20 protein-coding genes are annotated in these 49,167 nt (G+C 62.0%); 10 read left to right on the forward strand and 10 right to left on the reverse strand.

Annotated features, from left to right (window positions below; all coding sequences use genetic code 11):
- Positions 1–98: 98 nt before the first annotated feature.
- Both AC3WMT_RS28450 and AC3WMT_RS28455 read right to left on the reverse strand, forming a co-directional pair.
- Entirely contained in the window at positions 99–1,433 is a 1,335-nt protein-coding gene (locus AC3WMT_RS28450) for a lysine N(6)-hydroxylase/L-ornithine N(5)-oxygenase family protein (RefSeq protein ID WP_103306733.1), read from the reverse strand.
- 131 nt (positions 1,434–1,564) lie between these two features.
- Positions 1,565–2,047, reverse strand: coding sequence for a sigma-70 family RNA polymerase sigma factor (locus AC3WMT_RS28455; protein WP_103306732.1), 483 nt, complete (start codon positions 2,045–2,047; stop codon positions 1,565–1,567).
- A gap of 321 nt (positions 2,048–2,368) precedes the next feature.
- Here AC3WMT_RS28455 and AC3WMT_RS28460 point away from each other — a divergent pair, with 321 nt between their 5' ends.
- From AC3WMT_RS28460 to AC3WMT_RS28470, 3 genes are read left to right on the forward strand one after another with little or no spacing between them, the layout of a single operon-like run.
- Positions 2,369–3,532 (forward strand): efflux RND transporter periplasmic adaptor subunit, encoded by a 1,164-nt coding sequence (locus tag AC3WMT_RS28460; RefSeq protein WP_103306731.1) that lies wholly within the window; start codon positions 2,369–2,371, stop codon positions 3,530–3,532.
- The gene (locus tag AC3WMT_RS28465; protein WP_103306730.1) at positions 3,533–5,506 is read left to right on the forward strand and encodes a MacB family efflux pump subunit; all 1,974 of its coding nucleotides are present in this window, start codon (positions 3,533–3,535) and stop codon (positions 5,504–5,506) included.
- A 7-nt stretch (positions 5,507–5,513) separates the two neighbouring features.
- A complete protein-coding gene (locus AC3WMT_RS28470) occupies positions 5,514–6,908 on the forward strand; it encodes an efflux transporter outer membrane subunit (RefSeq protein WP_103306729.1) in 1,395 nt (464 codons plus the stop codon).
- Positions 6,909–7,018: 110 nt separating this feature from the next.
- Here AC3WMT_RS28470 and pvdP read toward each other — a convergent pair whose 3' ends face one another.
- Positions 7,019–8,644, reverse strand: coding sequence for a pyoverdine maturation tyrosinase PvdP (pvdP, locus tag AC3WMT_RS28475; protein WP_103306728.1), 1,626 nt, complete (start codon positions 8,642–8,644; stop codon positions 7,019–7,021).
- 207 nt (positions 8,645–8,851) lie between these two features.
- On the opposite strand from pvdP, the gene pvdM reads away from it, so the two are divergent.
- The 5 genes from pvdM to AC3WMT_RS28500 all read left to right on the forward strand — a co-directional run bounded on the left by pvdM (position 8,852) and on the right by AC3WMT_RS28500 (position 16,785).
- Positions 8,852–10,222 (forward strand): pyoverdine-tailoring dipeptidase-like protein PvdM, encoded by a 1,371-nt coding sequence (pvdM, locus tag AC3WMT_RS28480; RefSeq protein WP_103306727.1) that lies wholly within the window; start codon positions 8,852–8,854, stop codon positions 10,220–10,222.
- A complete protein-coding gene (gene pvdN / locus AC3WMT_RS28485; protein ID WP_103306726.1) occupies positions 10,219–11,505 on the forward strand; it encodes a pyoverdine-tailoring periplasmic protein PvdN in 1,287 nt (428 codons plus the stop codon). The genes pvdM and pvdN overlap by 4 nt, the downstream gene beginning before the upstream one ends.
- A gap of 36 nt (positions 11,506–11,541) precedes the next feature.
- A complete protein-coding gene (gene pvdO, locus AC3WMT_RS28490) occupies positions 11,542–12,429 on the forward strand; it encodes a dihydropyoverdine dehydrogenase (RefSeq protein WP_103306725.1) in 888 nt (295 codons plus the stop codon).
- 110 nt (positions 12,430–12,539) lie between these two features.
- Positions 12,540–14,189 (forward strand): cyclic peptide export ABC transporter, encoded by a 1,650-nt coding sequence (locus AC3WMT_RS28495; protein ID WP_103306724.1) that lies wholly within the window; start codon positions 12,540–12,542, stop codon positions 14,187–14,189.
- A gap of 115 nt (positions 14,190–14,304) precedes the next feature.
- Positions 14,305–16,785, forward strand: coding sequence for a TonB-dependent siderophore receptor (locus AC3WMT_RS28500; RefSeq protein WP_177431461.1), 2,481 nt, complete (start codon positions 14,305–14,307; stop codon positions 16,783–16,785).
- A 100-nt stretch (positions 16,786–16,885) separates the two neighbouring features.
- On the opposite strand, the gene AC3WMT_RS28505 is transcribed toward AC3WMT_RS28500, so the two are convergent.
- The 7 genes from AC3WMT_RS28505 to AC3WMT_RS28535 all read right to left on the reverse strand — a co-directional run bounded on the left by AC3WMT_RS28505 (position 16,886) and on the right by AC3WMT_RS28535 (position 46,009).
- Positions 16,886–17,842, reverse strand: coding sequence for an alpha/beta hydrolase (locus AC3WMT_RS28505; protein WP_103306722.1), 957 nt, complete (start codon positions 17,840–17,842; stop codon positions 16,886–16,888).
- 74 nt (positions 17,843–17,916) lie between these two features.
- Entirely contained in the window at positions 17,917–31,575 is a 13,659-nt protein-coding gene (locus AC3WMT_RS28510; protein ID WP_103306721.1) for a non-ribosomal peptide synthase/polyketide synthase, read from the reverse strand.
- A gap of 13 nt (positions 31,576–31,588) precedes the next feature.
- Entirely contained in the window at positions 31,589–39,415 is a 7,827-nt protein-coding gene (locus AC3WMT_RS28515) for a non-ribosomal peptide synthetase (protein ID WP_103306720.1), read from the reverse strand.
- Positions 39,412–42,813, reverse strand: a complete 3,402-nt coding sequence (locus AC3WMT_RS28520) for a non-ribosomal peptide synthetase (protein ID WP_103306719.1) — start codon at positions 42,811–42,813, stop codon at positions 39,412–39,414. Before AC3WMT_RS28520 ends, AC3WMT_RS28515 begins: the two co-directional genes overlap by 4 nt.
- Before the next feature lie 187 nt (positions 42,814–43,000).
- A complete protein-coding gene (locus AC3WMT_RS28525; protein ID WP_103306718.1) occupies positions 43,001–43,984 on the reverse strand; it encodes a TauD/TfdA family dioxygenase in 984 nt (327 codons plus the stop codon).
- 39 nt (positions 43,985–44,023) lie between these two features.
- Positions 44,024–44,764 (reverse strand): thioesterase II family protein, encoded by a 741-nt coding sequence (locus AC3WMT_RS28530; RefSeq protein ID WP_103306717.1) that lies wholly within the window; start codon positions 44,762–44,764, stop codon positions 44,024–44,026.
- 72 nt (positions 44,765–44,836) lie between these two features.
- Entirely contained in the window at positions 44,837–46,009 is a 1,173-nt protein-coding gene (locus AC3WMT_RS28535) for an MFS transporter (protein WP_103306716.1), read from the reverse strand.
- Positions 46,010–46,281: 272 nt separating this feature from the next.
- Between AC3WMT_RS28535 and AC3WMT_RS28540 the strand changes: the two genes are divergently transcribed.
- Both AC3WMT_RS28540 and AC3WMT_RS28545 read left to right on the forward strand, forming a co-directional pair.
- Complete coding sequence (locus AC3WMT_RS28540; protein ID WP_103306715.1) at positions 46,282–47,082, forward strand: glucose 1-dehydrogenase; 801 nt, start codon at positions 46,282–46,284, stop codon at positions 47,080–47,082.
- Positions 47,075–48,901: a glycoside hydrolase family 15 protein gene (locus tag AC3WMT_RS28545; RefSeq protein ID WP_103306714.1), complete on the forward strand. Its 1,827-nt coding sequence runs from the start codon at positions 47,075–47,077 to the stop codon at positions 48,899–48,901. The genes AC3WMT_RS28540 and AC3WMT_RS28545 overlap by 8 nt, the downstream gene beginning before the upstream one ends.
- Positions 48,902–49,167: the final 266 nt, after the last annotated feature.

Here is a 49,167-nt window from a genome sequence, read left to right on the forward strand (position 1 = left end):
CCCACAATGTTTTGTGTGATGTCCGCTACCGCTAACACAACACTGATCCCTGTGGGAGCTGGCTTGCCAGCGATAGCGGTGTATCAGGCAATACAGAGTTAGCTGGCAGTCGCCAACAACAGATCAGCCATCGAACGATGCCCACGATGCTTGCCGTGCTCATACAGCGAGCCGGCAATCTCGTCCGCACGAATCGGCAACACCGACAGCAATGTATCGCTCAGACCATGGCTGGCCTGGCAGAAGCCCTGCATGTAGATGCCGGCCTTGCAGCGCTCGTCGGTAATCAGTTTGTAGTTGCGATCGACCTCGAACTCACCCAGGTACTCTTCCAGCGGCGCCAGCAATTTGCGGTGCATCTGGCGCTCGTAACCGGTGGCCAGCACTACGGCGTCGTAAAGGCGCACGGTGACTTCGCCAGTGGCGTTGTTGCGCACGGCCAGTTCGATACCGTTTTCGGTCGCGGTGGCTTTCTCGACGGTGGTCAGGGTGCGGAACGCATGACGGGCAATCCCGGAAACCTTCTGACGATAGAAGATGCCGTAGATGCGCTCGATCAGGTCGATGTCGACCACCGAGTAGTTGGTGTTGTGGTACTCGTTGACCAGACGCTCCCGCTCGGCGCTGTTCTGCTGGAACACCAGATCGGTGAACTCCGGCGAGAACACTTCGTTGACGAACGGGCTGTCGTCCGCAGGCTTGAGTGCCGAACCGCGCAGGATCATGTCGACCTGCACCGACGGAAACGAATCGTTCAGATCGATGAACGCTTCCGCCGCGCTCTGCCCACCGCCGATGATCGCAATGCTCATTGGCTGATTGTTCACGCACGGCTGCTCGGCCATTTGCGACAGGTATTGCGAGTGGTGGAACACGCGGGTATCGCCCTTCAGCGCCTTGAACGCCTCTGGAATACGCGGGGTGCCGCCGGCACTGACCACCACCGAACGGGTGGTGCGTACATGTTGCAGGCCCTGGCTATCGCGGGAAATAACGCGCAGCGCTTCAACCTGATGGTTGTGCAGCACCGGCTCGATGGTCAGCACTTCCTCGCCGTAACGGCTCTGCTCGGAGAACTGCCCGGCCACCCAGCGCAGGTAGTCGTTGTACTCCATGCGGCACGGGTAAAAAGTGCCGAGGTTGATGAAGTCGACCAGACGGCCGTGGTACTTCAGGTAGTTGACGAAGGAGTACGGGCTGGTCGGGTTACGCAGGGTCACCAGATCCTTGAGAAAGGAAATCTGCAACTCGCTCTGCGTCGACAGAGTGTTGCCGTGCCAGCTGTAGTTGGCCTGCTTGTCGAGGAACAGCACATCCAGCTCACCCTGAGTCGGGCCGCGCTCTTGCAGAGCGATGGCCAGCGCCAGGTTCGAAGGGCCGAAACCGACGCCGATCAGGTCGTGAACGATGGGCGATGCAATTGCCTGTGTCATTTCCAGTGTCCTCTGGATGAACCCCTCAACGCGGGGATAAAGCCTGGGTGGCCTGACCGGCCTGAATCAGGTCAGCAGGTCGTCTGTTGAGTAGGAACGAGGACGATGAAAGGAAATTTAACCGGGAAGGATCAATGGGCATCCCATTGTTTGATCCGCAACCGGCAGTGTTTCATGGCGTTGACGATGTGTTTTTCCACCAATGCCTTGGAAATCCCGAGGTGCTCGGCAATTTCCGGATGGGATAGACCTTCGATCTTGCGCAGCAGAAAACATTCACGGCAGCGCGGCGGCAGCTCTGCCAGCGCGCGCTGGAGCATCTCCAGACGTTGACCATGATCGAGGGTGCCATGGGGCGACGGGGTGAAATAGCGCTCTTCATTGTCCAGCACATCAAGTGACTCGACCTGACGCAGGGCATTGCGTCGATGATCGTCGATGACCAGGTTCAATGCCGTGCGATAAAGAAAGGCGCGCGGTTGTTCGATCGGCGTGTCGCTGGAACGCTCCAGCACCCGCACATAAGCGTCATGCACCACATCTTCGGCCACCTGACGGTTGCCTAGCTTGGCGTTAAGGAAACACACCAGCTCGCGATAGTAGTTTTCCAACATGACTCCCGACCGCATCGTTGCAGATCCTGTCCTTGAGCGCACCGATCCGGCCGCGGAATACGCAGTAGCAAGATAGTGGCAACTTGAGGGGCGTAATTTATAGTAATTCTCATATAGATTTAAAGCGCTGATTCCATATCCCGACCAAATAGTCCTGTCCGGACACCTGTCACATGATGTGTTAGCGCTTAAATTCCCTTGCACATGCCTCGTTTACAGGACAGCTCCCCGTATCTGTCGTGCCTTGCGACAGCGTTCAGCGCCCCTGCACGCCTGTGTACTGGCCGGATGACGGGCCGAATCCACTGGCCGGAACCCTGCATGAAACGTCCCCGCCCCGCCCGACGCGCCTTGTTCGCCGCCCTTTGCCTGATTCCCGTGATCGCTGTTGCCGCGTGGCAAGTCCTGCCACCCGGGCGCGACGCTCTCGCTACGGTGCAAGTGACCCGCAGCAATATCGAAAACAGCGTGACCGCGCTGGGCACGCTACAGCCACGCCGTTACGTGGACGTCGGTGCGCAGGCATCCGGGCAGATCCAGAAGATTCATGTCGAGGCTGGCGACACGGTCAAGGAAGGCCAGTTACTGGTAGAGATCGACCCATCCACGCAAAAGGCCAAACTCGATGCCGGGCGGTTTTCCATCGAGAACCTCAAGGCGCAGTTGCAGGAGCAACGCGCCCAGCACGACCTCGCGCAGCAGAAATACCAGCGCCAGCAGAAACTCGCCGCGGGTGGCGCCACCCGTGAGGAAGACGTGCAGACGGCCCGCGCCGAAGTCCGCGCGACCCAGGCGCGCATCGACATGTTCCAGGCGCAGATCCGTCAGGCCCAGGCCAGCTTGCGCAGTGACGAGGCGGAGCTCGGCTACACGCGGATTTTTGCGCCAATGAGCGGCACCGTGGTCGCCGTGGGCGCCCGCGAAGGCCAGACGCTCAATGCGCAACAGCAAACCCCGCTGATCCTGCGCATCGCACGACTGTCGCCGATGACCGTGTGGGCCGAAGTTTCCGAAGCGGACATCGGCCACGTCAAACCCGGGATGACCGCCTACTTCACCACCCTCAGCGGCGGTAGCCGGCGCTGGAGCAGCACGGTGCGGCAGATTCTGCCGGTGCCGCCGCGCCCCCTCGAACAGAACCAGGGGGGCAGCCCCACCAGCGGTCGCAGCGGCAGCGAACGCGTGGTGCTCTACACCGTATTGCTCGACGTCGACAACGCCGACAACAGCCTGATGACCGACATGACCGCGCAGGTGTTTTTTGTCGCGCAACAAGCGCAAGACACCCTGACCGTGCCCACCGCCTCCCTGCAACCGGGTTCACGCCCGCAGTGGCAACGGGCGCAGATCGTCGCCGCCAACGGCGAAGTTCAGTCCCGCGAGGTACGCACCGGCATCAGCGACCGCCTGCGCACACAAGTGCTGGAAGGCCTGGCCGAGGGCGATCACATCCTCAGCGCGCCGGCCACCGGCAGCGGAGGCTGAATGCAGACGCCTCTGATTGACCTGCGGCAGATTCGCAAATCCTACGGCGGCAATGACAGTCCGCTGGTGGAAGTGTTGCGCGGCATCGATCTGTCGATACATGCCGGCGAATTCGTCGCCATCGTCGGTGCGTCCGGCTCCGGCAAATCGACATTGATGAACATCCTCGGCTGCCTCGACCGCCCCACCAGCGGCGAATACCGTTTTGCCGGTGAAGACGTCGCGCAACTCGACACCGATGAACTGGCCTGGCTTCGCCGCGAAGCATTCGGTTTTGTGTTCCAGGGTTATCACCTGATTCCGTCCGGCTCCGCCCAGGAAAACGTCGAGATGCCGGCCATCTACGCCGGCACCCCGGCCGCCGAACGCCACGCCCGGGCCAGTGCCTTGCTGGAGCGGCTCGGCCTGGGCAGCCGCACCGGCAACCGCCCGCATCAGCTTTCCGGTGGTCAGCAACAACGGGTCTCGATAGCCCGCGCGCTGATGAACGGCGGCCACATCATCCTCGCCGACGAACCCACCGGCGCCCTCGACAGCCACAGTGGCGCTGAGGTCATGACCCTGCTCGACGAACTCGCCGGTCAGGGCCATGTGGTGATACTCATCACCCACGATCGCGAAGTCGCACAACGGGCCAAACGCATCATCGAAATCCGGGACGGCCTGATCATCAGCGACACCGCCGAACACCCGTCAGCCGCGCCCCGCACTGCTAATCCCGGCGCTTTGCAAGCGGTTGATCTGCGCCAGCGCCTGAGCACCGGCAGTACGCAGACTGGCGCCTGGAAAGGTGAACTGGTCGACGCCGTGCAAGCGGCGTGGCGAGTCATGTGGATCAATCGCTTTCGCACCGCCCTGACGTTGCTGGGAATCGTCATTGGCGTTGCTTCGGTGGTAGTGATGCTGGCGGTGGGCGAAGGCAGCAAACGCCAGGTAATGGCGCAGATGGGCGCTTTCGGCTCCAACATCATTTACCTCAGCGGTGCGGCGCCCAACCCGCGCACGCCGCCGGGCATCATCACCCTCGACGACGTCGCCGAGCTGGCCGCCCTGCCCCAGGTCGAACGCATCATGCCGGTCAATGGCTCCACCGCCGGTGTACGTTTCGGCAATGCCGACCACAGCAGTTACGTCGGTGGCAACGACACTAATTTTCCAACCATTTTCAACTGGCCGGTGGTTCAGGGCAGTTACTTCACCCAGGCCGATGAAGACAGCGCCGCCGCCGTGGCGGTGATCGGCACCAAGGTCCGCGACAAGCTGCTCAAGGATGTCGCCGACCCCATCGGCCAGTACATCCTCATCGAAAACGTACCATTTCAGGTCCTCGGAGTTCTGGCCGAGAAAGGCTCAAGCTCCGGCGATTCCGACAGCGACAACCGCATCGCCGTGCCCTACTCGGCGGCCAGCACGCGCCTGTTCGGCAGCCGCAATCCGGAATATGTGGTGATCGCCGCCAAGGACGCACGCAAAGTCAAAGACGCCGAGCAGGCGATCGAACAGGCAATGCTGCGCCGGCACAACGGCAAAAAGGATTTCGAACTGACCAACAATGCCGCGATGATCCAGGCCGAAGCGCGCACGCAAGGCACGCTGTCGCTGATGCTCGGCGCCATCGCTGCCATCTCCTTGCTGGTCGGCGGTATCGGTGTGATGAACATCATGCTCATGACCGTACGCGAACGCACTCGGGAAATCGGTATTCGCATGGCCACTGGCGCCCGACAGCGCGACATCCTGCGCCAGTTTCTCACTGAGGCGGTGATGCTCTCGGTGGTCGGCGGCATTGCCGGTATCAGCCTGGCGATGCTGGTCGGCGGCGTCCTGTTGTTCAGCGGCGTGGCAATCGCATTTCAATGGCTGGCCGTGCTCGGCGCTTTCGCCTGCGCGCTGGTCACCGGCGTCCTCTTCGGCTTCATGCCTGCCCGCAAGGCTGCCCGGCTCGACCCGGTCACGGCCCTTACCAGTGAATGATCGATCTATGAAAGCGCCACTGACAATCCTTGCCGCCAGCCTGTTGCTGGCAGCCTGCAGCAGCCCTGCGCCGCGCCCCGACAGCGGCGTGCAGCCACCGCTCGCCTGGCAATCGCCTGACCATCCCGGCGCCGTGCAAGGCAATCGGCAGTGGTGGACGCAGTTCGGCAGCCCTGAACTCGATCAACTGGTCGAACAGGCGCGGCTGGGCAGCCATGACCTCGGTGCCGCCGTTGCGCGGGTCAGACAGGCTCAGGCCAGTGCGACGATTGCCGGCGCCCCGCTGCTGCCGGAAATCAAGGCCGGCCTCAATGCCAACCGACAGAAACTGTTGCACGGCAAGGGCTACAGCCAACTGGACGTCAACCCGGATAACCGCTCGCTGGATTATTACGATGCCGAGTTGAGCGCCAGTTACGAAATCGACTTCTGGGGCGGTAAACGCGCCACACGCGACAGCGCCGTGTTCGGTGTGCAGGCCAGCGAGTTCGACCGTGCCACCGTCGAACTGACCCTGCAAAGCGGCGTCGCCACCAGCTACACCCAGGCCCTGGCCTCACGTGAGCAGACGCGTATTGCCGAGCTCAATCTGGCCAACGCGCAAAACGTTCTGCACTTGGTGCAAACCCGTTTCGACGCTGGCAGCGCTACTGCGCTGGAACTGGCCCAGCAAAAAAGCCTGGTGGCTGAACAGCAGCGCAAATTGCCGTTGGTGCAGCAACAGGCCCGCGAAGCATTGATCACCCTCGCCGCCCTGCTCGGCCAACCGGTGCAGGCACTGTCGTCCCTGCAACAACCGTTCGAGCAGTTGCAGTGGCCGAACATCGCCAGTGGCGTACCCAGCGATCTGCTGAGCCGGCGTCCGGATATCGCCAGCGCCGAAGCCAGACTGGCAGCGGCCCAGGCTGACGTCACCGCGGCCCGGGCGGCCATGCTGCCGAAGATAACCCTGACAGCCAGCCTCGGCACCGGCGCCGATCTGGCGGCGGATCTGATGCGTACAACGTTCTACAACCTGTCCTCGGGATTGACCGCGCCGATCTTCAACAACGGCCGATTGAGTGCTGAACGCGACAAGGCCAGGGCGCGTCAGGACGAACTGCTGGAGTCATATCGCGGGGCAATCATCAACGGTTTTGCCGACGTCGAAAAAGCCTTGAGCAGCATTCGCGGCCTCGACGAACAGCGCCAGTGGCAAAGCGAAGAACTGAGCCAGACGCAAACCGCATTCGACATTGCGCAAAGCCGCTATCAGGCCGGCGCCGAAGACTTGCTCACCGTGCTACAAACCCAGCGCACCTTGTATGCGGCGCAGGACATGAATGTGCAACTGCGCTTGTCGCGACTGCAGGCGAGCATTGCCTTGTACAAAGCGTTGGGCGGTGGTTGGCAAGTCATCTGAGCGCAAATTAGCGACTGGCCCGGCGCCTGCTCGCGACAGCGCCAGGTCAGGCGAAACCAATCTCTCAGGGCAAAAAAATCGCAGCACCGGGCTGCGATTTTTTTTTGCGCTTAGAGTTGCCGCCCCTTCACTTTCAGATGCCGGGCATACCACGGCCGCTGCGGCACTTTGCGGAACAGGTCGGCCATGTTGTCTTCATCGCCAAAGGTGATGCGCAACGCGAGCTTCATCGTTTCCGGGTCCATCTCCACCGAACGCCCGATTTGCAATCCTGGCACGGTGCTGCAGCCATGGGTATCCGGGCCCAGCCAAGGATCATCCACTTCGACCCAGCGCCCCGGCGCAAACCACGGCACGCCGTTGACTTCCAGCCGGCTGACCTCGCCCGGGTGAAAACGCTCATGAGCACGGAACCAGTCTTCGATACGGTCATCGATCCAGCCGTGGAAACGCCAGAACACCGGGTTCACATGGGAGGAAAACGGGTCGCCGAGGAAGTCGTTTTCCGGGGCATACCAACGCGCGGCAAAATCCGCCTGATCCCGCGCCATCGGCACTGGAATGTCATTGGACGGATCACGTGCCACCGACGCCCAGCGCATGTGCAACCAGTCGTGCAGGCCCAGTTCGACTTCCGAACCGAACTGGCCGAGGGTGAGTTTCGACAAGTAGCGCGGATCGCGGTATTGCGATTCCCACACCTGGAAATTGCTGTGGTAGGTCTCGGCCGCTTTGATGTCGCTGACCCATTTGGTGTATTCGTCGTCGCCTTCGGTCAGCCACGTCGGCGGCAGTGCGTTGCCGTCATGATTGTCGAAGTAACGGGCGAACCCCTGGCGATCACGCTCCAGCTCCGGTTGCGGCATCGGGAACGCCTGCCATGACGGCAAGTCCTGCATCGAACGGGCCTTGCCCAGCATGTGTCGATGCATGAAGAAAAAGTCGATGCCCGAGCCGTTGCGATCCTTACTCGGCCCACGGGCATCGCGCTCCTTGTCACGGGGGCCGGGTTGCCAGCCGATACCGCGCAGGGCTTCGCGTTTTTTCTCCGAGAGCTTGTGCCACTTGTCGCGGCTGGCGTGCCAGAGCTGGTGGAACAGCCGATGTTCCGGCGCGACCAGCCACGCCAGCAATGTCGGGTTCAACCCGGTGCGCTCGCGAGCCTCGGGAAAACGTCGCTTGATGGCGATGAAATGATTGTCGAGTTCGGGCAGAGCCAACGGTCGATCCAGGCGCGACACTTGCCCGGTGAACGTGCCGCTGCCGGCATTGCCGAACGCCGCCCAGACTTCGTCCAGCTTCACTTTGAATTCGTAGACTGGCGGCGCTTGCAGCGTATCGGTACGCATCAGCCGCCAGTACAACTCGGCGCCGTTGCCTGGCGCCAGATCGCCGACCACTTGGTAACGCGCAGGTTCTTCGGAACGCAGGTTGGCGCCGGTATCGAGATAGCCGCGCAAGCCGCGACCACGGTGGGCAATGTCGAGAAACAGTTCCAGACCTTCGCGCGGCAAGCCATCGAGTCCGGCAGCAGCTCCGCTGAAACGGATATCCCACACGCCGCGCAGGTTGTCCGCCAACTGTTGGCCGGCCGTATCGGCCAGGTCGACCGTCGCCTCTCCCGGGGTGATCGGAAACTCCTCACGGGTCAGCTCGCGATGTGCATAAAAAGCGGCAGGCAGCGCAGCGCCCGTGAGTGCCATGCCCGCCATGAACCAGCGTCGAGAGATCGTCATTGCCCTACCTGTGTCAGCCATGAAGCAGGCTTTATCCAAGCTAGAACGTTTTCTCGTCGGGGAAATTTACGGCCCCGGCAAAAGATCGCTACGCGTCGTCAGCGCTTTTCCTGCGCGCGACTAAATTACCCGCCCGACCACTCGTTCCTCCCAGATAGCAAAGGCCCCTGCGCCTGCACCTCGACGGCGAACCTGAATGAGATGGCAATGACAAAACCGCGTTCGAAAAAGGCTCTATTTATCGGCCTGCCGCTGGCCTTGGCGATCAGCGCCGGCGCAGGGTTTCTGGCTTGGGATTACTGGTTTCGGGACAACCCCGGCTATCCGGTAAAAGTGATGAAACAGGCGACCGAGCTGCAGGACCGCATCCTCTCCTTCGACAGCCACATCACCGTGCCCCTGAGTTTCGGCGCCCACGGCAACGAAGCCGACAAGGACGGCTCCGGGCAGTTCGACCTGATCAAGGCCAATCGCGGCCGCTTGTCCGGCGCTGCGCTGACGGTGTTCGGCTGGCCGGAAATGTGGAACGGTCCGAACGCGCCGCATCGCCCGACCGAAGGTTTTGTCGAAGAAGCCCGCAACCAGCAGGAAGTGCGCTACAAGATCATCACTGGCATGGTCCGCGACTTTCCCAATCAGGTCGGCATCGCCTACACCCCGGATGATTTCCGCCGCCTGCATGGTGAAGGCAAGTTTGCGATTTTCATCAGCATGCTCAACGCCTATCCACTGGGTAACGACCTGAGCAAACTCGACCTGTGGGCCGGACGCGGCATGCGTATGTTCGGCTTCAGCTATATCGGCAACAACAGCTGGGCGGACTCGTCGCGCCCGTTGCCGTTCTTCAATGACTCTCCTGATGCCCTCGACGGTCTCTCCGATATCGGCAAGCAGGCGGTGCACCGTCTGAACGATCTGGGTGTGATCATCGATGTTTCGCAGATGTCGACCAAAGGTCTGGAACAGGTTGCGCAATTGAGCCGCACACCGTTGGTGGCCTCGCACTCGGCACCGCGTGCGGCCGTGGATATTCCGCGCAACCTCAGCGACAAGGAATTGCAGCTGATCAAAAACAGCGGCGGCGTGGTCCAGGTAGTCGGCTTCTCGCAATACCTGAAACCGCTGACCCAGGGCACTCAGGACAAGCTCAATGCCCTGCGCGCACGCTTCGATCTGCCGCCCTTGCCTAACCTGGCCATGGCACTGATGCCAGGCGACCCGATCATTACTGCGTGGTCGGAGCAGAAACTCGGCCAGTACGCCAGTGGCCTCTACGGCATCCTTGAAGAAGAACCGAAAGCGACCCTCAAGGATCTCGGCGACGCCATCGATTACACCGTGCGCAAAATCGGTATCGACCATGTCGGCATTTCTTCCGACTTCAACGACGGCGGTGGCATCAAGGGCTGGGAGAACGTTGGCGAAATCCGCAACGTCACTGCCGAGCTGATCCAGCGCGGCTACTCCGAAGCGGACATCGCCAAACTGTGGGGCGGCAACTTCATGCGTGTCTGGGACCAGGTACAAAAAGCCGCGAAACCGGCACTGATTTCCCGTCAGGACGCAGCCAAGCCATGACTGATCGCCGGACCTTTCTGAAACAGGCGGGCGTGGTCGCAGCCGCGCTGCCGTTTGGCGCCAGTCTGGCAACGCCGGCAATGGCAGCGACCGCCCCTGTGGCATCCGCGAACAAGTGGACACAACTGCGCCAGTTGTTCGATCAGGACCCGCAGGCGATTCACTTCGCCAATTTTCTGATCACCTCCCATCCAAAACCGGTGCGCGAGGCCATCGAACGCCATCGCGCCGCCATCGACCAGAACCCGGGGCTGGCCATGGATTGGGACTTCGGTGTCACCGAGAAGCGCGAAGAAAACGTGCGGGTCTGGGCCGGTAAATACTTGCAGGCCAAACCCGGCCAGATCGCCCTCACCGGCAGCACCACCGAAGGCCTGGCGATGATTTACGGCAGCGTACAGGTGCGCCAGGATCAGGAAATCCTCACCACCGAGCACGAGCACTACTCCACCCGCAACATTCTCGATTTCCGCACCCGCCGCGATGGCACCCGGGTGCGCAAACTCAAGTTGTTCGAGTCCCCGCAAAGCATTTCGCTGGATCAGGTGCTCGACATCATCAACCGCAACATCCGTCCCGAAACCCGTGTACTGGGCATGACCTGGGTGCATTCGGGCAGTGGCGTGAAGTTGCCGATCAGCGATATTTCGCGACTGGTCGATGAACACAATCGTCAACGCGACGACAAGGACCGCCTGATTTACGTGGTCGACGGGGTGCATGGTTTCGGTGTCGAGGACTTGAGCTTCGCGCAAATGAACTGCGATTTTTTCATCGCAGGTACCCACAAGTGGATGTTCGGCCCGCGCGGCACCGGCATCGTTTGCAGCCGTAGCGAAGAACTGAAATACGTCAGTCCGAGCGTGCCGACGTTCTCCGAAGCCACCTCCTTTGCCACCATCATGACCCCGGGCGGTTATCACGCTTTCGAGCATCGCTGGGCGGTGGACGAAGCCTTCAAGTTGCATCTGCAACTGGGCAAGGCCGACGTTCAGGCACGCATCCATCAGCTCAACAGCTATCTGAAGCAACGCCTGCGGGACCAGTCGAGCATCGAGTTGGTGACCCCTTTCGATCCGCAGCTTTCTGCCGGTTTCACCTTCTTCCGCGTCAAGGGTCAGGACAGCGATGAAGTCGCCGCCTACCTGATGCAAAACCGGGTGATCTGCGATGCGGTCAGCCGCGACGTCGGCCCGGTGATTCGTACTGCACCCGGCCTGCTCAACAACGAAGCCGAAGTTGACCGGTTCATGGACATCCTCGGTAAAAAACTGCGCGCCTGATTCTCGACTCCAGTTTTCCTTTCACAGAGACGACTCATGAAAAAGCCTTACGCCTCTTTCACCCTCAAGGCGCTGCCGGCGCTAGCCCTGACTGCGCTGTGCGCCGGTCTGCTGCCGGGGGCCGCCCAGGCTGCCACACCACCGGCGCCGGGCAAGGTCTTCAAAGACTGCAAGGACTGCCCGGAAATGGTCGTACTGCCGACCGGCACCTTCACCATGGGCACCCCGGATGACGAAGTCGGCCGCGAACCGGACGAAGGCCCGCGCCACGACGTGACCTTCAGCAAACCGTTCGCCATCAGCCGCTTCCAGGTGCTCGTCGGTGAGTGGGATGCGTATGTGCGCGAAACCGGCAACAAGCCTTACGACTTCGATGATCGTCCGGGTCGCCGCTGCACCGCCGGCAAGCCTGAATTCAAACAGACCGCCCGCGACCCTGCCGTGTGCATGAACGTCGCCGAAGCCCAGGGCTACATCGACTGGCTGTCGAAAAAGACCGGCCACGCGTATCGCCTGCAAAGCGAATCGATCCGCGAGTACGCCGCACGCGGCGGCAGTACCGGGCCCTTCCCTTTCCCGTTCGATGAAGGCAATAACTACCAGATCTCCAAACACGCCAACACCTATGGCGCCGCCGACGGCTACAACTTCACCTCCCCGGCCGGCACTTTCCCGGCCAATGCCTTCGGCGTTTACGACGCCCACGGCAACGTCTACGAATGGACCGCCGACTGCTATCACAAGGATTATTCCGGCGTACCCGACGACGGTCGCCCATGGACCCAGGAAAACTGCGAACGCCAGGTCATGCGTGGCAACGACTGGGGCGAGGCGCCGGTGTTCTCGCGTTCCGGCAACCGCAACAGCAGCTGGCCGACCAGCAAAGGCGACTGGCTCGGGTTTCGTGTAGTGCGCGACCTCTGATCCTGCCCACCCCGACCGCAGCCCCGCCTGCGGTCGTTTTAAAGAAAGTCCGTGACCATTCGTTTTCCTTTAGTACCGGCACTCCCTCCGCACCGAAGCAGGAATCCTCCATGACCAAGCCTACGCGTGGGGCGATCAACGAATTGTTCGCCTTGCTCAAGCCCTTCCGCCTGATCGTCTCTGTGTCCATCGTGCTCGGCATGATCGGCGGCCTGAGCGTCACCGTGCTGCTGGCGACCATCAACAATGCCCTGCACTCCGACGACGGCCTGACCCGCACCGTGGTGATGATCTTCGCCGGCCTGTGCGCACTGGCCTTGCTGACGACGATTCTGTCCGACATCGGCACTAACTACGTCGGTCAGCACATCATTGCCAAACTGCGCAAGGAACTGGGGGAGAAAGTGCTGTCGGCGCCGATCGACCAGATCGAACGCTACCGCAGCCACCGGTTGATCCCGGTGTTGACCCACGACGTCGACACCATCAGCGACTTCGCCTTCGCCTTTGCCCCGCTGGCGATCTCCATGACCGTCACCCTCGGTTGTCTCGGCTATCTGGCGTTGCTGTCCTGGCCGATGTTCCTGATGATGCTGGTGGCCATCGCGATCGGCACAACCATTCAGGCGATTGCCCGGGCCAAGGGCATGCGCGGTTTCTACGCTGCCCGCGACTCCGAAGATGAACTGCAAAAGCACTACAACGCGATCGCCGAGGGCGCCAAGGAACTGCGCATTCATCGCCCGCGTCGCCAGCGCATGTTTGTTGCCGGGATTCAGAAAACCGCCGAAAAAATCTGCGACACGCAGATCAAATCGATCAACACGTTTGTCATCGCCAAGTCCTTCGGCTCGATGCTGTTCTTCGTGGTAATCGGCATGGCGCTGGCCCTGCAGTCTTTCTGGCCCAGCGGCGACAAAGCGGTGATGAGCGGATTCGTGCTGGTGCTGCTGTACATGAAGGGGCCGCTGGAACATCTGGTCAGCACCTTGCCGATCATCAGCCGCGCACAAATTGCCTTCCGCCGGATCGCCGAGCTGAGCGAACAATTCTCCTCGCCCGAACCGCACCTGCTGCTGGAAGACCTGGGCAAGAAACCCGGTGCCGTCAACAGCCTGGAACTGCACAACGTGCGCTACGCCTTCCCGCCCGTGGCAGGCAGCGAACCATTCCGCCTCGGGCCGGTCAACCTGCGCATCGAACAGGGCGACATCGTGTTCATCGTTGGCGAAAACGGTTGCGGCAAAACCACCCTGATCAAATTGCTGCTGGGTCTTTACGCGCCAACCGAGGGCGAAATCCGCGTCAACGATCAACCGATCACCGCGCTCAATCGCGATGACTACCGCCAGAACTTCACCACGATCTTTGCCGACTACTACCTGTTCGACGACCTGATCCAGGGCGACCGCGAGGTGCCGCAGGACGCCACCCGCTACCTCGAACGTCTGGAGATCGCGCACAAGGTCAGCGTGCGTGACGGTGCCTTCAGCACCACCGACCTGTCGACCGGCCAGCGCAAGCGTCTGGCATTGGTCAATGCCTGGCTCGAAGAGCGTCCGGTGCTGGTGTTCGATGAATGGGCGGCCGATCAGGACCCGACCTTCCGCCGCATTTTCTACACCGAGTTGCTGCCCGACCTTAAGCGTCTGGGCAAGACCATCATCGTCATTTCCCACGATGACCGTTACTTCGACGTCGCCGATCAACTGGTGCGCATGGAGGCCGGCAAGGTCAAGAGCGAACTGCAAACCGCTTGATTGAAGAGGCCGTGGCCAGGTCGGAAAAAATAATTTTCCGGTTTGCCGCGGCTTCCTCGTCTTAATGAGATGAATAAGAACCATTAACAACTATACCTGCCAAGGTCTTAACCTCATGTCCGCATCCCGTTTCATGCTTCGCCCTCTGACTCGAGCCCTGCTGATGCACGGCGCGACACGCACTCGACTGGCCGGCACCGGCCTTGGTCTGGCACTGACCCTCACCGCAGCCCCGTATGTCCAGGCCCAGGAATGGACCCTGAACATCCCGTCGCAGCCACTGGCGCAGGCGCTGCAAACCCTTGGTCAGCAGACCAGTCTGCAAATCATCTACAGCCCGGAAAGCCTGCAAGGTCTGCGTTCCAGCGCATTGAATGGCCGCTACCAGGATGATGAGTCGCTCAAGGCGATGCTTAACGGCACCGGCATCCGCTACCAGCGTGACGGCAACACCGTGACTGTCCTCGGCCCTGCCACCGGCAGCGCGATGGAACTGGCACCGACCAACGTCAACGCCAGCCGACTGAGCGCCACCACCGAAGGCAGCAACTCCTACACCACCGGTGGCGTGACCATTGGCAAGGGCGTGCACTCGTTGAAGGACACCCCGCAGTCGGTCACGGTCATGACCCGCAAGATGCTCGATGACCAGAACCTCAACACCATCGAACAAGTGATGGAAAAGACCCCGGGCATTACGGTCTATGACTCGCCCATGGGCGGTAAATATTTCTACTCCCGCGGTTTCCGCATGACAGGCCAGTACCAGTACGACGGCGTGCCGCTGGACATCGGCAGCAGCTACGTGCAGGCCGACAGCTTCAACAGCGACATGGCCATCTATGACCGCGTGGAAGTACTGCGCGGCGCGGCCGGCATGATGAAAGGCGCAGGCGGCACCGCCGGTGGCGTCAACTTCGTACGCAAACGCGGCCAGGACACCCCGCACACACAACTGTCGCTGTCGGCAGGGACGTGGGACAACTATCGTGGTCAGGTCGATACCGGTGGCCCGTTGAACGACGCCGGCACCATCCGTGGCCGCGCCGTGGTCACTGAGCAGACCCGTCAGTATTTCTATGACGTGGGCGAACGCAGGGACCAGATCTACTACGGCGCGCTCGACTTCGACCTGAGCGACTACACCACCCTGGGTCTGGGCATGGCCTATGAAGACGTCGATGCCACGCCGTGCTGGGGCGGCTTGCCGCGTTACGCCGATGGCAGTGACCTGAAGCTCTCGCGCTCCACCTGCCTGAACACCGCATGGAACAACCAGCGCAGCAAGCGGGCCACTTACTTTGGCGATCTGAAACACGAGTTCAACGACAACTGGGCGTTGAAGGTCGCGGGTGTCTACTCGAAAAACACTCAGGACATGGAATACGCCTTCCCGAGCGGTTCGGTACCGGTTGGCGCCACCAGCACCAATACCCTGATGATCGGCAGCACCTTTGACTACGATCAGGTCGACTACGGCCTCGACGCTTACGTGGACGGCAAGTTCGACGCATTCGGCCAAGAGCACGAACTGGTCGTCGGCGCCAACGCCAGCCGCTCCCACAAGGATGACTTCTACGCCGTGGCACTCCTGCCTCAAACTCAGGATGTGCTGAACCCCAACCACCACCTGCCCCAGCCAGATCAAAGTTACTACCTGGCCAACGCCACCCGGGGTGGTCCGGTGGACATGCGGATCAAGCAATACGGCGCCTACTCCACGGCACGCCTGAAACTGGCCGATCCGCTGACCTTCGTCCTGGGCAGCCGCGTCAGCTGGTACAAGTCCGAAACCGACTCCGTCTCGTACTGGCGCGGCGAAGGCACACCGACCAGTTCCCAAGCCAAGGAAACCGGGCAAGTCACCCCGTTCGCCGCGCTGTTGTTCGACATCAACGACAACCTGACCGTTTACACCAGCTACGCGGATATCTTCACCCCGCAAGGCAACTACAAGACCATTAACGGTTCGACCCTCAAGCCATTGATCGGTCAGAGCTATGAACTGGGGATCAAGGGTGAATGGTTCGACGGTCGCCTGAACAGCTCCTTCAACCTGTTCCGCACCGTCCAGAAAGACGCAGCCCAGGATGACCCGGCCTGCCCGGACAGCACCTGCTCACTGAACTCCGGCAAAGTGCGCGCCCAAGGCTTCGAAGCTGAAGTCAGCGGTGAAGTCATTGACCGCCTGCAACTGCTGGCCGGCTACACCTATACCCAGACCAAGGTGCTGGAAGACGCGGATGCCGGTCAGGACGGTGTGGTGTATAACTCGTACGTGCCGCGCCACCTGCTGCGCGTCTGGGGCGACTACGCCCTCAGCGGCCCACTGGAACGCGTTACCGTCGGTGCCGGCGTCAATGCCCAAAGCAGCAACTACCGCGTCTCGCCGAGCAGCGGCAACGATGTCACCCAGGCGGGCTATGCGGTCTGGAACGGTCGAATCGGCTACCGCATCGACGACACCTGGTCCGTGGCACTGAACGGCAACAACCTCTTCGACAAGCGCTATTACGCCACGGTCGGTACCGAAGGTTGGGGTAACTTCTACGGTGAACCGCGCAACTTCGTGATGTCGGTCAAGGCTGACTTCTGATTCTGCAGCGCCAATGAAAACGCCCCGCAATAGCGGGGCGTTTTTTTGTGTACAAGGCGAGAAGCTGCATTCCCACGAGAAGCGTGGGAACGATCAATGTTCAACCCAAATGGCGACTCAATGCCCGACTCAAGCTGTCATACACGCTCAGCACCTCCGGCATGACCGAGACCAGCCTGAGCAAGTCATGGGTCAGGCCCGGGCAATGCTCGAGTTCGACATTCACCCCCTGCGCGCGCAATTTATCGACGTAGGCCTGGCCTTCGTCGAGCAACGGATCAAACCCGGCAAGCAGCACGATTGCCGGCGGCACACCGCGCAGATCTTCGGCCAGCAACGGTGAGAAGCGCCAGTCCAGCAGGTCTTCGGGGCTGCGGGCGTAGTGCTGGTAAAACCAGTCCAGCGTATCGTTCTCCAGCAAATACCCTTCACTGAACAACAAGCGCGAATCGTGGGTGCGCGACGCATCAGTGACCGGATAACACAGCAGTTGCACCTTGGGGACGATGGCCACGGTGTGTGGCTGAACCACCGCTTGCAAGGCCAGCACCGTCGCCAAAGTGGCGCCGGCACTGTCACCGCCGAACGCGACACGACCGGCATCCAGCCCCAGGGACTGCGCCTGTTCCACCAGCCAGGACAAGGCGTCTTCCCCGTCCTCCAGCGCCGTCGGGAATTGCTGCTCCGGCGCCAGTCGATAGCCGACGGACAACACCGCGCACGGCGTACGTCGGCAGAATTCACGGCAGACACCGTCATGGGAATCCAGGCTGCCCACGACAAAACCACCGCCATGGAAATACACCAATACCGGAATCAGTGCCGTCGCTTCGCTCGGGCGATATAAACGCAACGCCAGTGGCGCACCATCCCGCGCCGTGGTGTTGACCTCCAGCACGTCAATATCCTGAGGAGCATTCCAGCGCAATTGCGCCGTGGTTTGTTCGAAAATCGCCCGGGCCTCTGCCGGGGTCAGTTGATGCAACGCCGGCTGGCCTGCGTCCTGGCTGTCTTGCGCCAGGTCCAGGAAGGCTTCCAGATCAGGGTGTAACGACATCGAAAAAATCCTTATGTCCGTAAAAAGGGACGCGCCTGAGCAACGCCCCCCTGCAATGATTAAAACCCCGGCTCTCAGCCCACCCGCGCCATGCAATGCTCGATCAACGCCTCAAGCTCGCGCTGATAATCCTGCATGAACGACTCCATAGTGCTGGCCCGATAACGCTGAGTGCTGTAGATGCAACGCAGCGCCAACTGACCGTCGTACACCTGGCCGACAACCTCCAGCCAGTTGCCCAGATTGGCTTGCAGGCTGTAGTTGTCGCCGGTTTCTTCCAGCGCCGGCACCAGCAAGGCCTGCTCATCGAAGCTCTGGTCGAACTGCCCCAGATAGTTGAACGTCACCCGTGCCTGCGGCAGGTCGGCCAATTGGCGGGCCAGTTGCGGGCCGGCCAAGTGACGCAACACCCCGTAGCCGATTCCTTTCTGCGGAATGGCCGCCAACTGCGCCTGCACGTTGATGATCGACGCACCGATGTCCGCGCTGTCGGGAGTGAGCCGGACCGGGAACATGCTGGTGAACCAGCCCAGGCTGCGACTCAGATCGATGTTCTCGAACAGGTCCTCGCGGCCGTGCCCTTCCAGCAAGATCAACGCCGACGGCTGTTCGCTCCAGCGACACAACGCCCGGCTCAGGGCCGACAGCAGCAAATCGTTGATCTGCGTGCGATAGACCGCCGGTGCCTGCTTGAGCAACTGCTCGGTATGCTCGCGGGACAACTTGAGTCGCGCCTGAGCCTGGTGACGCACCTGATTCTTGCCGCGACGGTTGTCGCATGGCAGATCGATGCCCGGCTGATCCAATTGCTCCAGCCAGTAACCCAATTCCTGCTCGGCAATGATCGGCGCCTGCTCCTGCAGGGCTTCGGCAAATGCGCGATAGCTGCTGGTACGGATCGGCAATTGCGGTTCGATGCCGATCACGCAAGCCTCGTAGGCGACCTTCAAGTCGTCGAGCAAAATCCGCCACGACACCGTGTCGACCACCAGATGGTGGATAACCATCAACAGCCGCGCCTGGCCGTCCGGCAAGGCGATGTGCACCACACGCCAAGCCGGTCCATCATCGAGTTTGAGGCTGCGCTGAGTGAGGTTCGCCAAGGCCTCGACCTGCTCGCTGCTCTCGACTTCACGGCGCCACAGCAACGTCTCGCGGCGCTCGGTTGGTGCGGCATAGCGCTGCAACCAGCGCCCGCCTTCCTGACAGAAGCGCAGGCGCAAGGCGTCGTGATGGTTTTCGATCCAGCCCAACGCCTGTTCCAGGGCATCCAGATCCAGCGTCTGACGCGCACTCAGCAAAAACGACTGGTTGTAGTGATGAGACTCGGCCATGCCTTCGCCAAAGAACCACTCCTGAATCGGCAGCAGATTGAACAACCCTTCACTGGCCACATGGGTGAGGTCCACCGACGGTTGCGCGGTGGCGGCCTTCACCACGTCCTGCTCGACGATGCCAGCAATGGTCTGATAGCGCATCAGATCGCGCAGCTTGAGGTCCATCTGCAGGGTCGGGTGGTTCCTGACCCGGGAAATCACTTGCAGGCTCAGGATCGAGTCGCCGCCCAGTTCGAAGAAGTTGTCGCTGATACCGACCTGCTCCACCTGCAACACCTGCGACCAGATCTGCGCCAGTAACTCTTCCTGCTGATTGCGCGGGGCAACGTATTCCTCGCTTTTGAATTCCGGCTCGGGCAATGCCTTGCGGTCGAGCTTGCCGTTGGGAGTGATCGGGAAGGCACTGAGGCAGACGATCTGCGCCGGCACCATGTATTCCGGCAAGGTGCTGCGCAGACCGGCCTTGAGTTCTTCACCCAGTTGCTGGCCGGCGTCGGTGACGACGTAACCGATCAGTTGCTTGCCGGAGGCGTTGTCCCGGGCGATCACCAAGGCGTCGCTGACCTGCGCCAGTTGCCGCAGGCTGGCCTCGACTTCACCGAGTTCGATACGGAACCCGCGCACTTTGACCTGATGGTCGATGCGACCGACGTAATCGACCACGCCGTCCTGGCGCAAACGCACCAGATCGCCGGTGCGGTACAGCCGCTCGCCGCTGGCATACGGATTGGGCACGAAGCGTTCGCAGGTCAGGTCTGGCCGCCCATGGTAACCACGGGCAACCCCATAGCCACCGATGTACAACTCGCCGGCGAAACCTGGCGGCAGCGGATTCAGTTCTTCATCCAGCACATACAGCGAACGAGCACCCACCGCTCGGCCGATCGGCGCATAGGCTGCTTCACACTGCTGGCTCACCGGCACTTTCCACAGCATCGGCGTGACCACGGTTTCCGTCGGGCCGTAGCCGTTGGTGAAGTACTCGGGACGCAGCGCCGCCTTGACCTGTTCGAAAGTCTGGTCCGGCACCGCATCGCCGCCGAAGCAATAGATGCGCACCGGTGGCGGTGCAATTGCGCTGGCGGCGGCGTACTCGGCCAGTTGCTTGAGGTAAGCCGGCGGGAAGCAGGCGATGGTCACGCCGTACTCGTGCAACGCCTGATAGGTCTGCTCCGGCGTCCACAGGCAACCGTCGCGCACCACCAGCCGGCCGCCGCTGTACAGCGTACTCAACCAGCGCTCATGAGCACCGTCGAAAGCGAACGACATGAAGTGCAGCTCGCAACTGCGGTTGTCCATTTCATACAGTTTGGCGATGGCCTGACAGTGCATGCTCAGTGGTCCCTGAGTAACTGCCACGCCTTTTGGCCGTCCGGTGGAACCCGAGGTGTAAACCAGATAGGCCAGCCCTTGCTCCAGCACGCGACGCACCGGCGCTTCATCGCCATAGCGGGATTCGTCGAGGTGATCCAGCTCAAGGCGCAACAGGCCTTCGGGCGCCGGCAACGCCGCCCGCAGGCTGCTCTGGGTCAGCAGCAGCGCCATGCCGGAATCTTCGATCATGTACACCAGACGCTCTGGCGGGTAATCGATGTCCAGCGGCACATACGCTGCGCCGCTTTTGAGCACGGCGAGGAAGCTGACGACCATTTCCAGTGAGCGCGGCAGTGCCACGCCGATCACTACTTCCGGCCCCGCGCCATGCTCGATCAAGCAATGGGCCAGACGGTTGGCCCGTCGTTCCAGCTCGCCGTAGCTCAGGCTCAGCCCGGCGCATTGCACCGCAATGGCCTCGGGCTGACTCAGTGCGTGTCGGCTGATCAGCTCCGGCAACAGCTGCGATTGGTGCTCCGCCGCCGGTTCGGCGCTCCAGGCTTGCATCGCCTGCCATTGTTCAAGCGACAGACGCTGCAGGTTACCCAGGCGTTCGTAAGGCGCGCGCATCATCGCCTCAAGGGTGTTTTCCAGGGTCAGGCGAATGCCTTCCACCGCCTCGGCACTGAAGTGGCTGCGCAGGTACAGGTATTCAATCGACAGTTCGTCGCCGAGCATCACCGCCAGGTCCATCGGCACGTTCGTCACGTCATGTCCGATGGATTTGCCGAAGCTCAGGCCGGTATCGTTGTCCTCTTGCAGGCGATCATCGATCGGGTAGTTCTCGAACACGATGATGCTGTCGAACAGCGCCTGCCCGCCCAGGCCGGACCAGCGTTGCACGTCTGCCAGCGGAGCCTGGGAATGGTCGCGTATATCCAGGTTGTAGGCCTGGATCCGGTTCAGCCAGTCTGCCAGAGGCTGATCCGGTTCCAGCGTCTGAATGATCGGCAACGTGTTGATGAACAGACCCAGCATGTTGCCGACATTGGGCAAACTCTCGGGACGCCCGGAGACCGTAGCGCCAAAGGTCACGGTGTTTTTTCCGGTGTAGCGCTGCAACAGCAGCAACCATGCGCCCTGGATCAACGTGTTCGGCGTAATCCGCAGATCGCGACAGAACTGCAGCAGACGACCGGTCTGTTGCATGTCCCAACGCGAGTAAATGGCGTTGTGGCCGGGTTCATCCGACACATGCCGAGGGTGGATGGCCTGGCTCAACGCCGTCGCCTCGGTGACCGGGGCCAGCCGGGCTTTCCAGAACAGCTCCCGGGCATCTTGGTCCTGGGATTGCAACCAGGCGATAAAGTCGCGGTAGCGACCGTTCTCAGCGCTGATTTCACCCTTGGCGTAGTGCTGGATCACCTCACCAAACAGCCGCGAGCTGCTCCAGCCGTCCATCAGGATGTGGTGACTGGTCCAGACCATCTGATACTGATCTTCAGTGCTGCGAATCAACAACACTCGCTGCAGTGGCGCCTGGGTCAGCTCGAAGCCTCGCGCGCGGTCCTCGGCGGCCCGCGCGGCGATGTCTGCCTCGCTGGCGTCGCGATCGCGCCAGTCGAGCACCTGCAAATCGAGCGTCGCCTGACGCTGGACAACTTGCAGCGGTTTGGCCAAGCCATCGTGCCAATGGAAGCTGGTGCGCAGGATGGCCTGACGCTCGATGACCGCCTCCCAGGCCTTGCGGAAACGCTCAACATCCAGACCGCCCACCGGCAAACTGATCTGATTGACGTACAGGCTGGAACCATTGTCCGACAAGGTATGGAACAGCATGCCCTCTTGCATCGGCGACAGCGGATAAATGTCTTCGATCCGGGACGGGGCTACCGGCAAGGCGTCCAGTCGGGCCTGATCCAGCTGCGCCAGCGGGAAGTCCGAAGGCGTGACGCCGTGGCTGTCCGGCTGGCAGCAATGCTCGATCAGCAGCTCCAGCTCCCGGCCGTACTCTTCGGCCAGGTGTTCGATGGTCGAGGCGTTGAACATGTGCGTGCTGAATGACCAGCCGACACTCAACTCGCCGCCGTACACTTGGCCATTGAGCGTCAGCCAATTCCCCAGCAGCGCATCGTTACTGTGTTCTGCACCCTTGAACTCATCGGCCGGCACAAACAAGGCACCGCTCTGGCTATCGAAGCTACCGTCAAACTGGCCCAGATAATTGAAGGTGATACGCGGTGTCGGCAGGGTCCGCAGCGACGCCTGGCAAGCCTCGTCACCCAGATAACGCAGCACACCGTATCCAATGCCACGATCGGGAATCGCGCGCAGTTGCTCCTTGATTTGCTTGATCGAGCCGGCCAGCTCCTGGGTCGGAGTCAATTTGACCGGAAACAGGCTGGTGAACCAGCCGACTGTGCGGGTCAGATCGAGTCCGTCGAACAAATCTTCACGACCATGGCCTTCGAGCTGAATCAGCACCGACGACTGTTCGCTCCAGCGGGCGATCACCCGTGCCAGCGCCGTCAGCAGCAGGTCGTTTACCTGTGTGCGGTAAGCCGCCGGGGTCTGTTGCAGCAGTCGTCGGGTCAAGGTTGCGTTCAGGCGACTGTAAAGCGTCATGGCATGGCGACTTTGCAAGCTGCCCTGAGGGTTATCTTGCGGTAGCGGCGCGTCGTCCGAGCGCTGCGCCTGCCAGTAAGGCAGTTGCTCAAGCAGCGATTCACTGCGGGCGTGACGTTCCAATTGCTCCGCCCAATGCTTGAAGGACGTGGTCTTGGCCGCCAATGCCAACGATTCGCCGGCCAGTAACTGACGGTAGCTGCCCTGCAAGTCCTCCAGCAGAATCCGCCAAGACACACCGTCGACCACCAGGTGATGAACGATCAACAACAAGCGCTGTTCGCCCTCAGGCAAATCGAACAACACCGCGCGCAACAACGGGCCTTGTTGCAGATCCAGGCTGCGCTGGGCTTGTTCGGCGACGCGTTGCAGGTGGGCGGCATCGCTGACCGTTTCCTGCCACAACGGTGACAGGCGCTGTTGTTCCACGTTTCGATAGCTTGCCGACCAACTGCATGGCGTGTGTGTAAAGCCCAGGCGCAGGCCGTCGTGATGATCGATCAGCGCGTGCAAGGCCTGTTCAAGCGTCTCGGCCACCAGAGGGTTTAACGGTTTGAGCAGCACCGACTGATTCCAGTGATGGCGTTGCGGCAAGGGCTGTTCGAAGAACCATTGCTGAATTGGCAGTAATGGTGTCTCACCTGTCACCGGGCCTTGATCGGTTGGCGTCAGGGCTTTGCCGATCTGCGCGACAGTGGCCAGCCCCTGGACGGTCTGCTGCTGGAACAGATCCTTGGGTGTAAAGCTGATTCCCTGCTGACGCGCCCGGCTCACCACCTGAATGGAGATGATCGAATCGCCGCCCAGGGTGAAGAAGTTGTCGGTCAAGCCGACCCGTTCGAGTTTCAGAATGTCCTGCCAGATCCCGGCAATCTGCTGTTCCAGCGCGGTGCGAGGCGCCACATAATCGCGCTGCGACTGACTGGCATCCGGTGCCGGCAGCGCCTTGCGATTGAGTTTGCCATTCGGCGTCAACGGCAGTTGTTCAAGGAACAACCACTGCGCCGGCACCATGTAGTCCGGCAGATGCGCCTTGAGGGCGGTCTGCAGCGCTCCACTCAAGTCGTCCTGTTCTTTGAGACTGAGGCCGCTATCACTTGGCACCACATACGCCACCAGTTGCTGACCAATGTTGCCATCCACCGCCAACACCACACCGTCACGCACGCTGTCCTGAGCAAGCAAACGCGCTTCGATTTCACCCAGTTCGATACGGAAGCCGCGCACCTTGACCTGATGATCGATGCGGCCGACGTATTCGATCCGGCCGTCATCGCTGAAGCGAGTCAGGTCGCCGGTGCGGTACATGCGCTCGCCAGTGGTCGAGAATGGATTGGGCAGGAAACGTTCAGCGGTCAGGCCCGGGCGGAACAGATAACCACGGGTGATGCCGTCGCCGGCCAGATACAGCTCCGCCGCCACGCCAATCGGCGCTTGTTGCAATTGGCCGTCGAGCAAGTACGCCGTGGTGTTGACCAGCGGCCGGCCAATGTTCGCTTGGCCACCGAGTTCACGGCGGGTGCAGGTCGAATACGTGGTGTCTTCCGACGGGCCGTACAAATCATAGACATGCTCTACCGCCGTCTCGCGGTAGAGGGTATCAACCAGCGTCTGCTTGAGCGGCTCGCCGGCGAGGTTGATGATGCGCACGCCCGGCGGAATTTGCCCGGTGCGTTGCAGCGCGGCAATCGCCGACGGCACGGTGTTGATCAGACGCACCTGATCGCGCTCGGGCAAGTCCGGCAGCTCCAGGGCATTGCGTGCCATGACGAGCGAACCGCCGCGTGCGAGGGTGACGAAAATCTCCCACACCGACAGGTCGAAGCACACCGACGTCGACGCCAGCACACCTTGCAGATCGTCTTCGCTGTAGACCTCGGCGGACCAGTGAATCAGCGCCTGCACGTTGCGGTGGGCGATGGCCACGCCTTTCGGCTTGCCGGTGGAACCGGAGGTGTAGATCACGTAGGCCAGATTGGCGGAGTCGCCGCGCACACCCGGATTGTCGGAAGACTGCTCGGCAAATGCCTCACCGCCCGCCTCGACCAGTACCACCTGCGCATCCGTCTGCGGCAGTTGTGCCAGCAGCGACTGCTGCGTCAGCAAGACTTTCGCCTGACTGTCGTCGAGCATGTAGGCCACGCGATCAGCCGGGTAATCCGGGTCCAGCGGCACATAAGTGCCGCCGGCCTTGAGCACCGCCATCAAGGCGATTACCAGCTCCGCCGAACGCGGCATCGCCACGCCCACGCGGACTTCCGCACCGACACCCAAGGCCAGCAGATGATGCGCCAGTTGGTTGGCACGTTGATTGAGTTCGGCATAGCTCATGGCGGTGCCGGCGTGACTGAGTGCCGGTGCTTGCGGATGGGCTGCGACGCGCAGTTCAAAACTCTGCGGGATCAGTCGTTCAGCGGGATACGCGCCCTGATTGTCGTTCCATTGCGCCAAGGTCTGGCGTTCGGCGAGAGGCAACAGGCCGATCTCACCAAGCAGACGTTGTGGCACCTCGATGAACTGCCGCAACACTTCTTCAAGATGGCCTGCCAGGCCCAGCACGCTGTGTTCGGCAAAGTGCTCGGTGAGGTAGTTGAAGTCCAGGTTCAACACGTCGCTGGCCCCGGCGATCAGGGTCAGACCGTAGTTGGTTTGCTCGCGATGCTCCAGGCCACCGAAACGCAGTCCGCCCGGATTGGCCTCCAGCGCTTCGGACACCGGATAGTTTTCAAACACCAGCAACGTGTCGAACAGCGCTTCGCCGCTCAACTGAGCCAGACGCTGGATGTCCTGCAACGGGGTCTGCTCGTAGTCACGCAGCAACAGGTTCTTGTCCTGCACGCTGCGTACCCAGTCGCCGACGCTGAGCGTGGCGTGCGGGCTGGCGATCACCGGCAAGGTGTTGATGAACAGTCCCAATTGTTGCTCGATGCCCGGCAGATCCACCGGACGCCCGGACACCGTGGCGCCAAACGCTACGGTGGCCTGGCCGGTGTAGCGCTGCAACACCAACAGCCAAGCGGCTTGCACCAGACTGTTGAGGGTCACTTGCTGCTGACGGGAGAAACTGTTCAGGCGCTGAGTGAAGGCTGCGTCGAAATGCAGGCGATGCATTTGCTTGCCCGGGCCCGGCACCGTACGCCCGTGGCAGGCCGAAGCCAACCGGGTCGGCTCGTCCAGTTCGGCCAGTTGCCCGCGCCAGAAATTCTCTGCGGCGGCCTTGTCCTGACCTTGCAGCCAGACCAGGAAATCACGGTAACGGCCCTGCGCGCTCGGCACCGGCTGACCGGCGTAATCCCGCAATACCTCGCCGAACATCCGCGAGTTGCTCCAGCCATCCATAAGGATGTGGTGGCAAGTGAAAATCAGACGGTGGCGGTCATCGGCCGTGCGCAGCAGGCACAGACGCAGCAGCGGCGGATTCTGCAAATCGAAGCCGCGTTCACGGTCGGCCTGCGCCCGCGCTTCGAGCACGGCCGGCAGGTCCGTCACACCGCGCACATCCACTTCCGGCATTTCCAGGGTCAACTGGCGATTGATCACCTGCAGTGGCGCATCGAGACCGTCGCGGCCCCAGATGAAACCGGCGCGCAACACTTCATGGCGATCCACCACGCGTTGCCAGGCCTGCTGGAAACGCACCACGTCGAGGCCGTCGATGTCGAGCAGCATCTGATAGACATAGGCGCTGGCATCGGCGTCGTACAGGCTGTGGAACAGAATGCCTTGCTGCATCGGCGCCAGCGGATAAATGTCCTCGATCCGCTGGGCAGCCATCGGCAGGCTGTCCAGATGCGCCTGCGACAACCCGGCCAACGGCACATCCGACGGCGTCAAACCGCCACTCGGATGGTTCAGGCAATGGTCGATCAACTCACCCAGCGCCACTTCATAAGCGCGGGCCAGGGCGTTGATGGTGCTTTCCTCAAACACATCGCCACTGTAGGTCCAGGTCAGGCTCAACTGGCCCTGATAGACCCGGCCATCAATGGTCAGCCAGTTGGCCATCGGCGCGTTTTCGTCCTGGCCGGCGCCCTTGTCTTCGGTGGCCGGAACCCACAGGGCGTCGTCATCGAAGTTGTTGTCGAACTGGCCGAGGTAGTTGAACGTCACCTTCGGTTGCGCCAGTTCGTTCAATGCCGCTTGCGACTCGGCGCTGCCCAGATGACGCAGCAAACCATAGCCGATGCCTTTGTTGGGGATCGCGCGCAGTTGCTCCTTGATGCCTTTGATCGAGGTTTCGAGACTTGCGTCCGGGGTCAGGCGCACCGGGAACATGCTGGTGAACCAGCCCACCGTGCGGCTGAGGTCGAGGTCATCGAAGAGGTCTTCACGACCGTGACCTTCCAACTGCACCAAGGCACTGTCGGTGTTGGTCCACTGACACAACACTCGGGCCAACGCGGTCAACAGCAGGTCATTGACCTGGGTGCGATAAACCGCCGGCGCCTGTTGCAACAACTGACGGGTGCGTTCGGCATCAAGACGCGTGTCGACGCTGCGCTCGAAACGGTTGCTCAATTGGCCCTGCGGATTGTCCAGCGGCAGCGCAACCGATACGTCGCGCAGTTGCCCGTGCCAGTAATTCAGTTCGCTTTCCAGTTCGGCGCTGCGGGCATGACTTTGCAGACGCTCGCCCCAATCCTTGAACGCACTGGTCTTGGCCGGCAGACGCACGACCTGACCGCTGCTCAGTTGTTGATAGGCGGTTTGCAGGTCTTCCAGCAGGATCCGCCATGACACGCCATCGACCACCAGGTGATGGATCACCAGCAGCAGACGCTGACTGGCGTCCGGCAAGTCGACCAACACCGCGCGAATCAGCGGGCCATCGAGCAGATCGAGGCTGCGTTGCAAGTCCAGGCAAAGCGCTGGCAATGCAGCGCTGTCGTCCAGCGCGACCGTGCGCAGCAGGGCTTGCGCCTGATTCGCAGGTGCGTGGCTCTGCTGCCAGCCATCGTCGGTCTGGCGGTAACGCAGGCGCAAGGCGTCATGATGACGTTGCAGGTGCAACAGCGCCTGCTCCAGCGGCGCCGGTTGCAGCGCGGTGGCCGGGGTCAGCAGGATCGACTGGTTCCAGTGATGCCGAGCCGGGATGTCGCTGTTGAAAAAGTAATGCTGGATCGGTGTCAGCAGCGCGTCGCCGAGCACATCACCCTGCTGCATCTGCACCGCGTCGCTCTGTTGCGCGACGGTCGCCAGACGTTGCACGGTCTGATGCTGAAAGATGTCTTTGGGGGTAAAGCGAATGCCCGCCTGACGGGCGCGGCTGACCACCTGAATCGAAATGATCGAATCGCCGCCCAACTCGAAGAAGTTGTCATTGAGCCCGACACGCTCGACCTTCAACACGTCCTGCCAGATCTCGGCCAGACGCTGCTCCAGTTGGTTACGCGGCGCGGCATAGGCTTCCTGCACTTGCGCAACTTCCGGGTGCGGCAGTTGCTTGCGATCGAGTTTGCCGTTGGCCGTCAGCGGCAGGCGCTCAAGGAACGCCCAACTGACCGGGACCATGTAATCCGGCAGGGTTTCGCGCAAATGCGCCTTGATCGAATCACGCAGTGCGCCCTGCCCTTCGGCGTCCAGCACCTCGTTGGCGACGATCCAGGTCGCCAGTTGCTGACCGCTGAGACCGTCGACCGCCAGCACCACCGCTTCGCGCACGTCAGGGTGCTTGAGCAGTTGCGCTTCGATTTCGCCCAGTTCGATACGGAAACCACGGATCTTCACCTGATGATCGATCCGGCCGATGTACTCGATCACGCCGTCGCCACGCAGCCGCGCCAGGTCGCCGGTGCGATACAGCCGCTCCCCCGCCTGCGGGTTGAATGGGTCGGGAACGAATCGCGTGGCGGTCATGCCGGCCTGATTCAGGTAACCCCGGGCCAGACCGGCACCGGCGATGTACAACTCACCGATGCAGCCTTGCGGCACCAGGTTCAGCGAGCTGTCGAGCAAGTACCACGACAGGTCGACAATCGGCTCGCCAATCGGGCTGCTGTGGCTTTGCTGCAGATCGTCCATCGACAATGGACGATAGGTCACGTGCACCGTGGTTTCGGTGATCCCGTACATGTTGATCAGTGTCGGTGCGCGGTCGCCGAAACGTTCGAACCACGGGCGCAGGCTCTGCACTTCCAGCGCCTCGCCGCCAAACACCACGTAGCGCAATGCGTTATTGCGCGGCGACTCGCTGGCGATCTGCATCAAGGGCTTGAACGCCGACGGCGTCTGGTTCAGCACGGTGACGTTTTCATCGCACAACAGGGTGTAGAAATCTTCCGGGGAACGGCTGATGTCATGGGGCACCACCACCAGTTTGCCGCCGTACAACAGCGCCCCGAAAATCTCCCAGACCGAGAAGTCGAAGGCGTAGGAATGGAACAGCGTCCAGCTGTCCTGCGGGCCGAAATCGAACCAGTGCTCGGTGGCGCTGAACAGGCGCATAACGTTGCCGTGCGGCAGCAACGCGCCTTTCGGTTTACCGGTGGAACCCGAGGTGTAGATGACGTACGCCAGACTGTCCGGTGTGGTCAGGCAGACCGGGTTGGCTTCGTTGCCATGTTCTGGCGCCTGATCCAGATCGAGACACGCCAGCCCCGGTGGAACCGGCAGTTGCGCGAGCAGATGGCCTTGGGTCAGCAGCAGGTCGATGCCGCTGTCCTCGATCATGTAGCTCAAGCGATCATCCGGATAGCTCGGGTCCAGCGGCACGTAAGCACCACCGGCCTTGAGCACGGCGAGGATGGCGACGATCATGTCCAGCGAGCGTTCGACCGCGACGCCAACGCGCACGTCCGGCCCCACGCCACGGCCGATCAGCGTATGCGCCCACTGGTTGGCGCGGCGATTGAGTTCGGCGTATGTCAGGCGCTGCCCGGAATAAGTCACGGCGACCGCGTCGGGATGACGCTCGGCCTGCACTTCGATGGCTTGATGGATGCACTGCGACAGCGGTTGCTCGATGCGCTCAGGATTCCACTGCGCGAGCAATTGTTGCTGTTGACCGGCATCGAGCATCGGCAACTGGCCGATGCGCTGCGTCGGCTCGGCAACGATGGCCCGCAGCAGCGCGTTCCAGTGCTGTGCCAGACGCTCGATGGTCGCCGCGTCGAACAGATCCGTGGCGTACTTGAGCACCGCTTCAATGCCATGCGCCTGTTCGGTGGTGTTGAGGGTCAGGTCGAACTGCGCGGTCTGGCTTTGCCATTCCAGCGGTTCGATGCTCAGGCCATTCAAACGGGTTTCGACGCTCGCACGGCGCTCGGCCTGATGGTTGAACATCACTTGGAACAGCGGGCTGTGACTGAGGCTGCGGCCCGGCTCCAGCGCTTCGACCAGTTGCTCGAACGGCAAATCCTGATGGGCTTGCGCCTCCTGCGCGGTCTGTTTGACCTGACGCAGCAGATCGACAAAAGGCATCTGCCCGTCAATGTCGGCCTTGAGCACCTGAGTGTTGACGAAGAAGCCGATCAGCCGCTCAATCTCCACCCGGCCACGGTTGGCATTCGGCACGCCGACGCGGATATCGGCCTGACCGCTGTAACGATGCAACAGTGCCTGGAACGAAGCCAGCAAGACCACGAACAGGGTGACGTTTTCCTGGCGGGCGAAGGCCTTGAGCGCATTGCTCAGCGCCGGGTCGAGAATCAGGTTGTGACTGGCGCCGGCGAAGCTTTGCTCGATGGAGCGCGGGCGATCCATCGGCAGTTCCAGCACCGGTTGCTCGCCGCCGAGTTTCTCCTGCCAGTAAGCCAATTGCCGCTCCTGCTCACCGGCCTCCATCCACTGCCGTTGCCACAGGGCGTAGTCGGCGTATTGAATCGGCAAGGCCGGCAGACCGGCGTCGTGACCGAGGTTGAAACCGGCGTACAACTGCACCAGCTCCTCGATCATCACTTGCAGCGACCAGCCATCGGAGACGATGTGGTGCAGGGTCAGCACCAGCACGTGGTCATTCGGGTTGACTTGCAGCAGCGCTGCGCGCAATAGCGGGCCGTGCTGCAGGTCGAAAGTTTTCTGGCTCTGAGTCTGCACGAACGCTTGGATAGAGGCATCCGGGTCGTTCGCCAGCTCAGCGCTCAGTTGATGGATCTCCAGCCCAAAGGGGCCTGCGGGCAGGACCACTTGCAAGGGTTGCGCGGTTTCCTGAGTGAACACCGTGCGCAAGGTTTCGTGTCGCTCGATCAGCGCCTGAACGCTGCGCTCCAGCGCGCTGACATCCAGCGGCCCCTGCAAACGCAGGGCCGTCGGAATGTTGTAGGCCGCGCTGTGCGGCGCCCACTGCCAGAGAAACCACTGGCGCTGCTGAGCGTAGGACAGCAGCAACGGCTCTTCAGCCGTGCGCTTGAAAACCGGAGCAATGTCAAAGAGGTTGACGCCTTTCTGCTTGAGCAGAACCGCCAGAGCCTTTCTTTGCTTAGCCGAAAGTTGTCCTACCGACTCGATTAACTCTTGCACGCGTTTTTCCCTCTCAAGAAATCAGTTTTTCCAGATCATCGAGGGATAGACGTTTGAGGGCCTCCAGGGATTTAGCCAATTCATCCTGAACGGGCGACATTTCGACGCGCAAGGCCTCGATTCGCGCGCAGAACGCCTTGAGGGTATCGGTTTCGAACAATTCCTTGAGCGGCACCTTGTCGCCCAGACGCTCCTTGATCCGGGTCACCACCAGCGTGGCCAGCAACGAGTGCCCGCCGAGCTGGAAGAAGTTGTCGTCCAGGCCCACCTGCTCGACCTCCAGCACTTCCTGCCAGATCGTCGCCACTTCCCACTGCAAATCGCTTTGCGGCGCCTGATAGTGCTGCTGCGTCGGGCTGTCGCCCAGAGCCATCAACGCCTTGCGATCAAGCTTACCGTTGGGGGTCAACGGGATGGCGTCGATCAAATGCAAGTGGCCCGGCACCATGTGCGCCGGCAAGCGACTGGCCAGCGCGTTGCGCAGGCGTTCCGCCAACAACGCCTGATCGGTCACTGCCTGCGCCGCCACCACATAGGCATGCAGGTGTTTACCGGCGGCACCGTCCTGAGCGAGGACCACGGCTTCGCGGATCTCGTCCTGCTCCAGCAGCCGCGCTTCGATCTCGCTGAGTTCGATACGGAAGCCGCGAATCTTCACCTGATGATCGGCCCGACCGATGTACTCGATATTGCCGTCATGGCCCTGACGCACCAGATCGCCGGTGCGGTACAGCCGCTCGCCGTTACTGGCGTACGGGTTCGGCACAAAGCGTTCGGCGGTCAGCGCGGCGCGCAGCAGATAACCACGGGTCACACCGGCACCGCCCAGGTACAGCTCGGCGGGCACGCCGCCCGGCAACACTTGCAACTGGCTGTCGAGCAAATAGGCCACAGTGTTTTGCAGCGGTCGGCCGATGTTCGCCTGCCCTTGCGGCGTGCGCAGGGTGAAGGTCGAATAGGTGGTGTCTTCCGACGGCCCGTACAGATCGTAGACCTGCTGCACCGAGGTGCTCGCGTACAAGGTGTCCACCAGGCTTTGCTTGAGCGGCTCACCGGCCAGATTGATGGTCGCGACCGAATGCGGAATCTGTCCGGCACGTTGCAGCGCGGCAATCGCCGACGGCACCGTGTTGATCAGCGTGACCTGTTCGCGAGCCGGCAAATCGGCCAGTGCCAGCGCGTTGTCCGCCAGCACCAGGCAGCCACCGCAAGCGAGGGTGACGAAGATTTCCCAGACCGACAGGTCGAAGCAGATCGACGTCGACGCCAACACGCCGCGCAACTGTTCTTCACGATAAACCCCGGCCGACCACTGAATCAGCGCCGACAGGTTGCCGTGGGTGATCGCCACGCCTTTCGGTTTACCGGTCGAGCCCGAGGTGTAGATGACATAGGCCAGATTCTGCGCGGTGACATTCGCCTGCGGTGCGGTGATCGGGAACGCGCTCAAGGCGCCCTCTTCCACCAACAGCACCTCAGCGCTCAAGGTTTGTGGCAACAGCGCCAGTGCGGCGGGCTCGGTGATCAGCACGGCGGCGCGGCTGTCGTCGAGCATGTGCAGCAAGCGCTCCTGTGGATAGTCCGGATCCAGCGGCACATAGGCGCCACCGGCCTTGAGAATGGCCAGCAGGCTGACCAGCATGTCCGGCGTGCGGCGCATGCAGACACCAACCCGAATCTCCGGCTCCACGCCCAGCGTTTGCAGCTTGTGCGCCAGACGGTTGGCCCGGGCATCGAGGCCTTGGTAATCGATCTGTTGTTCGGCGAACAGCACCGCGTGTGCTTGGGGCTGACGCTGAACCTGCGCGGCGAGGTGTTCCAGCACCGTGCGGGCATCCGTTGCCGTGACGTCGGCCTTGCCCCAATCGATGGCCTGTTGACGCTGCGGTTCTGCGAGCAATTGCAGCGCACCCAGCGGTTGCGTGGCATCGGCGAGGAACTGCGTGAGCAGGCTTTCGAGTTGTGCGCTCAACGCGCTGATCGCGGTCGCAGCGAAACTGGCCTGGTCATAACTGATCCCCAGACTCAGCTCGCGACCGGTGACCGCCACCAGCGTCAGCGGGTAGTTGGTCTGTTCCTGACGACGAATCGCCGAGAACGTCAGACCGGTGGTCGGGCCTTGTTGCAAGGCTTCGGCCATCGGGTAGTTTTCGAACACCAGAATGCTGTCGAACAACGCCCCGTTACCCGCACCGGCCCAACGCTGAATCTCGTAGAGCGGCGTGTGCTCATGCTCGCGCAGCGCCAGATTGACGTCCTGCACCTGTTGCAGCCACTGGCTGACGATGATCTCAGCGGACGGCGCTGCCACCACCGGCAAAGTGTTGATGAACAGACCGATCTGTTGCTCGACGCCCGGCAAATCCGTCGGGCGCCCGGCGACCGTCGCGCCGAATGCCACATTGTCCTGCCCGGTGTAACGCTGCAGCAGTACCAGCCACGCCGCTTGCACCAAGGTGTTGAGGGTGACTTTCTGCTCGCGGGCAAAACGGTTCAGATCCGCCGTCAACGTCTCACTGAATACATGCTCGTGATCGGCGTAACCGCTGGCCACTTGCTGCGCGCCGGACAAGGCACTGGCCAGACGCGTCGGCTCATCAAGGTCCGCAAGGGCTGTCGTCCAGAAATCGCGACTGGCCTGCTGATCGCGCTGCCCCAGCCATTCGATGTAATCGCGATAACGCCCCTGCCCGACCGTCGGGGTCATGCCGGCATAACGCTGCAGCACTTCGCCGAACAACTGCGACGTGCTCCAGCCGTCCATGAGGATGTGATGGCAGGTGTAGATCAGGTGATGCGTCGCCTCATCCGTGCGCACCAGGGTCACCCGCAACAGCGGCGTACCGGTCAGGTCGAAACCGCTGGCAAGATCTTCGCCGGCCAGTTGATCCAGTGCCGTGCCGAGATCATGGCGACCGCGCCAGTCCTGCACGCGCCATGGCATCTGCGCACTCTGGCGCACCACTTGCACCGCAGCGGCGGCATCCTGTGGCCACACAAACGCCGTGCGCAGGATTTCGTGAGCATCAACGGTTTGCTGCCAGGCCTGATGGAAGCGCTCGGCATCGAGATGTTGCACATCGACGCGCAATTGGTTGGTGTAGGCCGGGCTGTGCGGATCGTTGACGCTGTGGAACAGAATGCCCTGCTGCATCGGCGACAGCGGATAGAGGTCGACGATGTCGCGGGCCGGAATAGGCAATGCCGAGAGTTGTGCCTGGGTCAGCGTTGCCAGACTGAAGTCCGACGGCGTGACAGCCGCCTCGCCACTGTCGCAGCAGTGTTCGATCAAACGCGCAAGCTCACGACGATAGGCCTCGGCCAGCGCCTCGACGGTTTCTGCGCGATACATGCCGGTGCCGAAGGTCCAGGTCAATTCCAGCTCACCGCCGTAGACCTGACCGTCAACGCTCAGCCAGTTACCCAACGGCGCGGCTGCGTCCTGGTTGGCCCCGGTGCTTTCACCGCTGGGCACGAACAGCGCGCCGGCGTCAGCGTTGAACGCGCCGTCGAACTGGCCGAGGTAGTTGAAGGTCACGCGCGGCTGCGGCAATGCCTGCAACTGGGCGCAACGGCTCAAGTAGCGCAGCACACCAAAGCCGATGCCTTTGCCCGGCACCGCACGCAATTGTTCCTTGATCGCGCACAGCGACGCACCCGGCGTTGCCTCGGGGGTCAGGCGCACCGGGAACAGGCTGCTGAACCAGCCTACGGTGCGGCTCAGGTCGATGTCGTCGAACAGGTCTTCACGTCCGTGACCTTCGAGCTGAATCAATACCGACGGCTGTTCGCTCCAGTCGCACAACACCCGCGCCAGCGCCGTCAGCAGCAGGTCGTTGATCTGCGTGCGATACGCCGCTGGCGCCACTTTCAACAGCTTGTGGGTCAGCGCCTGGCTCAGGCGCGAACTGGCGTGGGCGGCCTGTTCGCGGGTTTGCGTGTCCTGCGGGAAATCGCGCGGCAGTTGTGGGTCGCCGGCCTCCAGGGTCTGGCGCCAGTAGGCGCTCTCAGCGGCCAGCGCTGCGCTCTGCCCGTAACGGTGCAGATGCTCGGCCCAGCTGTGCAGCGAGCTGCTTTTGCCCGGCAGAACCAGCGGCGTACCCGCCGCCAGCGCGGTGTAAGCGTGCTGCAGATCTTCCAGCAGAATGCGCCACGACACGCCGTCGATCACCAGGTGGTGGATGACCAGCAACAAGCGTTGCTCGGCGTTCGGCAGGTTCACCAGCACCGCCCGCAGCAAATGGCCTTGTTGCAGATTCAGGCTGCGCTGGGCTTGATCGGCGAGCGCCGGCAACGCGTTCAGGCTGTCCAACTCACGGACCCACAACAGCTCTGGATCACGCTGGGTCTGCGGCGTTGCCTGCCACACGTCGCCGGACGCCTGGAAATTCAGCGTCAACGCGTCGTGCTGTTCGATCAGCGCCGCCAGCGCTGTGCGTAGGTGAGCGGCGTCGAGCAGCGTGGTCGGTTGCAACATCACCGACTGGTTCCAGTGCTGACGCTGGGCGATCGGGGTTTCGAAGAACCGTGCCTGAATCGGCAACAATGGCAACGGTCCGCGAGCTGCCGGCGCCGCAGCCGCAACGGGTTTGCCTTCGATCAGTTTGGCCACGACGGCCAGTTGGCCGATGGTCTGTTTTTCGAACAGTTGCTTGGGGCTCAGCTTGATACCCTGGCGTTTGGCCCGGGCAATGATTTGCAGGCTGAGGATCGAATCACCGCCCAGCTCGAAGAAGTTGTCGGTGCTGCCGACGCGCTCAAGCTTGAGGACATCGGCCCAAATTGCCGCGAGTTTCTCTTCGACTTCACCTTGCGGCGCGACGAAGTGCTGAGTGACCACGCCCGGCACCGGCAAGGCACGCTTGTCGAGTTTGCCGTTGGCCGTCAGCGGCAGTTGCTCGAGCAGGACGATCTGCGCCGGCACCATGTAATCCGGCAGGCACGCCTGCAATTGCTCGCGCAGCGCCTGTGCCGCTAACGAAGCACCTGCGACCGGCACACACCACACGACCAGTTGCAAACGCGTCGGGTCGTCATCCAGTGACAACGCCAGCACCGCCGCTTCACTGACGCCGTCGAGCCCGAGCAGCACGCGCGCCACTTCCGCCGGCTCCACGCGATAGCCGCGCACCTTGACCTGATCGTCGGCGCGGCCGATGAATTCCACCGCTTGCTGACGATTGCGGCGTACCCGGTCGCCGCTGCGATACACCCGCGCACCCGGCGTGCCGAATGGATCGGGCAGGAAGCGCTCGGCGGTCAGCGCCGGCTGATTCAGATAGCCCAGCGCCACGCTGTCGCCACCGATATACAACTCGCCAGCCACCTGATCGGCGACGTTGTTCAGGACATCGTCGAACACGTAGACGTGAGCGCCGGTCAGTGCGCTACCGACCGGCACGCTGCGGGTGAGCGTCAGATCAGCGACTTCATGGGCCAACACGCCCACCGTGGTTTCGCTCGGCCCATAGTGGTTGATGATGCGGCAGCCCGGTTTGAGCTGACGCACGCGCTCCACCAGCGCCGGCGAGCACGCCTCGCCGCCGACGATCAGCGCGTGGTGCGGCAGCACGTCGGCTGCCCTTGCGGCCTGCAACAACGCGGCCAGATGACCGGGGACGATTTTCAGCATGCCCACCTGGTGCGTTGCCATGTACTCGGCAAACCGGTCCGGATCGAAACCCAGCTCTTCCGGCAAGACATGCAACAGGCGCCCGGAACACAGCGCGCCGAACAGCACGGTGAAACCCAGATCCGCAGCAATGGTCGAGACCAGCGCCATGCTGCTGTCCGCCGCCGGCGCCAGTCGCTCCAGCACACCGCGGACATAACTGCCCAGCGCGCCGTGGCTGACCAGTACGCCTTTCGGTTGCCCGGTGGAGCCGGAGGTGTGAATCACGTACGCCGCTGATTGAGCGCACAACGCCACGGCCGGACAGGTGTCCGGCATTGACTGCCACTGCCGCGATGCAAAGGCGATGCCCCGACAGCCGTCAACCGCCAACCCGGACACGCGCGCATCGCCTTCGGCGCACAACAACAGCCGCGCCTGCGCCGCACCGAGCATCTGCTGCAAACGTGCATCCGGCGCCTTGACGTCCAGCGGCATGTACACCGCGCCGGCCTTGAACACCGCCAGCACACAGGTCAGCCAGTCCAGCGAGCGCTCCATCAGCACCGCCACCGGCTCGCCGACGTTCACGCCCTGCGCCAGCAGATGATGGGCCAGACGATTGGCCGCCTGATCCAGCGCCCGATAACTCAAGGCCTGATTCAGGTCGCGGGCGGCCGGCGCTTCAGGCTGGCGGGCGACTTCACGATCCCAATGCTGCAACACCAACATCGCCGGCTCGGCGGGGGCCGGAAGTGGCGCTGGCAAGGTCACCGCAACGCGGTGCAGTGGCGCTTGCGGCGCTTTCAACAACTCGCTGAACAAGCCGAGCAAGGCCGGCACAAACCCCTCGACCGTCTGTGGGCGATAGAGGTCGCTGGCATAGGTCATCTGGCCATGAATCAGCGTGCCGTCATCGGTGATGTCCAGCGCCAGATCAAAGTGAGTACCGTCCTTGTCCAGCGGATACTCCGCCACGCTCAGCCCTGGCAGGGCCATCGAACGCTGCTTCTGCATGCCGACGTTCTGGTTGAACTTGGCCTGGAACAACGGGTTGTGGCCCAGGGTGCGTTCAGCCACCAACTCGTCCACCAGTTGCTCGAACGGCAGCTCCTGATGCGCCTGGGCACCGAACGCGGCTTCACGTACACGCGCCAGCAAATCCTCGAAACTGCCGCGCTCGTCCACCTCGCATCGCAGCACCTGAGTGTTGACGAAAAAGCCGATCAGCCCTTCGACCTCAGCACGGCCACGGTTGGCATTCGGCACCCCGACACGAATGTCGCGCTGCCCGGCCTGCCGCGACAGGAACAGCGAGAACCCGGCCAGCACCAGCATGAACAGACTGATGCCCTGGCTACGCGCAAAGGCGTTGAGTTGCAGGGACAACGGCGCACCGAAATCAAAACTCAGGGTCTGGCCCTCGAAGCTTTGCGTCACAGGACGGGCAAAGTCCGGCGCCACTTCCAGCAGCGGATGCTCTTCACCCAATTGCTGGCGCCAGTAATCGAGTTGCCGTTCGCCCTCGCCGGCTTCCAGCCAGCGCCGCTGCCAGATCGCGTAGTCGGCGTATTGCAGCGTCAGTGCCGGCAATTGCGGCTCGCGTTCAAGGCTGAAGGCCTGGTAGCACTGGACGAATTCCTTGACCATCACGTCCATCGACCAACCGTCGGAGACGATGTGGTGCATGCTCACCACCAACACGAATTCTTCTTCGGCCAGCGCAAACAGGCTGGCACGCAACAGCGGCCCGTGGCGCAAATCGAACGGCCGCGCCGTGATGGTCTGCACCTGTTGCGCCAAGGCAGATTCGCGTTCCGAATCAGGCAGACTGGTGAGGTCGATGCGTTCCAGTGTCAGCGGTTGCTGATCAAGAATCACCTGATGCGGCTGATCGCCGTCGGTCTGGAACACTGTGCGCAGCACTTCATGGCGTAGCACCAGATGATCGAAGGAACGTTGTAGCGCCGTCTCGTCCAGACGCCCGTTCAGACGCAAGCCGGCGGCCATGTTGTAAGCGGCACTCTGCGGTTCGAGTTGCCAGAGAAACAGCAAGCGCTGCTGGGCAAACGACAACGGAATCTGCGCGACATCGTGACGACTGACCGGCAGCGGCAACAGGCTGAAGTCCTTGCCGTCTTCACGCAGCTTGGCCAAAAACAGCCGACGCTGTTCCAGCGGCAAGCCGACGAACCTTTTCGCGATGCGCTCCGCCATGGTGCCGCTCATACTTCCTCTCCTTCCAAAGCATTCATGAACTGATCCATGTCGGACCAGTCGTCGTTCGTTGCGCCGTCAGCCAGTTGCGCAAGCACCGCCGCCAGATCGGCCAGTACCGGTTTCTCGAACAGGCTGCGCAGCGGCAAAACAACGCCCAATTGAGTTTTGATACGCGCAATCACCTGCGCGGCCAGCAACGAATGGCCACCCAGTTCAAAGAAGTGATCATCCAGACCGATCCGCGATACTTGCAGGACCTCTGCCCAGATCTGCGCCAGTTGTTGCTCGGTGTCCGTTTGCGGTGCGCGATAGTCGCCCTGCAACTGCACAGGATCCGGCGCGGGCAACGCCTTGCGATCGAGCTTGCCGCTCGGCGTCAGCGGCAGGTTCGCCAGCAACAGCAGATGGCCCGGCACCATGTAGTCCGGCAGATCGGCTTGCAGCGCCGCCCGGATTTGCTGACGGAACGCCGCTTGCGTCGCCGCGCTGTCGAGCACGGCCTGATCGCTGACCACGTAGGCCACCAGTTGCAAACCACCACTGAGCGGCACCGCCAGCACCACCGCCTCGCGGATGCCCGGGCACTGTTGCAGGCGCGATTCGATTTCGCCCAGCTCGATACGGAAGCCGCGAATCTTCACTTGATGATCGACCCGACCGACGTACTCCAGCGCACCATCGGCGCGTAGTCGGGCGCGGTCGCCGGAACGGTACAGGCGCTGGCCGTCAGCGAACGGATCAGCGATAAAGCGCTCGGCGCTGAGCATCGGCTGACGGTGATAGCCACGCGCCAGGCCCGGTCCGCCGATATACAACTCGCCCACCGCACCTTGCGGCAGCAGGTTCAAATCATCGTCCAGCACGTACAAACGACGCGCGTCGAGACCTTGTCCGATCGGGATGCCGCGCCACGACACGGCGTCCGCCGTCAGTGCCGTGCAGTCATGAATGGTCGAAACCACCGTGGCCTCGGTCGGCCCGTAGGTATTGAGCAATCGCACATGGCCCAACCCGGCCTGTTGCCATAGACGCAAACCGTCCACCGCCATGGCTTCGCCGCCGACATGAATCTGCCGCAACGCAGCGAAACCGCTCGGTGGGTTGGCGGCGTATTCCTGCACCAGCCAATACCAGTAAGCGGCGGGCAAGTCGGCCAGGGTGATGCCGTGTTCGAGGATGACCTGATGCAACGCCGCGCTGTCCCACAACCGCGCATCACGCAGCACGACAGCAGCGCCGTGGCACAGTGGCGGGAAAAACTGCTCGACGAAGCCGTCGAAACTGCTGGTGGCGAATTGCAGGACCCGGTCGCCTTCACGCAGGTCGCTGTAATCGATGGCGCGGTCGATGAACTCGCTCAACGCGCCGTGACTGATCGCCACGCCTTTCGGGCGCCCGGTCGAGCCTGAGGTGTAGATCACGTAGGCGAGGTTTTGCGCCTCGACCGTCACCGAAAGATTGTCGACCTGCCCGTCATCGGCCAACTGCTCCAGACACAGGCAGTCGACACCGTCGAGAGCCGGCAGGCTGGCGAGACTTTCGCGATCAGTCAGCAGCAGTTTCAGGCCACTGTCATCGAGCACGTGGCGCAAACGTTCGGCCGGTGTTTGCGGATCCAGCGGCACGTAAGCGCCGCCAGCCTTGAGCACTGCCAGTAGCGCCACCGCCAGTTCCAGCGAGCGCCCCAGCGCCACACCGACCAGCACGTCAGGGCCGACACCGCGAGCGCGTAACTGGTGGGCCAGACGATTGCTGCGGGTGTTCAACTCGGCGTAGCTGAGTGACGGCGACGGCTCGGTCGCCAGGATCACCGCCGCTGCCTGCGGCGTTCGCGTTACTTGCGCTTCGAAGCGTGTTTGCACACTGGCGAATAGCGGATCGGCCTCGGTGCTCTGAATCAATTGCGCGTGCTCGACGTCCGCCAGCAGCGCAACTTCGCTGATCAATTGCTGAGGGTCACGGCACACGGAGGCCAGAATGTTGCGCCAATGTCCGGCCATCGCGGCGATGGTCGCGGCGTCAAAAATATCGGTGGCGTAGGTGAAGGCAGCGAACAGTTGCTCGCCCTCCTCGCGGGTGTCGAGCATCAGGTCACTGGTAGCGGCATGTTGGCGACCGCTGCCGGCCAGTTGCTCTTCAGTCAAATAGCCGACCTGCAACCCCGATTCCAGTTGCACATGCTGCAAATCGGTCACCAGCGGCTGGTGGTTGAACATCACCTGGAACAGCGGGTTGTGGCTTTGGCTGCGCGCCGGTTGCAGCGCTTCGATCAGCGCGTCGAACGGCAACTCCTGATGAACCTGAGCACCGAGCGCGGCTTGACGCAGGTTCTGCAACAGATCGGCAAAACGCGTTTGTGCGGTGACTTCGCTGCGCAGGATTTGCGTGTTGACGAAGAAGCCGATCAGCCCTTCGGTTTCGCTGCGGGTGCGGTTGGCGATCAGCCCGCCGACACGAATGTCGGTCTGGCCGCTGTAGCGGTGCAACAAGGTTTTGAAAGCGGCCAACAGCACCACGAACAGAGTTACGCCCTGACGCTGGGCGAGGCTTTTCAGCTCCTGGCGCAGCGCTGCGTCGATGACCGTTTCCAGCCGCGCCCCCTGATGACTTGATTGCGCCGGATAGGCGCGGTCAGTCGGCAATTCAAGCACCGGGTGTTCGTCACCCAATTGCGCGCGCCAGTAATCCAGTTGCCGCTCGCGCTCGCCCGCCTCCAGCCAACTGCGCTGCCACAGCGCGTAATCGCGGTAATGCACGGTGAGTGCCGGCAACGATGGCTCGCGCCCCGCGACCAGGGCGTCGTAGGTGCGCATGAACTCGTCGATGAGAATGTTCATCGACCAGCCATCGGCAATGATGTGGTGCAAGGTCAACAGCAGCACGTGCTCCTGCTCGGCCAGACGCAACAGGCGCAGGCTCAGCAGCGGGCCGTTTTCCAGGTCGAACGCCTGCGTGGCCTCGGCCATCATGTGCTGCTGCGCCAGAGGCCAACGCTGGGCCTCGGGGACGGCACTCAGATCGGTGATGACCAGCTTCAGAGGCTGAGGCTCGGCGACGCGCTGAAAAGCGCGCTCGCCTTCCTGACCGAAGGTGGTGCGCAGGCACTCATGCCGCGCCGCCAAAAGGCTGAATGCCTGCTCCAGAGCCTGCACTTGCAGATCGCCCGTCAGGCGCACGGCCATCGGCAAGTTGTAAGCAGCACTGTGCGGGTCCAGCTGCCAGAGAAACCACATCCGCTGCTGGGCATAAGACAGGCCGTCACGCTCGGCGATGCCGTCACAGGCGGTCATGGGAAGCTGCGCAAAATCGATGCCTTCGCGGGCCATGCCGGCGAGAAACAAACGGCGTTTGTCCTGCGGCAGTTCGATAAAGCGACGGGCTAGTTTCTGTGCGTCTGCGGCATTCATGCATGGGGTCCTTGCTGATCGGCGGCGTGACCAGGAGGCCCGGTCGTATCAACAAGAACGAATGACAAACGCAATGATTTAGCGCGCCGGCGCAATACCGGCCGGGCGGCACTCCCGCCAGATGCAGAAATGCCGAAGCCGCGGCAAGAGCGGCTTCGGCAAGCGTTCAGACAAACGCCGGGATCGCTCAGCGAGCGTCCAGAGAATGCCCCTCGGCCATGGCGACAATCACTTTGCGCGGGCCTTCAAACGGCGATCGCGCGTGGGCCGACAGCATGTTGTCGAGCATCAGCACATCGCCTTCCTGCCAAGGGAAGCTGATCGCGCACTCGTCGAGCACTGCGCGAATCTGCGCCAGCACCTCATCTTCAATGGCCGAGCCGTCGCCGTAATAAACATTACGCGGCAAGTCCTCTTCGTCGACGATGTCCAGCAGGCTTTCGCGCACTTCCGCTTGCAGGTTGGAAATGTGGAACAAGTGCGCCTGATTGAACCAGACGTTGTCGCCGGTCACCGGATGCACCGCCACCGCCTGACAGGTCTGACGGGTGCGCAGCTCACCGTCGTCCTTCCATTCGCAAACAATGCCGTGGGCCTTGCAGTAGACCTCGACGACCTCGCGATCCTCGGTGTTGAACACATCTTCCCAGGCCACATCCAGACCATTGCCGAAGTTGCGCACATACATCAGGCCTTTGTTGACGAAGCGCTCGCGAATCGCCGCCGGAATACGTCGATAGACTTCACGGCTGTCGGCAATCGGCGTTTCGCCACCGGACTTGGCCGCGATCATGCTGTAGAACCAGATCTTCATCGGCCAGTCGCGGGAATAGGCCTGCTCGTTGTGCAGCGGAATGCTTTGGTGCGCCGGGTATTCGGTGGACGTGTACACGCCTTGCGTCACGTTGGTACGCGGCGTCGAGCCGAATTCATAGTTCAACAGCGGGTGGCCGAAACTGGCCGCGAACTGACGGAACTGTTCAGCACCGTTCAGACGGAATCCACGGAACAGCACCCCGCCATCGCGCAGCAAATGTTCGTCCACCAGCTCTTTCAATTCATCGAACACCGCCAAAAGGTCGGTGTCCGCATCGGTCGCTTCCACCAACAACGGCAAGCGCCCCCGTTGCGGCAGCAGCGGCCGAACGGAAAATCCCACAGCAACAGCCATGACTGGCCTCCTGTAATCACTCGATAGGTGAACCGCGCACTAAAACGCCGGTGCCGCTGCCTGCGCATGGCGGCGGTGGTGGACTTCCAGATGGGTCTTGATCGTGCGGATGACCCGGGCTTCGTGTTCATGGATGAAGAAATGCCCGCCGGTCATCATGTCCACGGAAAAACTGCCCAGGGTTTCTTTGCTCCAGCCGATCAGTTGTTCGGTGGTCGCGCGGTCTTCCTTGCCGCCCAGCACGTGCACCGGGCAATTGAGCAAGGGCCGCTGCGCCGGCGTGAAACGTCCGCACATCATGAAGTCGGCACGCAGCACCGGCAGCGTCAGGCTCATCAGTTCCTGGTTGGCCAGCACTTCCTCACTGGTGCCTTGAAAGGTGCGCAACTGCTCGATCAACTCGTCATCGCTGCGCGCCTCGGCAAAGCCGCGATCGTAGTCACTGCGCATGGTCGGGGCGGCCGTGCCGGAAGCGAACAACGCCACCGGCTCCGGCGCACCGAGTTCGCGAAAAGCATGCGCCATTTCGCACGCCAGCAGCGCACCCAGGCTATGCCCGAACAGGGCATAAGGCGTCTGCAAGCCGGGCTTGTGCTCACGGGCCAATTGGCCGGCCAGCGCACGCATGTCGATCTGCAAGGGTTCGTCGAAACGGGCACCGCGCCCGGGCAATTCCACCGGTTGCAGGTGCAGCCACGACGGCAGTTGGCGCCGCCAGCGGCTGTAGACCATGGCGCTGGCGCCCGAATAGGGCAGGCACAGCAGTGTCAGCTTTGTCACCGCGTTTACCTCAATAGGGTTATCTGTAAAAGAGAACGGATGAGGCGACGCGGGAATTAGTCGGTTGGTTGATCACTTCAGATGACGGAAACTCTGCACCGCCGACGCGAGGACCACCGCCCCGGCGGCAATCGCCAGCCAGAAGCCACTGCGCGCGCCAAAGGCATCGACCAGCGCACCGGAACCGGCGGCGCCGATGGCAACGCCGATGCTCAGACCGGTCACCAGCCAGGTCAGGCCTTCGGTGAGTTTGGCCGGCGGTACGATGCGTTCGACCAGTGCCATCGCGACAATCAGGGTCGGCGCAAAGAACAGCCCGGCAATGAAAACCGCCAGCGCCAGGCCGAGAATGTTGCTCGCCAGCAATAGCGGCAACGTCGTCACTGCCGTTGCCACTCCGCCATACAGAAACAGTCGCGGCAGCGGCAGTTTCGAACGCATCGCCCCAAACGCGATCCCGGCCAGACACGAACCGATGGCATACACCGACAGCACAATGCTCGCCGCTGCCGGTTGCCCCTGTTGTTGGGCAAACGCGACGCTGACGACATCGACCACACCGACAATCACGCCCATGGCGATCATCAAGGCCAACAACAGCTGAATATCTGTCGAGCCGATAATCGAACCGTGATGTTCAGACGCGTGCGGATGCACCGGCGGCTCGGTGCTGCGCTGGGCGACAAACGCCGTCACGCCGATCGCCAGCGCGAGCAACGCCGCCAGCGGCCCGGCTTCGGGAAACACCGCCACGCACAGCCCCACCGACAGCGGTGGGCCGACGATGAAACAAACTTCATCAAGCACCGACTCCAGCGCATACGCGGTCTGCAATTGCGGCTGGCCGCGATAGATTTCCGTCCAGCGCGCCCGCACCATCGCCGACATACTCGGCATGCACCCAGCGAGCGCGGCGAACACAAACAGCGTCCAGGTCGGCGCCTGCAACCGTGTACACAGCAGCAACATCAACAGCGCGCCACCACCGATCAATGCCGAAATGGGCAGCACTTTGCCCTGACCGAAGCGGTCCACCAGTCGCGAAACCTGCGGTGCGCAAAACGCCGTGGCCAAGGCAAATGTCGCCGCCACCGCACCGGCCAGTGCGTACCCACCGTACAGCTGCGAAAGCATGGTGATCACGCCGATGCCGGTCATGGAAATCGGCATGCGCGCGATCATCCCGGCCAGCACAAAATTTCGGGCGCCGGGGGCGTTGAACAATTCGCGGTATGGGTTTGCCATCAGGTCACAGCCTCGTCAGGGGCGGCCAAGTTGCCATAGAGGCTGATGAGAGAGGAAGCGGGGAATTGTTGGTGGAATGTGAAGGCCCCATCGCGGGCAAGCCAGCTCCCACAGAGGTACTGGTCGTACATAAATTCATGTTCATCTATGTTCCCTGTGGGAGCCTGGCTTGCCAGCGATGAGGTCCATACTTTCACCACAACCCACAGAAATGAACTCTCACGCCAGGCAATCGGTCAGCTGATTAAGCCCTCAACCCAGGCGCCTCCTCTATGCACATTTCTCTCGCCGGTCAGGTAGCTCTCGTCACCGGCGCCAGTTCCGGCATTGGCCACGCTTGCGCCAAAGCCCTGGCCGCTGCCGGTGCCGCCGTGGTCATCAACTACAACCGCCAGGCCGAACCCGCCGAAGCACTCGCCCGACAAATCATCGCCGATGGCGGTCAGGCCCTGGCCATCGGTGCCGATGTCTCCAAGGAAGACGAGGTCGAACGGCTGTTCGCTGAAACCCTCGACGCTTTCGGCTCACTGGACATTCTGATCGCCAATTCCGGCCTGCAAAAAGATGCGGCGGCTGTGGATATGTCGCTGGATGACTGGAATAAGGTAATCGGCGTCAACCTCACCGGCCAGTTCCTCTGCGCCCGTGCCGCGTTGCGCATTTTCAATCGCCAAGGCATTCGCGAAGGCGTATCCCGCGCCGCCGGAAAAATCATCCACATGAGCTCGGTGCACCAGCGCATTCCGTGGGCCGGGCACGTCAATTACGCGGCGTCCAAGGGCGGTGTCGATCAGTTGATGCAGACGCTTGCCCAGGAAGTCAGTCATCAGCGCATTCGCATCAACGGTATTGCACCGGGGGCGATTCGCACGGCGATCAATAAAGAAGCCACCGAAGGCGCTGCCGGGGAAGAGCTGCTCGACCTGATTCCCTACGGGCGCATCGGCGATGTGGAAGACGTCGCCAATGCGGTGGTTTTCCTCGCCTCCGATGCTTCTGACTACATCGTCGGCACTACCCTGTTTATCGACGGCGGCATGAGCCTCTATCCGGAGTTTCGCGGCAATGGCTGAGCATCATCCAGAACGACAAAGCCCGATCGACGCCCACGGCATCATCGGCGACATGCGCAGTGCGGCACTGGTCAACGACAAGGGCAGCGTGGATTTTTTCTGCTGGCCGGAGTTCGACAGTCCGTCGATTTTCTGTTCGTTGCTGGATACGCCCGACGCGGGGATTTTCCAGTTGGCGCCAGCCTTGCCCGATGCCCGCCGCGAGCAGATTTACCTGCCGGACACCAACGTCCTGCAAACCCGCTGGCTCAGTGACGATGCCGTGGTGGAAATCACCGACATGCTGCCGGTGGGTGACAGCGAAGATGACTTGCCACTGCTGATGCGCCGTGTGCGGGTGGTCAGCGGCGAGGCGAATTTCCACATGCGCTGCGCGGTACGCCACGACTATGCCCGTGCCGACACTCGCGCGGCGCTGGATAAGAATGACGTGGTGTTCAGCGCCAGCGGGCAACCGACGCTGCGCCTGGCTTCTGATCAGCCCTTGCAGGTGGACGCCGCAGCGGCGATTGCCCGCTTCACCCTCAAGCAGGATCAGACGGCGGCCTTCATGCTCGGCGCCAGCGACGATCCGCGCTTCGCCGAAGGCGCCGGCGACTTCTGTATGGAGCGCACGCTGAAGTTCTGGCGCGACTGGATCGGCCAGTCGATTTACCGCGGACGCTGGCGGGAAATGGTCAACCGCTCTGCCCTCGCGCTCAAGCTGCTGACCTCGCGCAAACACGGCGCGATCCTCGCCGCCGCGACCTTCGGCCTGCCGGAAACGCCCGGCGGCGAACGCAACTGGGATTATCGCTACACCTGGATCCGCGATGCGTCGTTCACGGTTTACGCGTTCATGCGTCTGGGTTTTGTCGGCGAAGCCAACGACTACATGCGCTGGCTGCGCCATCGGGTCAGCGATTGCCATGGTCAGCCGATGAAACTCAACATCTTGTACGCCATCGACGGCCGACAGGAATTGCCGGAAACCGAACTGGACAACCTGTCCGGGCATGGCGGCGCCCGACCGGTGCGCATCGGCAATGGCGCGTATGACCAGATTCAGCTGGATATCTTCGGCGAGCTGATGGACGCGGTGTATCTGGTCAACAAGTACGGCGACGCGATTTCCCACGAAGGCTGGAAACACGTGCGCGAAGTGGTCGATCAAGTCTGTGAGACGTGGCAGACCACGGATGTAGGCATTTGGGAAATGCGCGGTGAGCAGCATCACTTTCTGCACTCACGGCTGATGTGCTGGGTGGCACTGGATCGGGCGATTCGTTTGGCTTCAAAACGCTCGTTGCCGGCACCGTTCGCCCAGTGGGATCAAACCCGCCAGGCAATCTACGCCGACATCTGGGACAACTTCTGGGACGAAGAGCGCGGGCATTTTGTCCAGTACAAGGGCGGCACCGCACTCGACGGCTCGATGCTGCTGATGCCGCTGGTGCGTTTCGTCAGCGCCAAGGATCCGCGCTGGCTCTCGACCCTCGAAGCCATTGAAAAGCATCTGGTACGCGACGGCATGGTTTACCGCTATCGCAACGATGACGCCAACATCGACGGCTTGACCGGCACCGAAGGCGCGTTTGCCGCGTGTTCGTTCTGGTACGTCGAATGCCTGGCCCGCGCCGGTCAGGTGGAAAAGGCCCATCTGGAGTTTGAACAGTTGCTGCGCTACGCCAATCCGCTGGGGCTGTACGCCGAAGAATTCGACAGCCATGGCCGGCATCTGGGCAATACCCCGCAAGCGCTGACGCATCTGGCGTTGATCAGTGCGGCGAGTTTTCTGGATCGACGGTTGAGTGGGGAAAAGAGTGAGTGGCAGCCGTAAAGCTCGCCACTTTCTGTAGGAGATATTCCACAAAACTGTGCTTTAGCGGGCTATTCCCTACGCAGCAATCAGCAGAGTGACACCCCTGTGGTGAGGGGATTTATCCCCGATGGGCTGCGAAGCAGCCCCCAACCCTGCGTCCCCACTCCTCCAGAAATACCGCATTCACTGACTTTGCGACTGCTGCGCAACCGGTCGGGGCGGTGCGACGTTTCGCTAAATCCCCTCACCACAATTGCGCAGCTCAGCCCCTACATCTTCTAAAC

Source organism: Pseudomonas sp. FW305-7, assembly GCF_058786735.1.

Excerpts from the sequence above, each read along its gene's own strand:
- AC3WMT_RS28460 (WP_103306731.1), top strand. The coding sequence starts at position 2,369 with ATGAAACGTCCCCGCCCCGCCCGACGCGCCTTGTTCGCCGCCCTTTGC.
- AC3WMT_RS28470 (WP_103306729.1), top strand. The coding sequence starts at position 5,514 with ATGAAAGCGCCACTGACAATCCTTGCCGCCAGCCTGTTGCTGGCAGCC.
- pvdN (WP_103306726.1), top strand. The coding sequence starts at position 10,219 with ATGACTGATCGCCGGACCTTTCTGAAACAGGCGGGCGTGGTCGCAGCC.
- AC3WMT_RS28500 (WP_177431461.1), top strand. The coding sequence starts at position 14,305 with ATGTCCGCATCCCGTTTCATGCTTCGCCCTCTGACTCGAGCCCTGCTG.
- AC3WMT_RS28545 (WP_103306714.1), top strand. The coding sequence starts at position 47,075 with ATGGCTGAGCATCATCCAGAACGACAAAGCCCGATCGACGCCCACGGC.
- pvdP (WP_103306728.1), bottom strand. The coding sequence starts at position 8,644 with ATGACGATCTCTCGACGCTGGTTCATGGCGGGCATGGCACTCACGGGC.
- AC3WMT_RS28505 (WP_103306722.1), bottom strand. The coding sequence starts at position 17,842 with ATGTCGTTACACCCTGATCTGGAAGCCTTCCTGGACCTGGCGCAAGAC.
- AC3WMT_RS28540 (WP_103306715.1), top strand. The coding sequence starts at position 46,282 with ATGCACATTTCTCTCGCCGGTCAGGTAGCTCTCGTCACCGGCGCCAGT.
- AC3WMT_RS28465 (WP_103306730.1), top strand. The coding sequence starts at position 3,533 with ATGCAGACGCCTCTGATTGACCTGCGGCAGATTCGCAAATCCTACGGC.
- pvdM (WP_103306727.1), top strand. The coding sequence starts at position 8,852 with ATGACAAAACCGCGTTCGAAAAAGGCTCTATTTATCGGCCTGCCGCTG.
- AC3WMT_RS28515 (WP_103306720.1), bottom strand. The coding sequence starts at position 39,415 with ATGAGCGGCACCATGGCGGAGCGCATCGCGAAAAGGTTCGTCGGCTTG.
- AC3WMT_RS28520 (WP_103306719.1), bottom strand. The coding sequence starts at position 42,813 with ATGAATGCCGCAGACGCACAGAAACTAGCCCGTCGCTTTATCGAACTG.
- AC3WMT_RS28450 (WP_103306733.1), bottom strand. The coding sequence starts at position 1,433 with ATGACACAGGCAATTGCATCGCCCATCGTTCACGACCTGATCGGCGTC.
- AC3WMT_RS28455 (WP_103306732.1), bottom strand. The coding sequence starts at position 2,047 with ATGTTGGAAAACTACTATCGCGAGCTGGTGTGTTTCCTTAACGCCAAG.
- AC3WMT_RS28525 (WP_103306718.1), bottom strand. The coding sequence starts at position 43,984 with ATGGCTGTTGCTGTGGGATTTTCCGTTCGGCCGCTGCTGCCGCAACGG.
- AC3WMT_RS28495 (WP_103306724.1), top strand. The coding sequence starts at position 12,540 with ATGACCAAGCCTACGCGTGGGGCGATCAACGAATTGTTCGCCTTGCTC.
- pvdO (WP_103306725.1), top strand. The coding sequence starts at position 11,542 with ATGAAAAAGCCTTACGCCTCTTTCACCCTCAAGGCGCTGCCGGCGCTA.
- AC3WMT_RS28535 (WP_103306716.1), bottom strand. The coding sequence starts at position 46,009 with ATGGCAAACCCATACCGCGAATTGTTCAACGCCCCCGGCGCCCGAAAT.